Origin of the sequence: Bacillus vallismortis, from assembly GCF_004116955.1 — a bacterium.
Lineage (GTDB): Bacteria > Bacillota > Bacilli > Bacillales > Bacillaceae > Bacillus > Bacillus vallismortis.
Genome location: NZ_CP026362.1, coordinates 1,381,547 through 1,439,217 on the forward strand (window position 1 = coordinate 1,381,547; position 57,671 = coordinate 1,439,217).

Here is a 57,671-nt window from a genome sequence, read left to right on the forward strand (position 1 = left end):
TCACCCGCAGAACGGATGCGCCAGGCCATCCAAAAAGCAAAGATAGGGTGATTCCGCTACGCCTTCTTTAGCTCATGCATCTGTTGATTTTGCAGTTTAAATAAAGAATATTATGAAGCAGTTTTCCTTAAGGTTCAGAACGAAAGGGCAAAATCTCAGACCAAAATGTCTAGCTTGTCTTTGAAGCTCGTTGAAAACAGTTATACAGACGAAGAGGCTGCCATTCGCGCGACAAGAAGCCTGGTGCAAGGCTTTACGGTTTTCATCACAAAAGAAGCTTTTGAACGTAAGAGGATATTTCAGAAAGCTGCCATTTTCAATTCGGACGTATTTGTCAGGATTATTAATAGACAATAAAAATATGATGTATAGTCTTATATTTCTGAATATTGTATAATGTCAAAGTATTATAAGGGCGGCAGTCTTTATATGAAATGTCGGAATACCGTTCCCGAATGAAAAGAAGACCAAAGGAGAGGAGGGGATTGCTGATGGACTCGCTTCAAGAGATCATTTGCGAAAAACGGACATATACACGTCTTTATCATTCACATCGGCATGCGTACAGCCAATTTCTTTTTCCGCTTGAAGGGAGTATTGATCTTGAGACGGAGGGGCGCGAGGTGAAATTAAAGCCGGATCATTTTTTGTATATTCCGCCTGAGTGCGAGCATCGTTTCCGTTCAATTGGCAGAAATGAGTGTCTTGTACTGGATGTTCCGCTTTATGCGATGAAAATTGATGAGTATCATGCGGGATCGGGAATTGAAGCTGCACTTGATCCTTTCTGGTCTTCCATCAGGTATTTACTGACGGAGGAAGCAAAAGCGGGCACTGCAAACTCGCTGCATATGCTTGTTCAATACATAAAAGAAAAACTGCAATCCCACACCTACGCCTCAATTGTCTACATTCACAGCCATTTATTTGAGCGGCTGACGATTAAAAAGCTGGCAGACATCGAGCATTATCACCCAGCCTACTATTCAAGCTGGTTCAAGAAGCAGACGGGGAAGTCGCCGCAGAACTATATCGCTGATCTTCGTCTTGAGGAAGCGAAACGAATGCTGATGGAGAAAAAGGAAACCCTTACTGTCGTCAGCGAGGTGCTGGGCTTTCAAAATCTCTCTTCATTTACAAGATGGTTTACACAAAGGACAGGCATGCCGCCCCGTCTATATCAAAACACCTTATATTTGGATAAAAAATGATCGTTTTTTGGTTAAACAAACATTGGAGATCTCTTTTATAATGGGAGAAAAAGGGGTTATCGATATGGCAGTCATTGAAGATTTTGAGAAGTTGGATATCAGAACAGGCACGATTGTAAAAGCGGAGGAATTTCCTGAAGCAAGAGTCCCGGCGATTAAGCTTGTGATTGATTTTGGAGCAGAAATCGGCATGAAACAGTCCAGTGCGCAAATCACAAAGCGCTACCAGCCAGAAGACCTGATCAACAAGCAAATCATAGCAGTCGTCAACTTTCCACCGCGCCGGATTGCAGGATTTAAATCGGAAGTACTGGTTCTTGGCGGCATACCCGGGCAGGGCGACGTTGTCCTGCTGCAGCCGGGGCAGCCAGTCCCAAACGGCACAAAAATCGGATAACACAAAAAAGACGTTTGCCTAAGGCAAACGTCTTTGCGTATTGAGGCGATGCACCACACGCCACATTCGTGTGCGCCGCAAGGGCATGTGCATCGGCTTACACAATTCAGCTCATCGCTATATGAATATAGCATGGCGGCTGCAGAAATGCAAGAGTTACTTTGTCATTTTGATGATCCGTATCTTATTTTTCTATATTTACTGTCATGTAGATGTACATATTAGGATTGGAGTATTGAGTAATAGCGAGTTGGTTTTTTGTGATAGGATGTTCCAAACCCAGTCATGATCAATGCAGCTTTTGAGACTTATTGAATTTCTTTATGCTGTGCGCACTATTTCAGCATCATTTGAGCTACAAGCTGCCAACGATAGGCTCAAAGTGAATGCGGTTATTGTAAATTTAATTTTTCTTTAATATCATTGCATTTCTCTTTAAGACTTTCTGGCGTATGTTAAAATTTTACTGAACTCAAAGTCAAAAGGGGAATGTTTTATGCTGGGAATCAACGTTGAAAAATCAAATGAAAACTTAATAATCAATTGGCAGCTAACCAAAATTGAAATTCCAATCAAAGAAATTAACGATGTATTCCTTGACCCAAACTATGGGGGAGAGGAGAAAAGCGCAGTCAGGATTGGGTTTCCTTACGGCTCAACGGATAGGGTAGTAATTAAAACAACAAATAATACTTACATTTTGTTCACCACTAATGCTGCTTCAATTATGAGTAAAATTGTTTCTTACTGACCACCTGAGATATGAAATGAATATATTAAACTGTAATCCTACAGAATTGAGGCATTTAATTGGCAGGATTGGTGAATTCATTTGTGCACTTCAAACCAATGGCACTCTGGCACGTCAAACGAATCATGACGGATTTGATGTTGTGAGTAATAGCAGACGAATTAGTGTAAAAACAACAGCTCAATTAAGTGGTTTTATTCCCATAAATCAAAATACAAATAATGATTTTGATGATTTTAACATTATTTATTTTGGGCCAAAGGAAGAAGTGAAAACAATCAGTAAAGTTTACGGAGGTAAATATGAAGTTAGTATTGGACAACTAAAGAAACTTAATAGAGAGTATCAATTCAATAAAACAATTGTTTGAAAGCAACCATCCCCTCAAAATAAAGGGGATGTTTCTTTACTATTCACATGCTTGATCTTTGAACTCTGGTTTTTCTTTAGCATCAACATACGATGAGGTTATCGTGCTTTTGACTTGATCTAATTTTAGCAGTCTCTTCAGAATAAGACAGAAGTAAGAAGAACATCGGTGTATTCATCATTAATTACTTATCGCCAACTGTGTACTGTTTATTAATTTCATAAAGAGAGTCACTTTCTTGAGTACGATTCCTTCTAAGTTCTTTTCTTTGGCCAGATTGAAGCAAGTGAAACAAGACCACCTATCATGCAAATTTAGTCCTTTGTAATTAAATTACAAATACTCATCATATTCACTCGTGAATTCATGGTATTATATTGAAGGGAACGATCAAAAGCTTTCGGCTTAGTAAGTAAGAATGGTTTAAACATGTACGAGTGCCACCTCATGCAAAATCAGAAAAAATATAAAGGAGGTAACATATGTTTAAGCTTAAAAAGAAATTCTTAGTTGGATTAACGGCAGCTTTCATGAGTATTAGTTTGTTTTCGTCAACCGCCTCTGCAGCTAGCACAGACTACTGGCAAAATTGGACGGATGGGGGCGGAATAGTAAACGCTGTCAATGGGTCTGGCGGAAATTACAGTGTGAATTGGTCTAATACCGGAAATTTTGTTGTTGGTAAAGGTTGGACTACAGGTTCTCCATTTAGGACAATAAACTATAACGCTGGCGTTTGGGCGCCGAAAGGCAATGGATATTTGACTTTATATGGTTGGACGCGATCACCTCTCATAGAATATTATGTAGTGGATTCATGGGGTACTTATAGACCTACTGGAACGTATAAAGGTACGGTATACAGTGATGGGGGTGTATATGACATATATACAACTACACGTTATAATGCTCCATCCATTGATGGCGATAACACTACTTTTACCCAGTACTGGAGTGTTCGCCAGTCGAAGAGACCAACTGGAAGCAACGCTACAATCACTTTCAGCAATCATGTTAACGCATGGAAGAGTCACGGAATGAATCTGGGTAGTAATTGGTCTTACCAAGTCTTAGCGACAGAGGGCTATCAAAGTAGTGGAAGTTCTAACGTAACAGTGTGGTAACAGGTCATCACGGGTAGCTAACGGGCTGCTGATCGTTCCTTAAGAGTTTTTGTCATTTGTTATTGTGAGTTACTAAGAAGCGACGGTCTTTTTGCTGGAATCCTAATATATGACTTCAATGGTAAATGATTATTAAACAAACATTAAGAACATATGTCACGCACTTCCAACAATGCAAGTAGAAGCAGCAGATAAGATGGATTTTAAAAGTGTGACCTCACTTGTAACCTGACCAAATAAAAAAAGCGATGAACTGCGCTGTGTATGGCTTTGTAGTACCTCTTTTGACACGCCACATTCGTGTGCGCCGCAAAGGGCATGTACATCGGCTTACACAATTCAGCTCATCGCTATATGAAATAGCATGGCGGGTGAACGAATGTAAGGATTTCTTTGTTATAGACAACAAAATTTAGCACAGAGCAAGATCTAAGATAAACGATTGATCTCATAAGCGGAACGGATTCCGGATTCAATTGCACCTTGCATCCACGCATGAGTGAGTGAGACGTGTTCTCCAGCGAAATGAACTCTTCCCTCAGGGACAGGCATATAGGGATACAGTTCTAATTCTTGACCTGGTTCCATAGCTGTAAAGGCTCCCGCAGAATAAGGATTTTGACTCCAGCTAAAAGAGGCGCCCGACACAAACTCAGCCCATACAATATCGCCATATATTTCAGATAAATTCAGTAACGAATACTGAATACGCTCTCCTTCTGAAAGACTGTCCCACATCAGTGCCTCGTCCGCCCACGTATAACTCGCCAGAACAACAGCATGTCCATTTTCTCCAATACCAGTGCTTGGATAATACGAAAAACGAATCGGAAGATCAGTAATCGATTTGCCGCCGCGCTGTCCGGCTTTTTCCCAAAATCGGCTTTTAAACTCTAAGCCGATTTTTGTTGCGCTCATATAGTTCAGTTCACGAATAGCCCTTCGTTTATAGTAGGAAAATGAATGGTATGGTTCGACCTTCACAAATCGCAATGTTGAAAAAGGAATGGTGATAATAGCGAGATCAGCTGTGAACGTTACATGTTCTGCTGTTTGTTGGTGCCGACAATGGATCGTAACACTAGTCGCATTTTGAGACACTTTCATCATTTTTTGATGGTATAGAATATTTGTTTTTAGTTGAGGAAGAAACGCGTAAGGAAGCCGATCCATGCCGCCTGTTATTTCATAGAAGTGAGTGGGCGAAGTAAAAAGGATGGATTCCCGTAACACCTCAACAAGGGACATCCCCATATACGCTTCCATATCCAGTAGGACACCAATCATATCGATCGCACCATATGAAAAATAAGTGCTTAAAAACGAGCTTAACGAGTCATTTTTGTATTGTTTTTCAACAATCAGCCAATTTCTCGCAGGATTTTGATAAATAAAATGCAGAATAGGCTGTAATACAGAAAGCAACAGCTCTTCAGCGGTTTTTCCTTGTTCGTTTCGTGCAACGGGGTATCTTAAGATCTGAGGATGTCGTTCAAAAAGATGGAGACGTGTTTTGATCCCATTTGTATAAATGATGTCCATTGGGCTTTTGTTGATAAATACATTTGTCGGCAGCCTGAATTTTTTAATATATTCTAAGGTTAACATATGGATATTCGGAATGCGCATCGGGCCAACATTAAAGTACAAACCATCACTAAAGGGAGATCTCAACGTGCGGACACGGCCGCCTGCTCTGCCGCTCGCTTCAAGAATCGTTACTCTGTGTCCGGCATTTTTCAGCAAAGATGCTGATACCAGCCCGGCCAATCCAGCTCCCACAACAATAATATGCTTTGGATGATGTGATGCGTTAAGTCCGTTTCTAATGATCTTCACCATGTCTTCATTTGTTAGAGAAGTCACTTTTTGGAAGCACCTCTTTTATGAATATATGACATTATATTCAGTGAAAAGGGCGTTTATCACGTTCTGTTCACAACTTTTGTGTTAGGAATGCCAAACGGACATATATTCTCGTTTAAAAACAATATGTTGTGCTGTGAATATATTGAAAAATATCTTAGGTGAACAAAGCAACCCTTAAGGAAATGTAAAACTTCGAAGCGAAGGATCAATTGTTTAATTTTATAAAACTGTTGGAAACGGTTTTTCCGTCTGCGATAATAAAGGAAGAGGTGAAAGCAATGAATGGGATAGAATTTTTTGAGTCCGTGTCACAACTGGGACAATTAATTTTATTGTTCTCCGGCTACGCCCTTTATTGGAGATTAGGTACAACAAAAAGAGAACGAAAGCTTACAAAATATGAAACTTTTCTTAGGTTCTTTGTCATGTTCGGCATATTTGCATGGGCGCTTTCGTTTCTTGCTTTGCATTTGTGGTAACGAACTTTCTACACGTATTTAAAAACGTGTTTTTCATTAGATCCCAACGAGTTGCGCTGAGAACATCTATGTATTAACCAAGAAGCTTCCACTAGGTATTACTGAATGCCTTCTGATTTAATCTGTCCTTTAGGGGAGAAGGGAGGAATACCTCCTTAAATCACTAGCAAACAATTTGAGCGCTTTCCGGTTGGATGACTAATATGATTCTAGTATCCATTACGTTTGAATAATAAAAAAGCGTCCCTGTTTATACAGAAACGCACATGAAAAGAAATTATAAATGGGCTGCAATCATGAATCTTTTAGCATTTGTGCAAATTCCTTTTTCAGTTTGATTGGTTTCAATGAAGTTGTTCAAAATATGAAGGTCACTCCGTTCCTGACCAAAATCAGGGATGATAGGAGTATGTTTGAGCAGGAAAATTAGGTCTTCGGGTCTTTGATAATATTCAATAGCGTCATAATCATGTACTTGGATATATGAAAATCCAGCATCTTTTAGTTCTTGGATATATCGCTCTTTTAATGTCCCATCTTTTTCTGCAAATGACTGCCCTCGACCGAATGTTTTTTTACATTCAGTTTGTCACCTTCACTAACTTGTTGTGTTAAAAACGTCCCGCCCTTTTTCAATACGTTAGCAACTTCTTTAGGGTTGAACGGGGCATGTTGATTTGACACCAAATCAAAGAATTCAGCAGGGAATTGTAAATTTTCAGAGGACATTTGGAGAAATCGAACGTTTGAGAGACCCGAATGGTTAAGGTTGGATTTTGCCGTTTCCACCATCCCGCGAGAAAGGTCTATTCCAATTAAGAGACATAATGAAGATGCAATTTTTAATGCGTTTTCCCCTCCGCCAGTACCTATATCCAAAAGTATATCTGAGTGATTACATCTTGCTTGTACTTCTTCGTAAAAATTCCACTTAACCCCTTCAGATTCACACTTAAATTCACTGAAATTCCAGCCGTTTACTTTTCCAACCTTATCATAAAAATCAATTTGATTCATTTTTCCTCTCCGCCTTTCACATTAGAAATTAAACAATTTGCTTTTTTTTTCAGATGCTGGCTTACCTAAACTAAGTAATGACGATGTTTACTGAAATCAGGGATAAACGCTAAAAAAATGAAATACACCGTTCATGAAAAAGAAGAACGGTGTGGTATTAAAAAAATGAGAAAGCTATAAGGTGGATCAATCATGTGTTTCACTGACAATCTTGATTTATATCATGATTTGAAATTGTTAAGAACGACTTTTGCAGCCTCAGCGATAAGAGCATTATCATAATGAGCATCTTCCGTAAACCGGTTTGATAAGATTGCCACAACAATAGGAGCTCTATGAGGCGGCCAAACGATAGCAATGTCATTTCGTGTTCCGTAACTTCCGGCTCCAGACTTATCGCCGACTTCCCATCCTATAGGAGCACCCGCCCGAATCAGTTCGTCACCAGTAGCGTTCCCCCGCATCCAGTCAGTTAAGATCGTGCGCTTGTCAGGTGTAAGGTTGTTGTCAACAGTGAAAGCTTTAAGGTCTGTTGCTAGTGCTTTGGCGGTGCTTGTGTCTCGAATATCCCCAGGAATGGCAGAGTTTAGATCCGTCTCGAAACGATTTGCCTTGGTTACATGATCCCCAATCTGTTTCAGTGATTTTTCGAAACCTTTAGGGCCGCCAAGCTGTTGAAGCAATATGTTCCCAGCAGTATTGTCGCTGTAACGGATAGCAGCCTCAGCGATTTCCTTCAAGCTCATCCCTGTATCCACATGTTTTTCTGTGATTGGAGAATACGTAACAAGATCGTCTTTGCTGTAGTGAATGACTTCATTAAGTTTTTCAATTGTGTTTTTCTTCAGGACAGCAGCTGCGGCGAGAACTTTATAGGTTGATGCGTATGCAAATCGTTCATTGGACCGATAGGAAATCGTCTTGTTTGTACCTGTGTCAATTGCATAAACGCCCAGTTTCGCATCAAATTTCTTCTCAAGTTGAACAAATTTTTCATCCGTTATACAGCTTGTCACTTTTGTGTCTCCTATGGCTTTTGCTTCAGCATGCGTTGATGCATCAAAGGGTTTGAAACCAGTAAGGCTTAAACATAAAAGTCCAATACAGATTCCAAGTTTTAATGGCGCTTTATTTTTCAAATGAATCGACCTCCTCATTCAATTGATGATGTATTCACCTTCTATTAATAACACAAAAATAGGAGTAAAATCGATATATTTCCAATGAAAGTTTAAACTAAACCCATTCATTCATCTCGTTTTTTGATTTTTCATATAGTAAGTGAATAGGGCCATGAGGGAAAGGGAAGAAAAATAGATAAACACCCATTTTAAAGGTGATTATGGTAAATATCATAGTGCAGCTGGCATGAGATTTTATCAGTGTTCCTAATTAAAAGCATGGCGTGAAGCCATCCTAATGGGAGCGTAATCAATGCAAACAAAAAAAGTGTATCTTTATGTATTTCATACCATGTCAGACTGGGAATATGGCTATTTAATTGCTGAACTAAACTCAGGGAGATATTTTAAAAAAGATGTAGCACCTTTAAAAGTAGTTACAGTAGGAGCTCATAAAGAAGTAATAAAGACGATGGGAGGGCTAAGCATAAAACCAGATTTTACCCTTGATGAGTGTACGTTTGAGAGTGAGGATCTTGTGATTTTACCCGGAGGGAATACTTGGGGAGAAGATATTCATCAACCGATTTTGAAAAAAGTTGGCGAAGCTTTAAAGCTTGGCACGATTGTTGCTGCGATTTGCGGTGCAACCGAGGGCCTCGCGCATTATGGATACTTAGATACCAGAAAGCACACAAGCAATGACTTAGCTTATTTGAAAATGGTCTGTCCTCACTATAAAGGAGAACCATTTTATGAGATGGGGCCTGCAGTATCTAATGAGAATTTGGTAACCGCATCAGGAATTGCTCCCCTTGAATTTGCGATGGAAGTACTGAAAACATTAGATGTGTGTGCACCAGAAACATTGCATTCATGGTATGAGTTAAACAAGACCCAAAAACCTGAATACTTCTTCGAGCTAATGAATACAATAAATTGATAGAATCAGTGCCATGCCCCAGAAATGATGGGGCATTTTTTTATGATGAAAGAAAGCGATACAATGCAAGCAGGGTGATTCAAAAATTTGAAACAATAACAGCATTTGGAACGTATTGTAATAAGAAAGCTAATAATCGACGCTTATTTAGCTTTCTTGTTTGACGCTGTACATGCTGTGAAAGGGGGATGAAAATGCAATTTCATCAAATTCAAAACGGAAAACAAACCAATCATCTTAAATGGCTGGGGGCTATTTTTTTCAGCTGGGGAACGTTCGTTTTTGCGTTGTTTTTTGCTACTTTTGTCGGTTCAATGGCACGCCAAGCAGGAGCTTCCAAGCTCTTGCAGCAAGGTATTCAGGCAGGCTTAGTGACGTTCATTACTGTTCCGCTGCTTTATATTCTTCTTAAGCGGACGTCCAGTAGACCATTCTGCTCTATCGGATTGTCTGGCTGGCGGCAAGCCATTCCGAAAGCCATTATGGGAGCACTGTATGTGATTTTTCTTTCTGGAACTGGGTTTACTATCGCCCATTTATTAGGCTTGATAACCATTACACAATTTCACTTCTCCGGACATTTGGTTACAGTATTGCTCTTAAATATGATCATCGCATTCTTTTATGAAGCTTTTCCAGAGGAGTTAACGTTTCGCGGGACGATGTACAATGCTCTAAACGGGCGATTTAACTGTTTTATAGCCTTACTTCTGCAGCCGATCCTATTTGTGCTTGCACCAATAGCTGTATGTGGTTTGCAGTATATAGCAGGAATCGAATCACCAGCTATCACATTAGGTTACATCGTTTTATTGTTATCTTTTGGTTTCATTCTTCAACTTCTGCGTATTGTAACAGGAAGCTTATGGACATCTATCGCCTTTCATCTGGCTTTTCTCGAAAATTCTCGTTTTTTCGTCGTGCAGGGGGATAAACGCTTTATTACCTATGAAGAAATCGTGCCGGGTACAGGAACGCTGTTTGTAATCTTTTTTATGTTGCTTTTTGTTGGTACTCTACTATTAATGCCAGCAGTAATAGCAAGGTGGAGACGTAAGAAGAAGAGAATCGGGCATGATGTTTAACGACTGGTTTATACACAAATGGAAAGTGTCGAGGTAAATGGAAAGGAGCAAAGATGTCTATTTTAATAATTGTTGAAATCTTCTCAGTGTTAACTGTATTAGGTTTATTCGCATGGGTGTTCAAAAAATAAAAAAATGCGGATGAAGATGTATTTATTTATGCGAGGTACATGATATATCTTCTTGTAGCTGAAGTTGTCAGATATGTCATATTTCATATTAATGAAGTATAAAACGATAGGATCGTCATAATTGTCGGAATCATCATTCTATCTATAAAGTACATGTTTTACTTACCAATCATGTAGCTTCAAATGATTTTGATTAAAATCTGTCATATCTGCACATTGAACTGCATAAATTGCTAGTCTTTTAAAAAGGTCATAATCTATCGATCACTCAAAGTGAAAATGGTATACTGATGTGACAAGTATTGGAAGTCTCTTGCACACTTCGAGAAATAAAATCAGGGGGATTACATTGAAACCAACCACGACTTATGCAGTCATATGGATATCGACTGCTTTGGCTGCTTCAGTAGGTATTATCGTTACCAAGAGCGCACTTCCGTTATGGGCGTTATTCATTCCTATGATAATACCGTTTCCAAAAGATAAAAACAAATAAAACCAGCACACTATAGCATTACGATGAGTTTACCTGAGCGGAACATAACAACGTAACCCATGATTTGAAAATGCGGAGATGCTCACTTGAGCCATTATCAAAAGAAGTTGAAAAGTTATGTTCATTCTCTTGCGTTTTCGAGTATTTCATACGGTCTGAACTTTGGTCTGTATATGTTTGTTTATTCCAATTTTATGGGCAATCAGGTTACACTATTGACTTCATTGTTTTTTACGCTTTCATCACTTACTTGTGATTGAGATTTTAGTGAAATTAGAACAATTAGGCTAGATCATGTATTTAACTGCGTTTATAACAAGTATAAAAGCCGCTGATCCGAACATGATATACGCAGACCTTGTTTGTTTTTTTAAAAGGGCCTCCACCCCCATTAAAACAAACAGAAGTGCAACTAGCACTTGGAGAGAGGTTAAAAGGAAATCACTTTGATTATATAATGAATACACGCACAGTATTAAAGCCACACATGAAATGAACAACTTTGAAGCTTTCAGCAAAGAACCACTCCTTGAAAAAGTTTTTTTATTTAAAAGCTTAACACGTTATGCGCTGTCCTTGGAGAGACTAAGGGAGTAAGATAAAAGAAGCATGTTAACAAAACGAATGAAAAATGCTGTTTTTCACACGCAAGCGTTCATCATTTCTTTCAGAGCTTTTTTAACAAGTGACATTGAAGTAAGGGAAATTCAATTGTGGCAATGAAAGGGGGGAAGGGTATAAAAAAACTAGTCGTGATTTCTAGCATTCTAGGAATCCTGTTATCAGCCATAGGACAATTTTTTGGAGTATTAACCGGTTTTTTCCTTTCGGGTATTTCTCGGTTTATTGGGATTGTCGCAGGAATTCTTATGTTATTAAGTCTAAAGTCGAGAAATATAGAAGTGCAGTCATTTATCGTTAATGTAAGTACTTCGTTAGGAATAATAGGTGCAGGAATTTTATATATTCCAGCTGCGCTTATCAATATCTTGATTGGCTTCAAGTTAAACGAGAAGGTAAAAGAAGAAAACACGAATGAGCAGCTCTGAATAAACTGTTTTTTTGTTAGAGATTGCGAAATCATCATTTGAAGAGTGCTGCTGGACTTTGATTTTCCTTTTGATATGACACCTATTGTGGATTTTATTACCACCTATGTGCGAGAGGTAAATAAAGACACAAAACTACATAACATGAAAAACAGCAATTTTAATTATCTTTCTCAAAAATAAATGAAGAAAAATGAGGAGGAGAAATGTATGGATTTACCTGCTTGGGCTTATATCGTATGGACAATCATAGGAGTTGCTGGGTTCATAAGTTTCATGTACTTCTCATATTTTACTGACAAAGCTGAAAAAGAAAACAGGCTATAAAAGCCATTTCTTCATGATGAGCAAGAGGTTAAATTGACACAAAGGCATGAAATGAGAATCATTCAGTATTGCTTGACTTTAAAAGGGATCGAGTAACATGGATCATAAAAAAGATGACATTCAAAGAAAATATAGAGATCAAATTAGGGAGAAGACAGAACGAGAAAAAGAAAATGGCAGCAGCAATCATTATTTTGATGTTTTTCTTTCAATCCGTTTATAAGGATTTTTAACATCATACTAGAAAAGCTGAATGACTTACCGGAAGTGTACATAGCAAAAAAAGCAACGATTCGAACGTTGCTTTTTGTTTTTATTGGGTCCTTTGCATGTTAGGAGAAAGGACGTCCTTTGGAGGAGTCCGTTCCTTAACTTGTTTTAGCGTCGCTACGATAAGAAAGCTAACAATCACTAACAAAAGCCATGAACTCACCTTTCCTAGGTGAACAAGACTCCATGCCTCGCTTTGGTTTGGATATGTCCAAGCCCCAAAAAAAGTTGCGATATTTTCCGCTATCCATATAAAAAATCCGATAAGCACAAAAGAGAGTGCAAGCGGCATACGGTAATGAGTTCCATTCACCTCGTATATGACCCAAGTTTGCCAAAAGACAATGATGACAAGTCCAGATAACCACCAGCGAATGTCAATCGAATAATGATGGGTAAAAAAATTCAAATAAATCGCAGCAGCAAGCGGGACAACTGCAAAAAACGGCGGCCACTTCACCAATTCAACCTTAAGCCTTCTCCACGCCTGACAGAGATAGCTGGCTACACTTGCGTACATGAAGCCGCTATATAAAGGCACCCCGAATATTTTGGAATATCCTTCTTCTGGATAAGCCCATGAGCCCATATGGACTTTGAAAAGTTCAAGAGCAAGCCCAATAAGGTGGAACAAAGTGATCACTTTTAATTCATCTCTTGTTTCAAGCCCGGAACGCACTATCAGCCCCTGCATGAGAACACAGATAATAAGCAGCCAGTCATACCTTGGCAAGAAGGGAAGCGGGATGATTTGTGTAACAGCCAAAGAGGCAAAAATGACGACAGGAAACAAACATGAAAGAGCCTGTTCCCAACCAAAACGAACGAGTTGTTTGAAGGCTCTCATGATGTGTGATTCCCCCTAAGGTTTTTTCTGGATATCTGTAGGGCACGCTTAAAATAGACGCTAAATGGACATAAGGTTGCATCCATAGGATCACCGCCACATCACTTTATTTTTTTATGAAAAAGCGTTCTTTTTATGTGTCTTCCTCGCTTCGATATTCCAAAATATCTCCGGGCTGGCATTCTAAAGCCTTACAAATTGCTTCTAAGGTTGATAATCGAATGGCCTTCGCTTTACCGTTTTTCAAGATGGAGAGATTAGCCATCGTGATGCCGACTCTCTCCGAAAGTTCTGTTACGCTCATTTTCCTTTTAGCAAGCATCACATCAATATTGATAATAATCGACATGTTTATCACCTCAGACCGTTAAATCATTTTCTGATTTTATATCAATCGCTTCTTTTAACAGTTTTTGAAGAACAGCAGCAAAGACCGCGATCACCATTGAAGCAAAAATAATGACCAAGCCGATGACTATGATACCCGGGGCATCGTCTATCTCGGCGATCAGATAAAAAAATGGCATGCCTGCCGCAAACAAGAGACTGATAGTGACCGCACAGTATTTAATATTTTTTAGAGCTCTTACAGAAATGTTGGAGAAAGCTTTGTTCTGGTCAATATAGCTTAAAAGTTTGAACGCTTGATAAAGTGCAAAGTAAAAAGGTATCGCCGCTACATACAAAAAGACGAAAACAAGATATTTTATATAAGCTATATTTGGTAATAATTCTGCTGCATAATTGGCTATCTTAGGCACCACAAATATGCACAAAGCAAGAATTGGAATGCCAATAAGAATAACAGCAATCTTTAGAAATAGTGTTGAGACTTGATTCATAAAAAGCACCTCACCGATTTGTTGTCATCCTGAATGTAACACGATATTTATCGTTTTACAATAAAAAAGTATTGAAATTGATTATCTTATTATCGTTATATGGAGATTTTTCATTTTAGATAAGCCAAAAGTCGATTATAAGCAACGAATGACACTGTGTGCTTCAGGCAGCTCGGAGAACAATAAAAGATATGGATTTCCTTTTAGGGATTTATTATGGCTGAAAAATAGTGTAACAACGATAGGAAGAAATACATCAAAGGATAAGCTGGTGTTCATACTAATGATCAGGAGGTAAACCGGCTTATGATACTAATGTGGATCACTGGTCTTTTATTATTGGCTCAACCAAGCGAGCCGACTGACAGCTTATCGGTGACACAGCAAGGGCGTACGATAGCTACTGTTACCCGTGATAGCTTTACATTGCCTCTTCCCGGTACCCCGATAATTGACCATGAAAAGTACCGTGAATTCATCAAACAGCTCAATAAGCACATTTATCGTGAGCCGATAAACGCTGTGCTTAACGATCAGGGAAGCATCGTCCCGGGCAGGGTTGGGTACAGACTTTATCAACAGGCGTTTAGGGAAACGTTTTATGCATTTGTCTATGGCCAAGGCCCCTCCAAGGTAGAAGTGCCGGAAATAAACATTTATCCGAAAGTTGACAGCGAACTGCTTGCTCACATCAGTACACATCAGCTTGGCCATTACGTAACGTATTTTAATGCGAATAATAAAAGCCGCTCACACAATATTTCCCTTTCTGCAAGAGCGATTGACAATCATGTTGTTTTCCCTAATGAAACGTTTTCATTTAATCAAGTTGTTGGGATGAGGACTAGAGATAAAGGATATAAAAGTGCACCCATTATTGTTAAAGGTGAGTTGTCTGAAGGTGTAGGCGGAGGGATTTGCCAGGTATCATCAACACTATATAATGCAGTCGATCGCGCGGGACTGCGAATCGTTCAGCGTTATTCTCATACAAGAAGCGTGCCATATGTTCCGCCTGGACGCGATGCGACAGTAAGCTGGGGAGGTCCTGACTTTCTCTTTCAAAACCAATATAACCAGCCAATACTCATTCGGGCCAAACGGCGTGGGGGAAGTATGGTTGTTACGCTTTACTCTTCTGATATGATCAATAACAAACTGAGAAACGTTCCTAATGCACCATCTCAAATACCGAAAGAAATAAATGTTGAGCGGCAATTGGATGCCTTTATTGGAGAACCAACTAAAAAAGAAAGAAGGGATAAATGAAGTGAAGAACGTATTATTTTTCTTATGTGTTTTATTATTTTCATTTCATTTTGCTCAACCAAAAACATACGCCCTGACTTTTTCTGTGTTACCCATTACACAAAAAACAGAACAGTGGTCAGTACAAGTAAGTGAAGCAAAAAATGTAAAGGGATTAGCGCGTCCTAAGAAAGGGGTATATCATGTATATTCCTTGGAAGTCAAAAACATAGGGAAGGAAGCGGCTACGGTGGATGTGCAATTGTATCGAAATGATCCTGACTCAATCACAAGGTTTTCGCTTTTTGGATGCCCTAATGAAAATGGTATAAATCAAATAGAAGAGGCTAAAACGTTAGCTCAAAGTTTAAACGATGGCTCGCCGTTGAGGTTTAATCATTTTATGCTGGCAAATAAGGCTTCAGAGTTAGAAGTGGTGATTATTTGGACGCAAAAAGGGCAGGAAGGGCGCCATTTAAAACAGAGCTTTACATTCACTGAAGACGGCGGACATTAGGCGTATAAGCAGCTTGTTTTAAAATTTGCCAGTCAATGAAATAGTGTTTTTAACTTTATATAGAGAGAATATTAATCAGGATGAAGCTCCTGGTGAGGAAGAAAGGAGAGAGTAACAAAAAAAGATGGGATGATTTGATGATTAGATCCATTACTTTGCCTGAGGAAAAAACGAAAATCACAGTCGGAAAACCAATCAAAGAAGAGTCGAACGTCAAAGTTACTGCCATCTTTGACTACAGAGAAGAACCAGAGGAGGCATTTTGGATACATTTATCCGATGGAAGTGAAATGTTTGTTGATAATCACAAAGTCTTTATTGAATACCAATAGAGAAAGTAAGAAATAAACAGCAGTTGAATCACTTTCTGCGCGTTTTGGTTTGAAGTTGTACAGAGCAGACTGGCATGCCTTCAATAGCACCAGTTAATCATGAAAGCCATTGATTTCAAAATTTTCTATGTCGAGATTTAGGCTTTTCAATTGTTTCAACAAAACGTCAAATTTTAAGCAATCACCATTTTTGAATTCATCTGGAATAACTTCAGGGTGAGAAGTTTTCATCCCGGATTCAATCCACTGTTTGCGATACAATTGAAATGCAGCCTCAATTAAATAATCTGGCGTTACAATATAGCCTAATCTCACATCATGATCCTCACTGTAGCCAAACTCAAAATCACAACATGGACAAATGTCAAACGTTTTTTGATACTCGCCTTTATACAGAGGATTTTGAACTAATCCTTTAAATCCGCAAATTAAACATAAATATAACTTTTTCACCAATTTTCATTCCCCTTTTACTTGTTATATATTTTTATGCGCCGTAGCAAATGGTGCTTCGAACAAAGAAATGTAGAGTACTGCATTTAAATCATAATAATATAATTGTTTTATTTTTCCATATTACGAATTGTTTATCATCCAAAGAAAAGTGCAATTCAACTTTCCTAAGAGATACGAAGAGGAGAAAAAATAAGAATAGAAGAAGGTTTTTTATGTCATTGGCAAAATAGAAGAAAGAAGAAGTGGTATTCATTCATTAGTCATGAATAGTAAGTGTTCCAGCAAAATAGAAGTGAAATGTTATGTAATGATTTTAAAGGAGGGAAGAAGAGGTGATGTGCTACATTGAAATCACAAAGGACAATATTGATGACAACCATATTTGCTGTGCATTAGGTGCGAAACAGTATAATAGCGCCGTCAATGAAAAGAAGAGGTGGCTTAAAGCCCGAATGGATGAAGGGTTGGTGTTCTATCGTTTAAACGAACGGGCAAAAGTCTTTATTGAATACATACCTGCAGATCATGCATGGGTGCCTATTAAAGCGCCTAATTTTATGTATATTAATTGTCTGTGGGTATCTGGCAGATATAAAAATAACGGTCATGCGAAACGATTGTTGGACAAATGTATAGGAAGATGCGAAAACTCGCGGGATGGATGGGATTTTCCATATCGCAGGGAAGAAAAAACTTCCTTAAAACAAACAAAGATTATGATATAAGTTCTACTTTTGTGTTTATCACGATTGAATCTAAGCTCAAAAAGGATAAAGTAGCCATCAGTAGGATCATTGGCTCTTTTTTATTGCCATTTTAGTAACATTTTGATCTCATTTCTCTACTAAAAGAATAAGGGAAGTGAGGAAAAACATGAGAAAAAAGAACAACATGAAAAAATGGCTATTGATAATTGCTGTATTTGTGGTGATCTTCACCGTATCAATCTTTGTCATAATGTCAGGGAACAAAGTGAAATATGAGGGCAGCGGAAAAAGCGGATTATGGTTTTCCAACATTGAAAAATCAGACAAAAACTCAATTGGACCAAATTACTTTCTAAATTTGTATTGGCAGGGGAGTAAGAAGGATGAAAAAAGGACTGTTGTTTCAAAAATCACCTTGTACATAGATGGCAAAAAGTATGATGACAGGGAAGATTATGATTTATCAGAGTATACAGGTGAAGAAATGCCAGAGGGAGGTCAAATGCCAGACCACATCGCTACCTTTGACTTTATGCCTGAAGAGGAAGTAATAGGACATGATCTATTAGTTAAAGTAGAGTGGAAGACAGGCGGCAAAAAACAAACAGAGGATATAAAATTATATAAGAAAACATGTATTAAAAGAGAGCCAAAAGTTGACTGAATGTCTTCACTGGAGGCGACTGATTCAAAGCCCATTCATGGTTTAAGGATTGAATTCAATCCAGTTGTTACAAAACACTTTGCTTTTCTGCAAAGGACTTAGTTTTAATAAGCAATGTAAACCCTATTGTCTAAAGGGATCTACATTGCTTATTAACAGTTTACATAATAATATTATTGTGTTAATTCATTTGAATTAACTAATTGATCTTTGTACTAAAGTTTCACAATGAATTAGTGGGTAGGCACTAAGAAAATAAAGCTTGTTCACATAATATGTAAGCCGACTACCCTCCATTCTGTGCATCAAGAAGCTCAGGTGAATTGTTTTTAGGTGAGTTTACTAATGACGAAACCTGGTATGCTTCCATGTCATCAGCATCGTAGGGCTTCAGTAAGGTTGCAGATGAGCAGGTTCTGTATGTGAAGGATTCAGCCACTCTTTTTCATCCCCATGTGTCAGTATAACCGGCATTCGGTCGTGTATATCTTTCATGAACTCATTAGGTGTAGTTGTTATGATTGTGCAGGTGCCAAGAGGAGTCCCTTGAGGTGTTTTCCACACTTCATATAACCCGGCAAACGCAAAAAGAGCGGATGATTTCAATTTGATCCGGATCGGAATTTTGGTTTTGGGATCAAGCCGTTTCCATTCATAAAAACTGTCCGCCGGAATCATACAGCGTTTGCTGACAAGCGGTTTTCGAAACGCCGGCTTCTCAGTTAATGTTTCAGCCCGAGCATTGATCATTTTATAACCGACCTTTTCATCCTTTGCCCACGGAGGGATAAGACCCCATCTAAGCTTGCCTAAGCGCTGATTTGATCCATCACTGATGATTGCCAAGATGTTTTGTGAAGGTGCAATATTATAGCTTAGACGGTATTCGGCTTTAGGGAAAAATTGATCGCTGTCAAACTGGTCAATAATATCATCAAATGCAGAGAACAAAGTAAACCGGCCGCACATATCCATCATCCTTTTTTGTATTTTTAAATAGTGTACAGGTTGGATCCATGAAAATCAAAAAACGAAATGAGCTCTGCAGGTTAACTTGAAGGTAAAGATTGATGGATCATTGTATTGATTCTGTTTATAGCTTTTAAGATTCTGTAAATTTGATTGAATGGGGTTTCCGCTATTTATATAATGACTTTGCAGCTTGGATTTTACATAACGAATGCGATAAGGGGGAAAGTGAAATGAAAAAAACTTCGTTTGCTGTTTTGATGTCATTTCTCTGTTTTATCAGCTTGGTTCCAACAGTTGATGCTGCTGTCATTGATCATGACAAAGTCGTAGGTTTCAATGAAGTTGTCCCAACTACTATTTCTCAAAAGGCAGAAAAAAAGTTTCAGCCGTATTTGAAGGTTTATAGCGGCTGTGTGCCCTTTCCGGCGGTAGATGCACAAGGCAATACAAGTGGCGGGTTACAGCCATCTGGATCGTCTAAAGGAGATTGCAGCAAACATACCGGACAAGTTTATTCACGTTCAACTTGGTACAATGGCGTGTGGGCAATTATGTATGCTTGGTATTTTCCAAAGGATGAGCCTTCACCAGGTCTGGGTCATAGACATGACTGGGAAGGAATTGTAGTGTGGGTCGACAATCCGTCTAACCAAAATGCAAACGTTTTATCCATTGCATACTCCGGACATGGGAAATTCACGAATGTTCAGCCAAATGAAAGAAATATGAAGGATACACATCCATTAATTGCGTACAACAGCACATGGCCCATAAACCATGAGTTGCATATTAGTGATCAAGTAGGGGGCACTCAGCCATTAATCGGGTGGGAAGACTTAACACCGGCAGCGAGGAATGCTCTGAATACAACGGATTTCGGTAAAGCGAATGTCCCTTTTAATGACCCTAATTTCACGAATCATTTAGAAAAGGCCTGGTTTAGATAATGCATAATGTAGCATGCTGGATTTGACATTAGATTTTTTTGAGCATGTTCATGACAAGATGCATAAAGTTTATATTGATTAGCAGAAGCGCTGCGCTGATGATGTAGAGCTACAAGAGAGGATTGTAAGGATGTAAACGTTAAAGGTAGTGCGGTTATCAATGTAAAGAGCTGTACGCGCACGAAAAAAGGGTTAAATGTAAAGGCCGGTTTAAAAACTTGGGCCTTTTTTTAATGAATTGGTGTCTGGAGAATGAACAATTGGAGCAGTTCCGAAGGCAATGTTAGTTGAAAATGCTAACAGCAATATTTACAGATAGAAACAGGCTTTTTTGTATCAGCCCTTTATTAACCTCCAGAGTGTGTTATTGATCTAGTATCATTGTTAGCGCCGGTTGCCTCAAATTACAATACCGGACAAACCATATTAAAGTGATGGCGGTCTAGTTTATAAAAACGAATTCACATGTGAATAGAAGAATTGATAGTAAAACATTGTTTGAGCCGATTCTTTTTATTCTATTTACTTGCGATAAACTGGTATAATAAAAAATCGATTGGGACGTTGTGGCGAAAAAGAACATAAGCTTTTTGGCAAGAATGGTTAGACTGGTCCTGGACTTGAGCTTGAGGGAGGCAATAAAACCGCTTGAAAATACCCTATAAGCGAAAAAAGAGGCTCGGCGTTTTTTACGCAGGCCTCTTTTGTGTCAGTAGCCAAATACCAGTGTTGTACTTTGTGAACCGGCATATTTCGTGACAAATTCTTTTGTATATTGCGGCGTTTGGACACGGTAGCTATAGTTAGAGCCGGGATTCCATGAAGTCAGCGGAGAGGTTTGCTTGTTTAGAGACGGATAGCTGCCTATATCCTTGAAATAGCCAGTGCCCTTGTCATCTAGGATTCCGCCTTTTTCACTGCCTTTCCCGAAGTAATTATATTCGGAATATATTCTTGCTTTTGTGGCAATAGTAATTGCCTGGTTAAAGTTGTTGCTGTAATTGTTTTTAACATGAAAGTATCCGTATCTCATGAGGCCCGGGCCTCTTACATACAAGTTCTCAAAATAATTGTTGGCGATTGTCATATGGGGATAGCCGTCATATTGATGCTGTGAATCATCTGGGTATCCCAAAATTAGACCATATTTATGATTCGCGAATTTTGAGTTGCTGATCGTGATATAATCCGCTGATTTTCCGATATAAAGGAGCTTGTCCAAATCACTTCCGCTTGCGCTGTAACTGTGGCCTGAGAATGTGACGTGGTCAATCCAATAGTTGATGCCAGAATCTAAATAAAGCTGGATATCGTTATTTCCGTTAATCTGCGGACTGTGTTCGAATGTCAGATTTTGAAAAATGACGTTTCCTGATGCAGATGAAGTTGTTAAATAAATGTTCTTCAGCGTTTTTTTCGCGTAAGAGCCTACGAGTGTTTTGTTTGAGCCAATGGTGACTGTTGTCTTCGAAGATGCGGAAAGATCATTTTGAAGCACTAAAATTTTCGGAGTGGAACCTCCTATATGGGTTTTTAAATCATTAACGCTTTGAATGTAAACAATTTGGCCGTTTTTTCCGCCCGTTGTGCTTGCTTTAGAAATGCCTTTTTCATTTTTAGCATTTCCGGCAAATCCTAAAAGGCCATTCGTCGAGGTATTTGGAAAATCAACAGCTCCAAATGCTTTTCCAGGCAAGAGAACCAAAAACAAACTAAACACGGCGAACCATAAACAAAATCGTTTCAGCATAATCTGCCCCTTTCAATTAAATTTCCTTGCGGAGATTATTATTACAGGTAATGGAATGGAATAATAGGTTCTATCTTCCTAATTAAAGCCGGGTTATGAAAAAATAAACAGATTTTTCGTTAAAAACATACTCTCAATTGAAATAGAAGAAGGGATTGATACACCGTTGACTGCAGCAGCTTATCGAAACACCTTGCTTTCACTTTTATGTTTAACAGCTGGAATCGTGGATGTAATCGGGTATTTAAGCCTGGGACATGTATTTACAGCGAATATGACTGGGAATATTGTATTGTTGGGGTTGGCGATCGGCAAATCCCTTGAGGTCACAGTTTTTCATTCTTTGACTGCGCTAATCGGATTTATATGTGGCGTCATTATATCAACACTGATTGTCGGAAAGGCAGAAAATACCCTGTGGCCTACTGCGGTGACAAAAGCGCTGGCACTTGAAGCATTCATTTTGTTTATCTTTGCTTGTCTTTCTTTTTATTCGGCTTTTGTTCCTGTATACATCCTTATTATTCTCATGAGCATATCCATGGGGATTCAAACCATCGCAGCTAAAAAGCTGGGAATCGCCGGTATTTCTTCAACTGTGTTGACTGGAACACTGGCTTCTCTTTTAGAGGATTTGTCCGGCCGTTTGTTTTTTAAGAAGCAGAAGAAGGCTTTTGTAAGAGACGCTGTGTTGCGAGCGCTGGCTATTATCTTATATTGTGTGGGGGCTATTATTGTAGCTTTAGCTGAGCCTGATTTTTATCACATCATCATTTGGGTTCCGATCGTGATGATATTTGGCATCATGCTGACAGCTAAGTTGAAACTGAGCGGGAAAAAATAAAAGCAGTTACCAGATGAGCAGCTTGTTTCATGTCGCAAAGGGCTATAGGAATGCGGCACAGTAAATAAAAATATGAAATTCGACTGGCATGCACACTCATTCATTTGTATGGTTTTTTCAGGAACATCCTACCTTTGATATATGAATGATAGTGAATCTGTCTTAAAACAATCTATGAATCTATTTCCTCTTTCAAACCAGATGATTGAGCTTTAAAATGATAATGATTCTCATTTAAAGCCTGGATTGAGGAGGACATGCATGAAAAAGAATATCAGTGCTATTGTCGGTGTGGTTTTATTGATGCTCATTTGTTTTTCCCCGCAAGCTTCGGCAGCATATGACGATCTGCATGAGGGGTATGCAACGTATACAGGATCGGGTTATTCAGGAGGGGCTTTCCTGCTGGATCCCATTCCTTCTGATATGGAGATTGCTGCAATCAATCCGGCAGACCTCAACTACGGGGGAGTGAAAGCGGCACTTGCAGGCTCGTATTTGGAAGTCGAAGGGCCAAAAGGAAAAACCATTGTCTACGTTACCGACCTGTATCCTGAAGGCGCTCGGGGAGCTCTCGACCTGTCACCTAATGCTTTCCGTAAAATCGGCAATATGAAAGATGGAAAAATCAATATCAAATGGCGTGTTGTCAAAGCTCCAATCACAGGACATTTCACGTACAAGATTAAAGAAGGCAGCAGCAGGTGGTGGGCGGCAATCCAAGTCAGAAATCACAAGTATCCGGTTATGAAAATGGAATATGCTAAGGATGGAAAGTGGATCAACATGGAAAAAATGGACTATAACCATTTTGTCAGCACCAATCTAGGGACAGGCTCTCTCACAGTCAGAATCACTGACATCCGCGGGAAAGTCGTGAAAGACACCATTCCGAAGCTGCCTGAAAGCGGAACGTCCAATGCATATACAGTGCCGGGCCATGTACAGTTTCCTGAATAAAAAGCACGAAACAGCGGATCTTATCCCGCTGTTTTTTTATTTTCCCTATGAATCGTATGAATCATCAATATGTGCATATAAAAATTCTTTAATCATGTTTACTTGCTCCTGCTTCGGATACGTGCTATACAGTCTGCTTGAAATCCGTATAGGATCTCCATAAAAGTATCTTTCGTAGTGAGTTTGTCTTGTTCCGAATGAACTCATGGTTAAATCCCATGCCAAACGAAAAATTCTAACCCGTTCTCAGCATTTGTATTGGTTGCTTGGAGGTATTGACCAAGATCTTCCCGGATCGCTGAATCAAACCCTTTTTCTGTCGGCAGCGTCACCATTCCGCTAGCGCCAATTCGTTGAATGATTTCAGTCAGCCGCGGATATAAAGTAGGAATGATCGTACTGATGACTTGCAGCGGAATCAAACTGGGCCGCATATAACCGTATTCATCTAACTGGGCATCATGTTCTGACTTGTCAATGAGTGCCTTCATGCTTTCCAATCCTACAATGGTTTCAGAGAGTTTTTCTTGAATATGCTGATATTCAGAAACATTAATCGTGTCGATCAAGAGCTGCGCGACTCCTAATAGAAATTCTATTTTGATCATTTGCCTAATGGCGACCTGATGAAAGGTAAAGGCGTGAAAGATCGTACCATATTTCGTTTTCTAGTTTATTCAATCGGTCAATGAATTCTTTTCCATTGATGATCCCCATTTGACGTTTCGCTCCTTCAAATAGCTGTGTGTTGTCATTATATTTTTGAAATTACAGCCTGTTCAGCCAATTTCAGATAGGAAAAGCCTTTTTTAGTATAGAAGCAGCGAAAAAGGAACCATTTGAATACCTAGGTGTCTTGCGCGTTTTTTTGCCATGCCCGCAGGTGTGAAAAATTGGATTTTTCACTGAGATGATAGCACTATAAACTTCATCAAACATGTCGATATTAGTGACAGGGGTTTAAGCGAATGATGACTGAAACACTTGAACATATTTTTTCAACTATTACATCGTGCAGAAAGGGAATCGACATATGAATGTGAAAACAAAATTGCTGGGGATTATATCGATATTAGTGATTTCAATCTTTGGAATTGGAGGTGCCTCCGTTTTTATGATTTCTTCTACTGTGAAAAAAAATGAAGAACTTAAAGACAAAATGGAATTCCAAAAAGAAATGAAACACATCCAATATCGTTTGGCCGGTTTATCAAATGATGAAAGAGGCTTTCTGATTAACGGAGACAAAGAATATGACGAGGGAATGCAGGAAAAAGCAGACGATGTCTTAAAGAGCCTTGATCGGATCAATGACTTGATTGATAAAGAGAATGATCAATCAAATATCGAAGACATTAAGTCAAGTTTCACTCAATATAGAGCTTTAAATCAGCAAGTAGTAAAAGCCTACTATTCGGATCCTAAAAAAGCAGAAACCATCCATTTTGGAGAAGAAAGAACGTTAAGAAAAGAAGTTGTAGATCCAGCTGTCAATAAGCTGTCTGACCGCTTGGATCAAGAGGTGGAGGCTCTAAAAGGAGAAATACGAGACAATGGGGAAAAGAGTCAATGGTTCATCAGCATTGTTACAGGGGTATCAATCATATTAGGCATTGTTTTAAGTTTATTGCTGTTAAAGTCCATTATGGTGCCATTGAGAAGCTTGAATAAGCAGCTTGAGGAAATTGCTCACGGAGACGCTGATTTAACGAAAAAAGTCATTGTAAAAAATAAAGACGAATTTGGACAGCTTGCTCAATCTTTCAATTCTTTTACCCAATCATTAACTCAAATTGTAAGGCAGATCAGCAGTTCATCTGAGCAAGTCGCCGCATCTTCTGAAGAATTATCGGCAAGCGCGGAGGAATCAAAATCAACTTCTGAACATATTTCCGGAGCCATGCAGATGGCTGCCGACAGTAATGCAAAACAAAGCTCAATGACAGAAAAAAGTGCGGAATCCATTACTGAATTATTAGACAGTATTTCATCCGTTGCTTCAAATACGGGTAATATAGCGGATCTTTCTTCTTCAATGAGAGATAAAGCTGAAATAGGGTCGAAATCCGTCAACAAAATGTTAGAGCAGATGAAATTTATAGATACATCTGTGGATTCAGCCGGAAATGGTTTGCAGGCATTGGTTTCGAGCTCAGCGGAAATCAGTGATATTTCTTCATTGATCACAAATATTTCCGAGCAGACAAATCTGTTAGCGCTGAATGCCGCGATCGAGGCGGCTAGAGCAGGAGAGCAAGGGAAAGGATTTGCTGTAGTGGCAGAAGAAGTTCGGAAATTGGCCGATGAAACAAATAAATCTGCAAAACACATTCAATCAGTGGTAACAACTATCCAAAATGAATCAGTTGAGACGGTGAATAACATTAAGGTTGTTCAAGAAAATGTGAGCTCGGGTATTATGCTTTCTCAAGAGACAACAGGGAATTTTAATGAAATACTGAACCTTGTGGAACAGGTCACTTCTCAAATACAAGAAGTGGCAGCGGCAACACAGCAGCTTACATCAGGCGTTGAAGTGATTCAGCAGACAGTACATACATTAGCCGCTGGCACAAAAGAAACATCAGCACATACAGAAGCCGTGGCAAAATCATCACAAGAACAGCTCAATTCAATGGAGGAAATCTCCTATGCTGCAGAATCTCTATCCCAGTTGGCGGAAGAACTTCAAACCGTCATTAATCGTTTTAAATATTAATAAGGCTGCATTTTTAACCCCATCTAATCCGGTGGGGTTTTTCCTGCTTTGCAGTGTTTGTTTCTAAAAAAACGGAACTAACTTGCTTCTTTTAAGTTAGCCCCGTTGAATGACTAATCAAAATTTTGATCAATAGTCCCTTCAAAATAGTCATCGCTGACTTGTTCATGAGTTTCAGCCAATCCTTTTTCCAATTGCGTCGTTCCTTTATAATCAGAAGGTTCGAAATATCTGCCAGCGACATCCGTGTTGTCAGTTATGTTTTCTTTCTTATGAGTTTGATTTTCAGCCTTTGTATGTTCCGCCTGACCATTTTCATTTAAAGACTGCTGAAAATCGTATTCCTTGTCAATTGAAGAAAATCTTTTGTAGTCATCCGGTCTGTCTGCTCCATTTTTTCGAGTCATTTTTACTCACTCCAGACTATTGAAATTTACTGTGTCAGATATGGGAATAAGGCAAAACTTATTTCGTTCTTTTAGGATCAGAATCATGTTTTTTAGGGTTATCTGCTTTGAAAGCTGTTTCAGTCTCATGGTCATTTCTTATTTGCTCAATACTTGAATTTTGAATTCCTTTTTTACTCAATTGGTGTCACCCCTTTACGAAAAGTGTTGAATATCAACTCTTCTTATTCTGTCTGTTAGGCAGGGATTCATTCGCATTATTTTGTTAATTGTGCAATCCGATCGTATTAATTGATAAGGAAAACCGACATTTTTGAAACTTTCGTTCGTACATTACGGATTTGAAGAGGCTGTATATAGAGCTGAGATTTTGAAAAGTCTGTATGTATAGATGAGAGCGATTGATCTTATCATAAAGGGAGGGAACTGAAGAGGGGATATGCTTTAATAAGGAAAGTGCACAAAAAATGAATTTATGTTTCAAAACGCAAACAGATTGAAGGGTTTGTCTGCCTTATGGAACTCAAAACAGATACCGTTTAGGACATTTTGACAGAAAACAAAATGGAATACAACGTTTGTGTTGCGGCAACACCATGTGTTTTTACAAATTTACGTAAATGAAAAGTCACTAAGAAGAGCGTCACTAATGAATACGCTCTTCTCGGAGTTTGCTTTATTCACCCAGATGTTTCTCAACTAATGTGAATGTCCATTCTTTTAACAGATGTTTTTGCACATACCTTTTTCCGTTTATTTCAATGTAAGGCAGGTCTTTCATCTCCCCGGCTAATTGTTTTGCCTCTGCTGTCGTTATTCCTAAAAAATATCCGATGTAATAGTGAATATCTCGTTCTTTTATTAACAAGGTATCACTTTTTTCATATGCTTTTGGATGATTCATTTGCTTTACGCCTTCACCGATAAAATATCCAGCCAAAGCAATACCGATTCCTAAAAAAACGTCCATGTGCATGCCTCCATTTTGTGATGTTAGGTTATACGAGCTTGGCCTGCTCCAAGTTTCATTTTCTAACCAAAAAAACGCCAGAATGTGCTCTGGCAGTTTTCTTTTTACGCCTTTTCGATCTGCACCCGGCCTGAAAAAAAGGTAGCGCCGCCGCCCATATCGGATAAGCGGTCTGGAGTGAGCGCGTTTACAAGCTGTTTTTTCCCTGGTTCATCGGCCCATAATCCTTGACTGACTACAACACCCGGCAGCACTTGTTCTCCGACTGCAGCGGCCAGCTCGCATTCTCCTCGGCTGTTCCAAATTCGTACAGCGTCTCCATCAACGATTCCGTATTCTTCAGCATCTATTGTGTTGATAAAGAGTTTTGGCGTTTTTTCAAGCTTGATGTGTTTCGGATTGTTGGAAAATGTTGAGTTTAAGAAATTATGATTTGGCCCCGGAACATACATAAACGGAAGGTCGTCATCGTTTGCAAGAGGCGTATGTGCCGGAAGAGCAGGGAAACCGTCTTGCTTCATTTTTTGTGAATACAATTCTATTTTTCCGCTTGGAGTCGGGAGTTTACCCGGAAACAGCGGTTTTTCGCGTTTCGCTTTCATAAAGGAATGCGTACTTAGTGAGTCATAATCAATCTCCGCCAAATACGGGTTATCTGGATGGTCAAGCGCCTGGCGGATTAATTCTTCATCAGAATCTTTGAGCCCCTGGTCTGTGAAGCCCATTGCTTCAGCCAGTAATCGGAACACCTCGGTGTTAGACTTGCTTTCTCCATATCTCTCAATCACCGGTTGTTGAAGCTGAATATAATGGTGCCAGTAGGAGGTATAAAAATCAGTATTTTCAAAAGCGGATGTCGCAGGCAGTACGATGTCCGCATATGCAGCCGTTTCTGTTAAAAACAAATCATGAACAACAGTAAACAGGTCTTCCCGCAGCAAGCCCTTTCTGACTTTGGTCGCTTCTGGCGCGACAACGGCCGGGTTCGTCCCGTAAATAAAAAGGGAACGGATCGGCGGATCTGTTTCCAAAAGCACTTTGCCAAGCTGATTCATATTAAATGATCTTGGTGTGCGCCCCTTTAGTAAGTCAGGCCGCTGCAAGGCATTCGTGTTATATGCTAAAATTCCGCTGTTATGCTTAATTGCGCCGCCTCCTTTGCGCAGCCATTGGCCGGTGATGGCTGGAAGACAGGCAATCGTCCGTACGATCATCCCGCCGTTATCATGATGCTGGAGCCCGTTTCCGATTCTGATAAAAGAAGGGGAGGTGTCGCCGTACATTCTTGCCAGCTGGTATATATCGTCGGTGCTGACACCGGTGATCCGCGATACCTTATCCGGATCATACTGTTTCACGTGTTCACGGAGCTCTTCATAGCCGACTGTGTATTCAGACAGAAAGGCTTCATCATGAAGATTCTCTTTAAATAAAATGTGCATGATGCCTAGGGCAAGTGCGCTGTCGGTTCCGGGTTTTATGGGAATAAACCAATCTGCGAGACGCCCTGTCTGGTTTTTATGCACATCAATGACGACAATTTTGGCACCTTGTTTTCGCGCTTTTTGAGCGATTGTAATTTGGTGCATATTTGTGCTGACCGCATTAATTCCCCAAAATATAAATAGTTTTGTATGAATGGTTTCCTCAGGATCGGTTCCTGCGCTAATGCCCATTGTATATTTGTAGCCCTCAGATCCCGCTTTGCTGCAAATTGTCCGTTCAAGCTGGCTTGAGCCCAGACGATAAAAGAAGCGGCGGTCCACTCCTTCAGCTGTTAATTTCCCCATATTTCCGTAAAAACTGTATGGAAGTATGCTTTCAGCGCCATCTTCATCAATCAGCTGTTTCCAGCGTGCGGTGATGGTATCGATCGCCTCTTCCCAAGAGATCGGTTCAAATATCGCTTGTCCTTTTGGGCCAGTCCTTTTGAGCGGTGTCGTCAGCCGCTTTTCATCATAGATGCGCTCCGTCATGTTTCGGACTTTGTTGCATATGTTACCGGCTGTGACAGGATGGTCAGGATCACCTTGCACTTTCACTATTTTTCCATCTTTTTTATGTATTAGCAATCCGCACTGATCCGGGCAGTCCAGCGAGCAAACCGATTTAAAAATGCCGTTTTGTTGTGTGGCAAATGATTTCATGGCCCAGTACCTCTCTCTAGTTAAATATTTTGTAAGAATTATAACATTTCCGATGATAACGTCAATTCTGAAAAAAGAGATTGACAACAATCTGAGACTTCTTTATGATAAACGTATTCTTTATTCTGAAAATTACATACTCAACATTTTCTATCCAGAGAGGTGGAGGGACTGGCCCTATGAAACCTCGGCAACATTATTGTGCCAATTCCAGCAAGCGTCAGCTTGAAAGATAGGAAAGCAAGGTTTATACCGGCGTCTGTCTCTAAACAGGGCATGCGCTTATACATGAATCTCTTTCCATCTTCGGGAAGAGATTTTTTTTTATGAAAAAATATGATGAAAAGGATGTTTTGCACCATGACGGTTTTGGTTACAGCACCGTACAACAAAGAAGGACGAAAAGAGCTTGAAAACTTGTTCGGCTCGGTTGCTTATCACTCTTGGAAGGAACAAGGCCGGGCATACCGGGAAGATGAACTCATTCAGCTACTAAAAGAAACACATGCGATAGGATTGATTACTGAGCTTGACCACGTATCAGAAAGCGTATTTGCATCTGTTCCAGAACTTTCATTTGTGGGCGTATGCAGAGGCATGCCCTCCAATGTGGACGTGGCCGCAGCGTCAAAAAGGGGCATACCCGTTTTCTATACACCCGGGCGGAATGCACAAGCTGTTGCTGAAATGTTTATCGGCAATGTGATTTCCTTTCTCCGTCATACCAGCGCCTCTAATCAATGGCTGAAGGATGGAAAATGGGACAGCGATTACTTGCAGGCCTATGTCAAATTCAAAGGGAATGAATTAACGGGGAAAACGGTCGGCATGGTTGGGTTCGGCGCGGTTGGGCAAAGGATTGCAAAACTGCTGACTGCGTTTGACTGTAACATAAAGTATTACGATCCATACGTGCAAGACGATCATCCTCACTATGAAAACGTATCTCTTAAAACGGTGTTTTCAGACAGTGATATCGTTTCAGTCCATCTGCCTCGTACCGAGGAAACACTGGGACTTATTGATCGGACGTATTTTGATCTGATGAAAGAGAGTGCGATTTTCATCAATACGTCAAGAGCAGTTGTGGTAAACCGTGAGGATCTTTTATCTGCATTAAAAGAACATAACATCAGAGGAGCGATTTTGGACGTTTTTTATCATGAACCTCCAGAGGAATCAGATTACGAATTTATTTCATTGCCTAATGTTCTGGCAACACCGCATCTCGCTGGAGCAACTTTTGAAGTGGAGGATCATCATGTGACGATCCTGAATGATGCCCTCAAAAAGTGGCAGGCTGAAAAAACTCTTCATCTTCCAACACTATATAACAAAGAAGTACTAAAAACAGAGGGAAAAGAAAGGAGGGCAACGTAATGACAAAACAAAAAGGCTATCTCGTTTTCGATATCGGCACAGGCAATGCGAGAGTAGCTGTCGTGAGTGTATCGGGTCGAGTCCAAACAGTTGAACGGGAGGACATTGTCTATTCCACTGAGACGCTTTACCCGGACAGCCGTTATTTTTCCCCTCAGGTGCTGTGGGAGCAAGTAATAAAACTGGCAAAACGTGCGCTCTCTCGTTCAAGGAATATTGACATCATTGGTTTGACATCGACGAGTCAAAGGCAAGGGATTGTGCTGATCGATCAAAACGGCGACTCTTTTCTCGGGCTGCCGAACATTGATAACCGCGGCCGTGAGTGGGAGGAGAGTATACCCAATCGGGAAGAGATATACAGCCGTACGGGCCGTCTGCCGACTGCACTTTTTTCTGCGCTCAAGCTGTATGGTTTAAAACAGCGGCAGCCCTCTTTATGGGAAAAAACCGTGAGCTTTACAAGCATCAGTGATTGGGTGACGTACAAGCTGAGCGGAATATTGACATATGAACCATCACAGGCAACCGAAACCTTGCTGTTTGACGTGAAGCAAAATACTTGGTCAGAAGAAATGTGCGGCATATTCGGCTTTTCTTCATCCATCCTTCCTCCACTTGTAAGAGCGGGAACAGTGATTGGAACGCTAACGCATGAGTATGCGTCCGAATTAGGCCTTTCCATACAAGCAAAGGTGATATCAGGAGGAGGGGATACACAGCTGGCTGTGAAAAGCACCGGCGCTGCGCTTGAGGACATTGTCATCGTATCAGGGACAACAACGCCAATAACCAAAATTACGGCTAAGCATGGCGACACAAAACATAAAGCCTGGCTGAATTGCCATACAGATCAAGGACATTGGCTTGTGGAAACAAACCCGGGCATTACCGGTCTGAACTATCAAAAATTAAAACAGATTTTTTATCCGAATGAATCGTACGAAGTGATGGAGGAAGAGATTTCTGCACTTGCTAAAGAAGACAATGCATGCGTGGCGGCTCTCGGTTCTTACTTATCGGCGGAAAAAAATGCGTTAACGAAAGGCGGTTTTCTTTTTGATGCCCCGCTTGCAGCACATTTAGAAAGAGCGCATTTTGTGCGTGCGGCGCTGCAAGAGATTGCATTTTCAATCAAATGGAACTTTGACATGTTAACAGAGGTTACACCGTTTGAACGTGACTATGTGTGGGTGTGCGGAGGAGGATTCCAAAGCAGGGCGCTCACTCAATATATCGCGGACCTTCTTCAGAAAAAAATCTATGTTCAAGAGGGATATCATCAGGCATCTGTCGTTGGCGCCGCAGTCATTTGCAATGAAGCCTTTCAGTTGACGGAAGAGATGACAGCAAATATCCGGGTGATCGAACCGCAGGACTGTCAGACTGAACTTGCTTTATATGAGGAATGGAAGCAAACACAGCGCTTTTTTTCAGGTTCAGAAAGCGAAGTGCTGATATAAGGCAGCATAAGCTGCTGTTTTAAGGGATGTTCTCATTATTGGCTTTAACAAGGTAATACGGTAATTGATATATGCATCTAAGGAGGAGACAGAAATGTTAGATAAAATTGGAATACCGAAGCGGCTTGCCTGGGGGTTTTTAGGGGTTGTTTTGTTTATGATGGGAGACGGGCTTGAACAAGGCTGGCTCAGTCCTTTTCTGATTGAAAACGGGCTTACGGTTCAGCAATCCGCTTCAATTTTTAGCATTTACGGGATTGCGCTGGCGATAGCATCCTGGTTTTCGGGTGTATGTCTCGAATCATTTGGCGCAAAACGGACGATGTTTATGGGGCTGTTGTTTTATGTGATCGGTACAGCTGCTTTTATCGTGTTTGGGTTTGAACAGCTTAATCTTCCGGTGATGTATGCGACTTACTTCGTAAAAGGGTTAGGCTACCCGCTTTTTGCTTATTCTTTCTTGACATGGGTCATTTACAGAACACCGCAGCGCAAACTAAGCACCGCTGTTGGCTGGTTTTGGATTGCATACTGCCTGGGCATGTTTGTGTTCGGCGCTTGGTACTCAAGCTACGCGATCAAAGCGTTCGGTTATTTGAATACGCTGTGGAGCTCTATTTTCTGGGTATGCCTAGGTGCATTCTTCGCACTATTCATCAATAAAGACCGTTTTGAAAAGAAGAAAAGAAAAAGGTCAGAAACAGCCGAGGAGCTTCTAAAAGGAGTCACCATTCTCTTTACGAACCCGCGGGTGCTGACAGGCGGAATCATCAGAATCATCAACAGCATTGGCACATATGGATTCCCAGTCTTTTTGCCGATGCACATGGCGCAGCACGGAATTTCAACCAATGTGTGGCTGCAAATTTGGGGAACGATTTTTCTGGGGAACATTGTGTTTAACCTCATCTTTGGGATTGTCGGTGATAAATTCGGCTGGAAAAATACCGTTATGTGGTTCGGCGGAGTCGGCTGCGGCATTTTCACCGTCCTCTTATATTATGCACCTGTTTTCTCCGGCGGAAGTGTAGCGGTTGTCAGCGTGATAGGTTTTATTTGGGGAGGCTTGCTGGCAGGCTATGTGCCAATCGGCGCCATTGTGCCGACGGCGGCTGGAAAAGACAAAGGAGCAGCCATGTCTGTATTGAATTTGGCGGCAGGTTTATCAGCATTTGTCGGTCCTGCACTCGCTTGGCTGTTTATCGGTCTTGTCGGTGCGCAAGGCGTTGTCTGGATCTTTGCCGTCCTATATCTAGCGAGTGCGGTCATGACGAAATGCATTCATATACCTGAGGAAAAAGCAGTACAGGAGGAAACCTCTCCTCAATATGCATCTTAATCAGAAAGCGCCCTGTTACAGGGGCGCTTTTCGTCATTGTTCAGTGATGTAAGGCTCTTCGATATGGAAATCTACAAGCGAACTGACCTGGAGGGATTTCATCCATCAGCCTGATAAGAAACTAAGATAAAAACCTGCGCCGTTAATTTCGTGTATTATCTTGCCCGGATGAATCTCTTTTTGTAACTTAAAGAATGATTGCTAGGGAGAAAATGCCGTTCGTTCATTCTCTTGATGTTACCATAGAATATACATTTGTATCATAAGGGATTCCATCTTGATACATGTACTGTCGTAAGACGCCTTCTTTTTGAAATCCCATTTTTACAAGCAGGCGGTTTGAGGCTTCATTTTCGGTAAATACAACTGCGCCAATCCGTGTCAGTCCAAGGGTGGCAAACCCGTAGGATACAACCGCTGAAATGGCTTCTGATGCGAATCCGTTTCGCCAATGGGCCGGGATGATTTCATAACCGATTTCTGCACGCCTGTGCTTTTGGGCCAAAGCGTGAAAGCCGATTGTTCCGATCAATTCTTTGGTGTCTTTTCTCTCAATTCCCCACCGTATACCGCGATTTTCTTGATAAAGGCCGGAAAATGTTTGAACCATTGAAATAGCCTGTTCGATAGATTCCATGTTTTCAAGTCCGTAATAGCGTGTCACCTCATGGTTTGAAAAACAAGCAAAAATGGTTTTCGCATCTTGATCTGTGATTTTCCTAAGGGTAAGCCGATCCGTCTCTAATACAGGAAACATTCTACCACTCCCAAGTTCATCTTTTGTTTATCATATCCCTTTTATTTCCTCTTTTCTATAGTACATTCAAACCTGAGGAAGCAAAGGAACGAATTTGACTTTTGAGTAGCTCTTTGTTTGTGATGAATTGTTTCAAACGATGGCCGTTCGCACCTGATGGGTGAGGAAAGCCGCGCAGGCAATGAACATTCCGGAGACTATGCTGGCTGAGCAATGTTTCACAGACTGCTTCGGCGGCTTTTCCAAGCGGAATAAGAAGGGCCGGTGCTGTCACTTTATTGAGCTCTGCGGGGAAATGCCTAAAGGCATAGGTGCAAAGGATGGGGGAGAGAGTAATGGCGGGCCTGTATCCGGTATAGTTTTTTTGCTGAACGAATACAGGATATTTGATAACGGAAGTGGTATGAAGCATATGCCGCAAGTCTCTAAAAAGCTGTGTGGCGCTTTGAATGCTTAAAGCCTGCGGGAGACCGCATAAATCCAGCATGGTGATCAGGTTATGCCTCATTGAACCGGAAAGACCAGCTGCTTTTTTCGTGTCTACCGCTATTTGCTCAAGAGACCGGCCGCGCCGCAGGCTGTCGACGGCTGTTTCGTACGCTGTTTTCATCTGAAAAAAACCCGGCGAGATTCACGCAATTATCATTGTGGCAGACCGATTGATATATTCATTATGAGGTGAATAGTAGATGCCAAGCCCGTTTTCTTGATGAAGACGAAATTGAGAAACGAGTAATGCTGACTTTGTAGGTGACGAGGGAAGAGTAAGCAGTTTCTCTGTGAACGCCTCTAAGCAACTGCGATTTAACATCATGCGTAAGCCTCCTAAAAAAATGATATCCCATTGTCCATTTTGATCATAACAAAGGGATATCATTCATCTTTATCTGCTATTAAAAGGCCCTGCTTGCCACACCTTTTTAACTGCTTGAGGAACTTCTTTCACTTCTGCAGCCGTCTGCTGAAAGGCAGCTTTTTTCATTTGGACATCCTGCTGAATGTTCTTTTGTTTTCGTGTCAGCAGCTGCGCCTCATTTTTTAATCCTTCGACTTGTTTTTGCATTGCCTGCGTAACAGAGGTGAGCTCTTGTAGAGCGGGATCTATTTTTTTCTTGTTTTGAATCACATTAACCCCTAGAAAGATGATAGAGAGAGCCAATACTGTGATGCTGATATAAACAATAACCATATGTTCACTCCTTTTCTTATGTCATTACCCTATTTCTTCATTTTTAATCAGAAGAAATGATATTTGCATCATTCGTTTGATTTGCGTATTGGATCTATTGTACTTATAATGTGATATCGTGCATATGTAAACAAAGAAAGGGTGCTTCAATTGCAAAGTTTACAAAATAAAACCGCTCTTATCACAGGCGGAGGCAGAGGAATCGGCCGCGCTACCGCTCTTGCGCTTGCGAAAGAAGGCGTGAATATCGGGTTAATCGGCCGGACTGCCGCAAATGTTGAAAAAGTGGCTGAAGAAGTCAAAGCGCTTGGCGTAAAAGCTGCATTTGCCGCTGCAGATGTAAAAGATGCCGGCCAGGTTAATCAAGCTGTAGCTCAAGTGAAGGAACAGCTTGGCGATATTGATATCCTCATTAATAACGCTGGAATCAGCAAATTTGGCGGTTTCTTAGATCTGTCAGCTGATGAGTGGGAAGATATTATCCAAGTTAACCTAATGGGTGTGTATCATGTCACTCGCGCGGTGCTACCGGAAATGATCGAACGCAAAGCCGGAGACATCATTAATATTTCGTCTACAGCTGGCCAAAGAGGAGCAGCTGTGACTAGTGCTTACAGCGCTTCTAAATTTGCGGTTCTCGGATTAACGGAGTCTCTTATGCAAGAAGTGAGAAAGCATAATATTAGAGTCAGCGCGCTAACACCGAGCACTGTCGCTAGTGATATGTCAATTGATTTGAATTTAACAGACGGTAATCCTGAAAAAGTGATGCAGCCAAAGGATCTTGCTGAATACATGGTGGCACAATTGAAATTAGATCCGCGAATCTTCATCAAAACAGCGGGATTGTGGTCAACTAATCCGTAAAACGAGAAGCTTGTCTTTTGACAGGCTTTTTTTATTTGAATATAATTGAACTAAACAAACTATGTACTAAATATTCATTATGTATTCTTAGTTAGTCCACTCCACTTATAAACAGTAAATACAAGAAACCTGCAATATCAGTCTTTTATAGAAGAGGGAAAACAAAAGAAGGGAATTGAATATTTAGTACATCATATTTTTAGTATCAGAAGAAGGGAGTGCAAGTGATGAAAGAGGAAAAAAGGAGTTCAACGGGCTTTTTAGTAAAACAACGCGCGTTTTTAAAACTTTATATGATCACTATGACAGAGCAAGAAAGGCTATACGGCTTGAAGCTGCTTGAGGTGCTTCGATCTGAATTTAAAGAAATAGGTTTTAAGCCAAATCATACAGAAGTATACCGTTCTTTGCATGAGCTTCTTGATGATGGGATATTAAAGCAAATCAAAGTAAAAAAAGAAGGGGCTAAGCTTCAGGAAGTTGTCCTCTATCAATTTAAAGATTACGAAGCTGCCAAATTATATAAAAAACAGCTGAAGGTTGAGCTTGACCGCTGTAAAAAATTGATTGAAAAAGCGCTGTCAGATAATTTTTAATACAAACAAACACCCAGAGCGGCAGTGTCTATTGGGTGTTTTGCTTCACAGTATACATATTTGTCGAAAAGAAACAATACAAATCAATGATGACCTTCTTACTTGACATCATTTCCTCACGTGATAACATTTTAAACGTGTGAAAATGCGAACAAAAAAGCGAACAAAGGAGATGTTACCGATCTTTGATCAAAAAAAAGTAGCCTTTATAGGAGCAGGATCTATGGCGGAAGGAATGATATCAGGTATCGTTCGTGCCAACAAAATCCCGAAACAGAACATCTGCGTTACAAACCGCAGCAATACAGAGCGATTAGCTGAACTTGAGCTTCAATATGGAATCAAAGGTGCTGCACCGAATGAAATATGTATTGAAGACATGGATGTGCTCATTTTGGCAATGAAGCCAAAAGACGCCGAAAGCGCTCTGTCATCACTTAAATCACGTATTCAACCCCATCAATTAATACTGTCGGTCCTTGCCGGCATAACTACCTCATTTATTGAACAATCATTGCTTAATCAACAGCCGGTTGTCAGAGTGATGCCTAACACATCCAGTACAATTGGCGCTTCTGCAACGGCCGTTGCGCTTGGCAAGCATGTCTCAGAAGATCTGAAAAAGCTTGCTGAAGTATTGCTCGGATGCATGGGTGAAGTCTACACAATACAAGAAAATCAAATGGACATATTCACCGGAATTGCAGGCAGCGGCCCCGCGTATTTTTATTATTTAATGGAATTCATTGAAAAGACAGGCGAGGAAGCGGGCCTCGACAAACAGTTATCACGAAGAATTGGCGCACAGACGCTTTTGGGCGCCGCAAAAATGCTCATGGAAACAGGAGAACAGCCCGAGGTATTAAGAGACAATATCACCTCACCGAACGGAACAACAGCTGCCGGGCTGCAAGCCTTAAAAAAGAGCGGCGGCGGAGAAGCGATTTCTCAAGCCATTAAGCATGCGGCTGAGCGTTCTAAGGAAATCAGCGACGATATCGAAAAAACAGCGGCCCCGCTATCAGGAGTGGTAAAGTGACGCCTGATACAAACATGAAAAGAGTCGTTGTGAAGATTGGGAGCAGCTCATTAACAAGTCTTCATGGAGAAATCAGCATTCGAAAATTAGAAGCATTGGTCGATCAGGTCGTCAAACTCAAAGACGCCGGCTATGAAGTCATTTTGGTTTCGTCAGGGGCAGTGGCAGCTGGATATCGAAAGCTCGGATTTATCCAAAGACCCGAAAAACTTCCCGAAAAACAAGCATCGGCTTCAATCGGCCAGGGCTTGCTGATGGAAGCATATTCAAAGCTGTTTTTGGCCCATGGTTATGTGGCATCCCAAATTTTAATTACGAGAAGCGATTTTTCTGATGAATATCGATATAACAATGTCCGGAATACAATGAATGTACTGCTTGAACGCGGCATTATCCCGATTATAAATGAAAATGATACAGTTACCGTTAATCGGCTCAAATTTGGCGACAATGATACGCTCGCAGCAAAAGTAGCCGGTTTAATCGATGCAGATATGCTTGTGATTTTATCAGACATTGACGGATTATATAATGGCAATCCGCGCACAAATCCAGAAGCAAAAAGGATACAGCGGGTGAGTGAAATCACGCCCGACATCGAAGCATGCGCAGGTGACACAGGCAGCGACGTCGGTACCGGGGGCATGCGATCTAAGCTTGATGCATTTAAAATCGTAATGGCGTCCGGCATTAAAGGGTTTCTTGGTCAGGCAGATGCCGATGATATTTTATATCAAGCCGTTCATGAAGAAGCGGAAGGCACCTATTTTGAAGCAGAGGGAACGCTTCCGTTGAATCGTAAGGAACAGTGGATTGCTTTTAATTCCGGCCCTGAAGGTGAAATGATTTTATCAGATGATTATTCACGAATAATAACGAACGGGCAATCAAGTTTATATCTGGATGGTGTACAGGAGATTAAAGGCAAATTCAAAAACGGATCAGTTGTCAGGCTGATGGATTCACAAGGGGCAGAAATCGGCCTCGGAATCGTCAATTATTCTTCTGTACAGCTTCAAGAACCCGACAAGAAAAAAGAGCTGATGAACAAAGCAGTCATTGATCAGGAAGCATTTGTTTGCCATGTGGATTTATCTTTGCCTGTCTATTAATGAAAATCAGATACAAGAGCAAAAAACCCGAAGCTTCTTTATTGAAGCTCGGGTTGCTTTTTTATTGATACTGCTCTAGTTTAGAGAAGAATTGAATGACAAACTCATAAAAATCATTCGCAGACGGAGCAAGTTCTCTGTTTTTTGGTTTAATGATTCCGACCGTCCGTTTTACTTGAGGAAACTCAATTGGGATTTTCACAGTAAAACGAGGTGTCGTTTCAGCGAAAGTGCTTTCCGGCAGAAGAGTAACGCCCATTCCTGCGGAAACCAATCCTTTGATGGCGTCCAAATCCTCACCCTCCGTAGAAACGAGAGGAGCAAATCCAGCTTGTTGGCAAGCATCGATTGCCATTTTTCTAAGCACAAATCCTTCCGGGAACAATACAAATTGGTCGTTGCGCAAATCGATTAAATGAACCGTTTTTTGTTTGGCAAGCGGATGATTTAATGGAACTAGCGCGTAAATTTTTTCTGTGAATAAAATGTTGCCTGATATGTCTGGAAAATTTGTCGGCACCGGTCCTAATAAGGCCAGATCAATATCGCGGGTTCTGACAGCCTCAATCAGAAACTTATAGGAGCCTTGGCGCAGCAAAAATTCGACGTGCGGATATTCTTCTTTAAATGCTGAAATGACAGTCGGCAACAGCTGGCTCGCAAGGCTAGTGGGAAAACCGATCTTGACCGTTCCGCGATGCGGGTCGAGATACTCATCAATTTGTTCTTTTGCGTAATCAATGGCTTTCATCGCTGTTTTCACATGAATTAAAAATTCTTTTCCGATCGGTGTGAGTTTGATATTTCTCCCTTCGCGCTCAAATAAAGTCACATTTAATTCTTCTTCTAGGTTAGCAATTTGTCTGCTGATTGCTGATTGGGCCACATGCAAATGATCCGCGGCTTCTGAAACGTGTTCTCTTTCAGCTACCTCCATAAAATAACGCAGTTGGCGCAGCTCCATGTTTGTCTCACATCCATCTATCTCATTTTGAGATTCTTTTGATCTAAATTATATATTGTTTATATCGTTTTGAAAACCTACAATGATTATAGAGTGTTAGATTTTATGACCGGTATTATCGGAAATCGATCGGGGGAGAGGAATTATGACGTACAATCAAATGCCAAAAGCTCAAGGTCTCTACCGTCCTGAATTTGAACATGATGCATGCGGAATCGGCCTATATGCGCACTTAAAGGGCAAGCAGACTCATGACATCGTCAAACAAGGGCTTAAGATGCTTTGCCAGCTAGACCACAGAGGGGGCCAAGGCAGTGATCCGGATACAGGAGACGGAGCCGGCTTACTGGTTCAAATCCCTGATGCTTTCTTTAGAAAAGCGTGCAAAGACATCAATCTGCCGGAAAAAGGGCGTTACGGGGTAGGAATGGTCTTTTTCTCACAGAAGGAAGAAGAAAGAAAAAAAATCGAAAAGCAAATCAATGCACTGATTGAACAAGAAGGCCAAGCCGTTCTTGGATGGAGAACTGTACCTGTAAATGTCGGAAAAATCGGAACAGTAGCGCAAAAAAGTTGTCCGTTTGTCCGTCAGGTATTTATTGGCGCAAGTTCTGATCTGAAGGATGACTTGTCTTTTGAACGAAAATTGTATGTCATTCGTAAGCAGGCTGAAAACTGGGGAGTAACGGAAGGTCTTGATTTTTATTTTGCCAGTCTTTCAAGCCAGACGATTGTTTACAAAGGGCTTTTAACACCTGAGCAAGTTGATGCGTTTTACTCTGACCTGCAAGATGAAGCGTTTGTATCAGCTTTTTCGCTTGTTCATTCACGTTTTAGTACAAACACATTCCCTACATGGGAAAGAGCGCATCCAAACCGCTATTTGGTTCACAACGGTGAAATCAACACCCTTCGGGGAAACATCAACTGGATGAGCGCGCGTGAGCAGCAATTTGTATCTGAAAGCTTCGGGGAGGACTTGAACAAGATTCTGCCGATTTTGAATGCTGACGGCAGTGACTCTTCCATTTTGGATAACGCATTTGAGTTTTTTGTGATGGCTGGCCGTAAACCGGCGCATACCGCAATGATGCTCATTCCTGAGCCGTGGACGGAAAATACGCATATGTCTAAGGAAAAAAGAGCGTTTTATGAGTACCATAGTTCTCTAATGGAGCCTTGGGACGGACCGACAGCCATTTCATTTACTGACGGTAAACAAATCGGCGCAATCCTTGACCGGAATGGTCTCCGGCCGGCGCGTTATTATGTAACCGAAGATGACTATATTATTTTCTCATCTGAAGTAGGCGTTATTGAAGTTGAACAGGAAAACGTTTTATATAAAAACCGCCTTGAGCCCGGAAAAATGCTTTTAATTGATCTGGAAAAAGGCCGTATTATCACAGATGAAGAAGTTAAAACAGAAATTGCGACTGAGTACCCGTACCAAAAGTGGCTTGAAGAAGAGCTTGTCCAAGTGAATCCTGACCCGGAAACAAGAGAGGAAGAACAGTTTGCAGACCTTCTGACTCGTCAGAAGGCATTCGGATACACATATGAAGATGTCCAGAAATATTTAATTCCTGTCATCACAGAAGGCAAAGATCCTCTCGGTTCAATGGGGAATGACTCGCCGCTGGCCGTCCTGTCAGACCGAGCGCAATCACTGTTTAACTACTTTAAGCAGCTGTTTGCACAAGTAACGAACCCGCCGATCGACGCGATTCGTGAGCAGCTTGTAACTTCTACAATGACCTGGCTTGGCGCAGAAGGCGACCTTCTTCACCCGAGTGAGCGAAACGTTCGCCGGATTAAACTGTATACACCTGTTTTATCAAACGAACAATTTTACGCATTAAAAACGATTGTTCATCCGGATTTAAAAAGCCAAAAAATCGATGTGCTGTTCTCTGAGGACCTTGAACGCGGATTGAAGGAGATGTTCACACAGGCTGAGAAAGCCATCAGCCAAGGTGTTAGCCTGTTAATTTTATCAGACAAAAAAATGAACGAACGCCTAACACCCATTCCGCCGCTTCTGGCAGTCAGCGCGCTGCATCAGCATTTGATCCGCAAAGGGCTGCGTACGAAAACCAGCATTATTGTGGAATCGGGAGAAGCGCGAGAAGTGCATCACTTTGCAGCATTAATCGGATATGGTGCGGATGCGATTAATCCTTATCTCGCATATGCGACCTACAAGCAGGAAATTGATGAAGGCCGTTTGGATATTAGCTATGAAGAAGCGGTCAGCAAATATGGGAAAAGCATTACTGAAGGTGTCGTCAAAGTCATGTCCAAGATGGGGATTTCAACTGTACAAAGCTACAGGGGCGCCCAAATCTTCGAGGCGGTAGGCATTAGCCGTGATGTGATTGACCGCTATTTCACAGGAACCGCATCACAGCTCGGCGGCATCGACTTGAAAACAATTGCGGAAGAGGCACAGCGCCGCCACCGGGAAGCGTATCAGGATGATTACAGCAAAACGCTTGAACCCGGTAGTGACTTCCAGTGGAGAAACGGCGGTGAGCATCACGCGTTTAACCCAAAAACAATTCATACCTTGCAATGGGCGTGCCGCAAAAATGATTACAATTTATTTAAACAATATACAAAAGCGGCTGATGAAGAACGCATTGGATTTTTACGGAATTTGTTCGGATTTGACGAAACCCGCAAGCCCCTGAAATTGGAGGAAGTTGAATCTGCTGAATCTATTGTCAAACGCTTTAAAACGGGTGCCATGTCATTTGGATCCTTGAGTAAGGAAGCACACGAAGCTTTAGCAATCGCAATGAACCGTCTTGGCGGAAAAAGCAACAGCGGAGAGGGCGGAGAAGATCCAAAACGCTTTGTTCCAGATGAAAACGGCGATGACAGAAGAAGCGCGATCAAACAAATTGCATCCGGACGTTTCGGTGTCAAAAGCCATTACCTGGTCAATGCAGATGAGCTGCAAATTAAAATGGCGCAAGGCGCTAAGCCAGGTGAAGGCGGGCAGCTTCCTGGCAACAAGGTATATCCTTGGGTTGCTGATGTTCGCGGATCAACACCTGGCGTCGGATTAATCTCACCGCCGCCGCATCACGACATTTATTCAATTGAGGATTTAGCCCAGCTGATCCACGATTTGAAAAATGCCAACCGTGACGCCAGAATCAGCGTGAAGCTGGTATCAAAAGCAGGCGTAGGCACAATTGCTGCTGGTGTTGCCAAAGCGACTGCAGATGTTATTGTGATCAGCGGTTACGACGGAGGTACAGGTGCCTCTCCGAAAACCAGTATTAAACATACAGGGCTTCCGTGGGAGCTTGGTCTCGCAGAAGCACATCAAACATTAATGTTGAACGGACTCCGCGACCGTGTTGTATTAGAAACAGACGGAAAGCTCATGACCGGCCGTGACGTTGTGATGGCTGCCTTGCTAGGAGCTGAGGAATTCGGTTTCGCAACGGCTCCGTTAGTCGTACTCGGTTGTATCATGATGCGTGCCTGCCATTTGGATACATGTCCTGTCGGGGTAGCGACACAAAATCCAGAGCTTCGCAAAAAGTTCATGGGAGATCCCGACCATATTGTGAACTATATGTTGTTCATTGCTGAAGAAGTTCGTGAGTATATGGCTGCGTTAGGTTTCAAGACATTTGATGAAATGATCGGCCGCACTGACGTACTCAATGTGAGTGAACGGGCGAAGGGGCACTGGAAGGCAAGCCAGCTTGATTTGTCTACCCTGCTTTATCAGCCTGAAGGCATACGGACATTCCGATCGCCGCAAAATCATAAAATTGATCAATCACTCGATATTACAACGATTCTCCCGGCCGTACAAAAAGCCATCGAGACTGGAAAAAATGCAGATGTTTCTATCGACATTAACAATACAAATCGTGTAGCCGGTACGATAACAGGCAGTGAAATTTCAAAACGCTACGGAGAAGAAGGGCTTCCTGAGGATACGATCAAGCTGCAGTTTACCGGATCAGCCGGTCAAAGCTTTGGAGCTTTCGTCCCTAAAGGCATGACGCTTTATTTGGACGGAGACTCAAATGATTATGTCGGAAAAGGGCTTTCTGGCGGAAAAATTATCGTCAAGTCACCGGAAGGATTCCATTCCGCGTCTGATGATAATGTCATTATCGGTAACGTGGCGTTCTACGGTGCGACAAGCGGTGAAGCATATATTAACGGACGTGCGGGTGAACGCTTTGCCGTTCGCAACAGCGGTGTGAATGTGGTGGTAGAAGGTATCGGCGACCACGGCTGTGAATACATGACTGGCGGCAGTGTTGTCGTACTCGGTGATGTAGGCAAAAACTTCGCGGCAGGTATGTCCGGCGGAATCGCTTATGTTCTCGCTGAAGATGTAAAAGCGTTTAAACGCAAATGCAACCTTGAAATGATTTTATTTGAATCACTAGAGGATGAAAAAGAAATCCAGCATGTCAAAGCCATGCTTGAAAAACATGCTGGGTATACAAACAGCCAAAAAGCAACAGACCTGCTTGATCAATGGGAAGACAGTGTGAAAAAATTCGTCAAAGTCATTCCGAAAAACTACAAACAAATGCTCGCAAGTATCGAAGAGCAAAAAGCTGCAGGGTTATCAGATGAAGAAGCCGTAATGTTCGCATTTGAAGCCAACACGAAACCAAAGCAAAATACAGCAACATCGGGACAAAAACAAGCGGTAGTGCAGTAAGGAAGGGGAGAGGAAAATGGGGAAACCAACTGGATTTATGGAGATCAAACGAGAAAAACCTGCTGAGCGGGACCCTCTCACTCGCTTAAAGGATTGGAAAGAATATTCTGCTCCTTTTTCAGAAGAAGCATCGAAACGGCAGGGGGCGCGGTGTATGGATTGCGGTACACCGTTTTGCCAGATAGGTGCGGACATTAACGGATTTACATCCGGCTGTCCGATTTACAACTTAATTCCTGAATGGAATGATCTTGTCTACCGGGGCAGATGGAAAGAAGCATTAGAACGCCTTCTAAAAACAAACAACTTTCCTGAATTCACAGGGCGGGTATGTCCCGCTCCTTGTGAAGGATCATGCACATTAGCCATTTCAGACCCGGCCGTATCAATTAAAAACATCGAGCGGACCATTATCGACAAAGGATTTGAGAACGGCTGGATTCAGCCTCGAATTCCTAAAAAACGAACAGGCAAAAAAGTGGCGATTGTTGGTTCAGGCCCAGCCGGACTGGCGAGTGCTGACCAGCTGAATCAAGCGGGGCATTCCGTCACTGTTTTTGAACGCTCAGACAGAGCGGGAGGTCTTTTAACATACGGCATTCCGAACATGAAGCTTGAGAAGGGGATTGTAGAACGCCGGGTTAAATTGCTGACGCAAGAAGGAATTGATTTTGTCACGAACACAGAAATCGGCGTTGACATTACAGCTGATGAGCTGAAGGAGCAATTTGACGCTGTGATTCTGTGCACTGGCGCTCAAAAACAGCGGGACCTATTAATTGAAGGTCGCGACTCAAAAGGAGTCCATTATGCGATGGACTACCTGACACTTGCAACAAAAAGCTATCTAGATTCTAACTTTAAAGACAAGCAATTCATTGATGCCAAAGGGAAAGATGTCATCGTAATCGGAGGCGGAGACACAGGAGCTGACTGTGTTGCTACTGCTCTGCGGCAAAAAGCCAAAAGCGTACACCAATTCGGAAAACACCCGAAACTTCCGCCAGCCCGCACAAATGACAATATGTGGCCTGAACAGCCGCACGTCTTTACGCTTGAATATGCGTATGAAGAAGCGGAAGCAAAATTCGGAAGAGATCCGAGGGAATACTCGATTCAAACGAAAAAATTGGTTGCAGATAAAAATGGCAAGTTAAAAGAGCTGCATACCATTCAAATGGAAAAAGTGAAAAATGAGCACGGAAAATACGAGTTCCGCGAGCTGCCTGGAACGGAAAAAGTATGGCCTGCTCAGCTTGTCTTCATCGCTATCGGCTTTGAAGGCACAGAACAGCCGCTGTTGAAACAGTTTGGTGTTGATTCTGTAAATAACAAAATCAGCGCAGCATATGGGGATTATCAAACTAATATCGATGGCGTATTTGCCGCAGGGGATGCAAGAAGAGGCCAAAGCTTAATCGTATGGGCGATTAATGAAGGCCGTGAAGTGGCGCGTGAAGTGGATCGATATTTGATGGGGAGTTCAGTTCTTCCGTAAATAAAGGGGATATTATATAAGAGAAACCGGTCTGTTTGCCAGCCGGTTTCTCTTTTTCTTTCATTATAATTTCGATAAGCAGCTTTATTTTTTCAATGAAGTGAACTCAGCGGGAGGTCTTCACAGCACCTCGTTGCTGCGCTTTTCCCCACTCGGATAATAAACTGTACTCATTAAAGCGAGTACAGTTTATTCTTTTTATTTCCGTTTTAAATTAATGCCGATCGCTGCGCCGTTTCTGCTTGAATCAGCTACACCTTTAAAGGTGCCGTTTTCATGGTCGATGGAAATGCTTTGTACGTTTCCGATATCTATTGGGCTTGTGCCAAACTTGTGGCCCATGCCGTTTAGTTTGCTGAGAACATCTGCAGGAACCCCGTCTTCGTAACGATAGGAACTCATCTTGTTTGTGTAAATTCTTGGCTCTTCAACAGCTGCTTTTAATTCCATGCCGTATTCGATGTGATAGAGGATGGTTTGCAATACGGATGAAATAATGGTGGCCCCGCCAGGAGATCCGACGGTAAGCACAGGTTTGTCATCCTTAAATAAAATGGTCGGGGTCATGCTGCTTAAAGGCCGTTTGTTCGGCTGAACTTCGTTAGCACCGCCTGGAACCGCATCAAAATCCGTTAGTTCATTATTTAATATGACGCCGTAATCGGGGACCATAATACCCGTGCCAAATAGTTGTTCAATTGTCGTCGTATAGGACACAACATTTCCCCAGCGGTCGGCAACTGAAAAATGGGTTGTTTGGCCGTCTACTTTGTCTTCCGGCTGTTCGACTTGCTTATAGTTTGCGGATCCTTCTTGGTATTTCCAAGGATCACCGGCTTTCGGTTTTTTATTGACCTGATCTAGATTGATTAATTGCTGGCGCTCTTTAATATATTCAGAGTGAAGTAAGCCTTTAAGAGGAACATTTACAAATTCAGGATCACCTGCGTAAGACGCACGGTCTGCATAAGACAAATGCATCGTTTCAGCAAGCAGATGATATTTTTCCCATGAGCGGACATCATATTGTGAAAGGTTGAAATCATCAAGTATCTTCAGCATTTGCAATAAGAAAATGCCGCCAGAGCTTGGAGGAGGGGTTGTTGCAATTTGATAACCTTGGTAGTCTCCCCAAATCGGTTCATCGATTGTAATATCGAAATTTTCTAAATCTTTTTCCGTCATTGATCCGCCGAAATCCTGCACAGTGCCAGAAAGCGCTTTGGCGAATTTTCCTTCATAAAAAGCGTCAATGCCTTTGGAGCGAATCAGCTTAAATGTCTTGGCCAAATCCTTTTGAATCAGGGTATCGCCTTCTTTAAGCGGCTCTCCATTCGGCAAAAATACATCTTTTGCGGCAGTCCTCGACAGCTTTTCCTGATAATCAGAAATGGCATCTGCTAACACAGAATCAATTGGAAAGCCTTTTTCAGCGAGTTTAATAGAAGGGGTAATTAATTTTTTCATTGAACGGGTTCCCCATTTATCCAGAGCTTCTTCCAGCCCTTTCAGCGTACCCGGAACACCGACGGCAGTACCTTTTGTCACACGTTCAGAGAAAGGAATCGCTTTCCCGTCTTCATCGAGAAACATATCGGGTGTGGCGCCTGCCGGAGCGCGTTCGCGGCTGTCAATGATCGTTGTATCCTTAGTTTTTCCATCATACACCATCATAAAACCGCCGCCGCCAATGCCCGACATCATCGGCTCTGTTACATTGAGTGCAAATTGGATGGCAACCGCCGCGTCGATGGCATTTCCTCCTTTTTTCAGTACATCAGCACCAATTTCCGAAGCGAGAGGATGGGCGGTGGCAACCATGCCGTCTTTCCCTACATCTACTTGTTTGTACTCATCGTAGCTTTTGGGCGGCTTTTTAGCTTCCGCGTGAAAAGGGACACTTCCAGCGACTAACAGAACACTAAGCAGCGCTGTTAAACAAATGTTCCACGTTCTTTTCATGTTCTCCCTCCTATATGAAGCTGTTATGTTACAATCTTAGCGTAAAAAACTTACAGTGGTTTCACAAGTGACAAATGATATATTATAAAGAACATTCCACCGTTTTTCTGTGCAAAATTGATTATATGGAGATGAGCCATCCCCGCCAGCACCTCAGAAAAAACCTACGCTAATCAAATTGGGTTAAAAGGCTCGCTCTCTAAACTGTCCACTCCTCTTAAAAAAATGGCTCTGGTGACCAGTTGAATTCAAACGTCATACGTGCTGTAGATTTTTGACCCTCTCCAATCATATGAAACAGACTATGTATGATTACATAACAACTCTTCATTTTCATTTCGTTATCTTGCTGTTACATTCTAAAATACTTTCAATAAGTTGCTTTGAGGGTTTCCGGGTTTATACTGAAGCTAGAGGTGATTCAAAATGACATACAATTGGAAAGCGAATCCGAACCGAACTAATCAACAACCAGATTCTAACAAGCTGTTTTTGCCCTCTCCTGTTTCTGATGAACAATGGCAGGCTATTGTCCATAATGATGCTTCTTATGACGGCCAATTTTTTTATGCGGTGAAAACAACAGGGATTTTTTGTCGCCCTTCTTGCAAATCGAGAGTACCTAAAAGAGAAAACATTGGCTATTTTGAATATACTGATCAAGCACAAGCCGCACATTTTCGCCCTTGCAAACGGTGCAAGCCAACGGGGCAAAGATCGCCTGATGAGGAGTGGATTGCTTTCATAACTGAATATGTGGATCGCCACTGCGACGAAAAGTTGACGCTTGACGTCCTTGCGCTTCTGAGTCACGGAACCCCTTATCACTTGCATAGAACCTTTAAAAAAATCAAAGGCATGACCCCGGTGGACTACACATCCAGCATGTTCGTATAGAAAAAGCAAAAACGTTATTGGCCACTTTTGATGACCCGGTTTCTGAAGTTGGTAAGTCTGTCGGGCTTTCCAATACACCATATTTTATCACGCTGTTTAAGAGGAAAACCGGAGAAACGCCGGAAGCTTACCGTAGACAGCAAAAACAAAACCTAAAGGAGACATACTCAAATGGTACCTAAAAAAAGCAGTTCTCTCTATTGGTCCTTGTTTTCTTATGAGAACTGGAAGATGTACATTGCCGCAACACATAATGGTATATGTTTTGTTGGATCGCAAAATCAGCCATTCGAAGAATTGGGGAAATGGGCAAATTATTACTTGTCTGGTAACGACCTCATTCGAGATGACGAAAAATTGCAACCCTTTGCAGATGAGCTTGTTCTTTATTTTCAAGGCAAGCTCAATCGGTTCACCATTCCCATCTTTTATCACGGCACACCTTTTCAAGAAGCCGTTTGGAAGGCATTATGTGACATTCCGTACGGTCAAACTCGATCCTACTCGGAAATTGCTCAACAAATTCAAAAACCGACTGCGGTTCGGGCCATTGGAAGGGCTATCGGAGCAAATCCGACCCTCATTACCGTTCCGTGCCATCGTGTTATCGGCAAAAATGGATCGCTGACGGGCTATCGCGGCGGGATGGAAATGAAAACGCGACTGCTGGAACTTGAACGAGACTTCACAAACAATGGGAAGGAGTTACATTTTGTCTGATCAACATTAGCATCTTTAGCCAAAATCAATTACATCAAAGGCTTGAAGGCGATTCCTTGTATCTCAAGACCATCTATGAAACTTTAACGTTTTGGAACAGTGGGTACAAATAAGATCATATAGAACATGAACCCGTTTTTCTGTGCAAAATTGATTATATCGGCATAGGCCATGTGCTATATTAGAAGCAGTTACGAATTAGAAAGGACACCTATATGTATTTAACAATTAAAGAAACAGCAGATTATGCAAATCTTTCAGAGGATTATATTAAAAGCTTGGTGCTCGAAGGAAAAATCAGGGCCGTTCATGATGGTGAGCAATATTTGATTTATAAGGGGCAGTTCAAAACCCATCTCGAACAGCTGGAGAATTACAAAGCACTCGTCCAGGAAATATTAAATGAACCGATCCCAGAAGATATTGATGTAAAGGATGAAGATTAGGACACAATTTCAAATTGTGTCTTTTTTTGTATATGTTTTTAGATACACCAGAAAAATGGAAGCTTCAGATTTTGTTTTAAGAGGTTTTTAGATAATACCTAGAGCAATAGGTATCATAGAGGTTAAAAGCTTTATATGAGGTTTTAAATGCCGTTTTATCGGAAGGGGCGTTTCGAACGTTTCTTACCCGCTTATGTAACACTATGTATATTATGTTACATAAAAGCCGCCGTACTTTGACATTCAACGTTTTTCAGCTATAATAGTAACATAGACCTCAATACGTTACATAATGGATTGTAAGGAGTTTTTCGATGCATATTGTACAGCCGATTCGCAGTTTAGAGAAAATTCAAGATGTAAAACAGTATTTGCTAAACAAAAACAAACGGGATTACTTTTTGTTTATTTTCGGCATCAACAGCGCGCTCCGCATTTCTGATATTTTGCCGCTGCAAGTGAAGGATGTTAAAAACAAAGACCATTTATGGGCAACTGAAAGCAAAACGAAAAAGAAAAGAAAGATTCTGATCTTAGAGTCGTTGAAACAGGAAATATACGAGTATACGAAAGATATGAAAGAAAACGAATATCTTTTTAAATCTGTTCGGACCAGGAAGCCGATTTCCCGCATTCAGGCCTACAGGATTTTAAGAGAAGCCGCCGCAGCGTGCGGACTTGAGGAGATAGGGACGCATACGTTGCGGAAAACGTTTGGCTATCATTTTTACCAGCGGACAAAAGATATCGCCGAGCTGCAGAGAATCATGAATCATTCATCACCCTCGATTACAATGCGATATATCGGTATTGATGAAGATACAACAAGGGCGGCGTATAAGGTTTTTGGAGGGCTTTAAACAAACCTCTTGAAAATATTCATTATCGGAGCTACTATATAAATACAAAAGCTCTAGTAGCACAGCGGATAGTGCAGCAGTTTCCTAAACTGCAGGTCGGGAGTTCGAATCTCTCCTAGAGCGTTTTTAAAATTAGATGGGTTCAGATTCATAAAGCTTTAAAACCCTTGTAAAACAAGGGTTTTTTGGTGTTTATAGGAGTTTTTCAGTTGAACAAGAATACGGTAGAAAACGATGTGAATTGATTTCTTATTACACATTATTTGCACTAGAATAAACCTAATGAGGAATAGAGAATCGTTCGACAAATTTTGCAAACTGTTACATTTCTAGATCTCTTGTTTGATAATAAAAGAAGAGGTGAAAGTTTATGAACATTGTAGTTGACTTTTGGTTTGACAATGGAAATGTAAGAACAGCTAAAGTAAATGCAGAATCTGAGAAGGCACTTATAAAAGAATTACAAGAATGTGAACATTGGTATGAGTATGAGAATGGTAAGCGTATTGCAAATATTAATATGCGACTTGTAACGCAATTTGATGTAAGAGCGAAATAAAGTCTATCAAAAAGCATCCTTCGGGGTGCTTTTTATTTTAACAATTGTATACCACAAAAGTTTTCAGGTGCACACAAGCGTTAGAAGAAAGAAACATTTTAAGGGAGGGCACTCGTTAAACGTAATGATAGTCATTCAATTGCATCCAGACTTATTTGCGTGTGTGAATGTATGATCTAAATGGACAGCTGGAAAGCCGAAGAAGGAGACGACGTAAAGGTTGATATACTGTGTAGACAAAATCACTTTTAAAAACTATCCGAGATCTCAAAAGAATAAGGGGATTCTTTAAGGCTGTCGAGGTTTTCTCGGCAGCCTTAGAGTGCGTTAAGCGCCCTTTTTTGAGGAGATAAGTGGAGAGTCATTTAGCTTTACTACGCTTTATAAGCTTGTATGGAATAAGCATCATTATATTGGTGGTCATAGCGAATTTTGCTCCTTTCTTGGCGATGCGGTTATACTATGTTGCCGCAGCTTTCGTCTTTCTGATTGTTTATCTGATATATTATTATTCCCAAAAGGTTAGAGGAGGAAATGGTATATAAATTGCATAATGAATAGGAGAAATAGACAACGAGCTTTTTCGTCTGTCATCTTTCTTTAGACCAAAAAACGCCCGCTTAGCCGGGCGTTTTCATTATATAACAGCGTCAAATTGATTGACCTTCCATTTATTTTTTTCTTTTACATATGTCACTTTTCGTTTCGCTGCAGGTGACCCGTCTAAAGTTGGAACGGTAAATTCGTAAGTGATTGTGCCGCCTTTTTTAGAGATTCGTTTAGCAGTTGACTTTTTCCAATTTAAAAGGTTATCTCCGTCGCCGATCGGAACTGCAAGTTTTCCTTTTGAAACAGTGAAGTGGTAGTCTTTAAAGCCTTTTTCGATTGCTGTTTTTGTGAAAATAGGTGTTAAGTAATTCACTGCTTTTGCTTTCGTCCCTAGATCACTGCACATGTACACATATTGAAGGTTTTGATGCTCAAATGTGCCTGATGGGCAAACTGCCTTTTTCGCTTTTGGATTGTGGCCGCTCATTGTATTCCAAAAATGCTCTCTTGCTGATAATGCCAGCTGCAGTGCTTGTTTTTGTGATAAATCGCCTGAAGTGTTTTTTGCAAATGCATTTGTGTTTAATGTCAGAATAAGTGCAATCGTTGTTAGAAATAGAAGACATTTTTTCATTGTAGTTCACTCCTTCAAAATCTCTTTCTCTTATGTTACAAATGTTACAATAATTACGGATAGATTACAATACTTTTGCATAAATTATTTTTTATTCTTTTTCTCACAAAGAAGCAGGCTGTTACTTGGCAGTTTATTCTTCATAAGCTAAAAAGATGTGTAAAATGAGAAGAATCGGGAAGGGTTTCATGTGTAAGGTGATGAATAATATCATGTTAGATATCCTGTTTTTGTCAAAAGAATAGGGGCATGTTTACAAACGAAATGAAATAAAGGAGCTTTCAATATGGAATCATCACAAGAACAACTTGCAACTGAAAAGAAAAGCAACCCAACTGTCTGGCGGTCAATGTCACTCTTTTTAGTGCCGCTTTTGCTAAGCAATGTGCTGCAATCAGTCGGCCAGCTTGTCGGAATGATGGCTGTAGGCCGATGGCTTGGTGTTGATGCGGTTGCGGCTGTATCATCCTTTTTCCCGTTATTTTTTCTTTTAATCTCATTTACAATTGGGATCGGTTCAGGAAGTTCGATCCTGATCGGACAAGCCTATGGGGCGAAGAATGAGGAGCGGTTAAAGGCTGTTGTCGGGACAACGCTTACGTTTACGTTTTTATTAGGGGTTGTGCTAGCCGTCGTCGGGAGTATTTTTACCATGGATATTCTTCGCTTAATGGGCACGCCTGAAAATGTTATTCATGTCAGCGCCAGCTATGCACGTATTTTATTTTACGCTATGCCGTTTATGTTTTTATATTTCGCTTATACAACATTTTTGCGCGGAACAGGGGATTCTAAGACACCGTTTTATACGCTGATTGTGAGCACAGTCATCAACATAGCGCTTTTGCCCCTCTTAATCCTTGGCATGTTCGGTTTTCCGCAGCTAGGCATATATGGATCCGCATATGCCACCGTCGTTTCTACTATTGTGACATTTATCGTGTTAATGGTGTATTTGCGAAAACGAAACCATCCGTTGCAATTCGACAAAACGGTGCGGCGTTATTTGAAAATGGATAAGGAACTGCTGGTCCTCCTGCTGCGTCTCGGGATTCCCTCAAGCATTAATATGATTCTCGTTTCACTATCAGAGATAGCGGTTATTTCATTCGTCAACCATTACGGTTCTAATGCGACAGCTGCTTACGGGGTAGTCAACCAGGTAGCCAGCTATGTGCAGATGCCCGCTGTCAGTCTCGGCATTGCAGTATCTATTTTCGCTGCGCAATCCATCGGAGCAAACGAGGTTGACCGCTTAAAGCAAGTGATTCGTGTCGGGATTTGGCTGAATTATATCATTGGCGGCGTGCTGATCACTTTGATCTATGTTTTTTCACATCAGATTTTGTCGTTGTTTTTAACCGAGAAAGACACACTTTACATCGCGCACCGTCTCTTGATGATTACATTGTGGAGCTATTTGCTGTTTGGAAACGCCCAAATTTTTTCTGCGACGATGCGCGCAAGCGGAACGGTTTTATGGCCGACCGTGATCAGTATTTTCGCTATCTGGGGAGTAGAGGTGCCTGTCGCGTTCGTACTTTCCCACTACACAAAGCTTGAAATACTCGGTGTATGGGTTGGCTATCCGGCTGCGTTTGCCACCAGCTTGCTGTTGATTTATGGGTATTATCAATTCGTGTGGAAAAAGAAACAAATTACACGTCTCATCCAATAGACTCATTAAACATGCCGTTCAACATGTGAACGGTGTGTTTTTATTTGATAGGAAAAACATAAAATGGAGGAAATATGGCACATGACATTGAACTCTTATAAAGAAATGAATCAAGGAGAGGTTGAGGACACATGTCAAACTACGTCGAGAAGATTACGCATTTAGGAACGCCTGCCATCAAAGCGGGCAACGAGCATATAGAAATGATTGTCGTTCCAGAGTGGGGGAGCAACGTCATTTCTCTTGTGGACAAAGCAACAAAGATCCAGCTTTTGCGTGAACCCGAAACAGCAGAAAGCTTTCATGACACACCAACATTATATGGGATCCCGATCCTGTTTCCGCCTAACCGGGTAAGTGACGGAACATTCAGTTTCCGGGGCAGAACATATCATTTTGATATCAATGAAAAGGATAAACACAACCATCTTCACGGGTTTCTTTATCAAGAAAAGTGGCACGTCGTAACCATGAAGCAAACGGACGAAGAAGTGCTCGTTGAAACAGAAATTGATCTATCAGAACTTCCTCATGTATATAGACAATTTCCTCATCATGCCGTCGTTCGGATGACATATCAGCTAAAGGGGAATACTTTATTTAAACATGCAACGGTCATGAACAAAGGAAAGGAAGCGTTTCCGTGGGGGATCGGTTATCATACTACATTTTTGTTTCCAGAAGAAAGCTCGTTATTTTCCCTGACAGCAGATCAGCAGTGGGAATTGAATGAACGCCTGCTGCCGACCGGGAAACTCATAGATGTACCGAATAAAGAAGCGCTGCATAAAGGGATGGATTTACGCGAGAAGCAGCTGGATGATGTCTTTTTATCTGCTTATCAGAAAAGAGGCGGAGAAAATCAGGCAATCATTTATTATCAGCATGCAAATCTAGGCATTATTTATCAGGCTGATGAACAATTTAAACATTGGGTAGTATACAATGCGGACGCAAAACAGGGGTATTTATGCCCTGAACCTTACACGTGGGTGACAAACGCTGTGAATCTTGATTTGCCTTCATCACTCACTGGTTTACAAGTGCTGGAGCCGGGCGAAAAAACGACAGCCAAAAGCAGCATCACCATTGAACTGAATCATCAATAGCCAATGATGAGGCGCAGAGAGGCGGGTAAATAAATGAAAAAAAGCATAAAGCTTTATATTGCTGTTTTGCTGCTATTTGTCGTTGCTTCGGTACCTTACATGCACCAAGCTGCACAAGCGGCTGACAAACGAGCTGCATTTGCCGGGCAGATCGATAAGATATTAGCTGAGCATCCTGCACTCGAAGGCGCAATGGCCGGCATCACCGTTCGCTCTGCGGATACAGGCGCTGTTTTATATGAGCATTCAGGAGACGTTCGAATGAGACCCGCCTCTTCTTTGAAGCTATTGACTGCGGCCTCGGCACTTTCCGTCCTTGGAGAGGATTATTCCTTTACAACCGAGATCCGGACAGACGGCACCGTCAAAGGGAAAAAGCTGAATGGAAACCTTTATTTGAAAGGAAAAGGAGATCCGACGCTTTTACCCTCTGATTTTGAAGAAATGGCTGAGAAATTGAAACAGTCCGGCGTGAACATGGTGAAAGGCAATCTGATCGCTGATGATACGTGGTATGATGACATCCGATTATCACCTGATTTACCATGGAGTGATGAATATACGTATTACGGCACTCAAATATCCGCTTTAACAGTATCACCAAATGAAGACTATGATGCAGGTACTGTGATTGTAGAGGTCAGCCCAGGGAAAAAAGAAGGGAAACGGCCTTCCGTTTCTGTATCACCAAGGACGGATTATGTAACGGTCAAGAACAATGCTGAAACGACTGCGGCCGGTTTAAAGAAAGACCTCACAATCGAAAGAGAGCATGGGACAAACACGATCATAATTGAAGGAAGCGTACCGGTTGATGCAAGCAAGACAAAGGAGTGGATCGCGGTCTGGGAGCCGTCTGGATATGCCTTAGATTTATTTAAGCAAGCACTACAAAAACAAGGAATTACTATAAAAGGCAACGTCACGAGGGGCGCTGCACCCAGCTCCTCAGACGTGTTCATCTCCCATCACTCAATGCCTTTGTCAAAACTATTTATTCCGTTTATAAAATTAAGCAATAATGGACATGCCGAAGTGCTTATAAAGGAAATGGGGAAAGTGAAAAAAGGAGAGGGGAGCTGGGAAAAGGGGCTGGAAGTATTAAACCATACACTTCCGGAATTCGGCGTTGATCCCCAATCACTTGTCTTAAGGGACGGTTCAGGCGTCTCTCATATTAATGCTGTAACCTCAGATCAAATCTCAAAGCTGTTATATGACATTCAAGATGAAAAGTGGTTCTCAGCTTATCTACATTCTCTGCCTGTTGCGGGCAATCGTGACCGAATGATAGGCGGAACGCTGAGGAACCGTATGAAAGACACCCCTGCACAAGGGAAAATAAGGGCAAAAACCGGATCGCTAAGCACAGTCAG

At 41.3% G+C, this 57,671-nt stretch carries 48 protein-coding genes, 1 tRNA gene, 10 pseudogenes and 1 riboswitch (2 of these 60 running past the window's edge); of the genes and pseudogenes, 38 read left to right on the plus strand and 21 right to left on the minus strand.

Annotated elements, in window-relative coordinates:
* The 6 genes and pseudogenes from BV11031_RS07590 to xynA all read left to right on the plus strand — a co-directional run.
* Positions 1–51, plus strand: the 3' portion of a protein-coding gene (locus tag BV11031_RS07590; protein ID WP_010330569.1) for an MBL fold metallo-hydrolase. Its footprint begins 651 nt before the window's first position; only the last 51 of its 702 coding nucleotides appear in the window; its start codon lies off the left edge, out of view; it ends in the stop codon at positions 49–51.
* Between the two features lie 434 nt (positions 52–485).
* On the plus strand, positions 486–1,211 hold the full coding sequence (locus BV11031_RS07595) for an AraC family transcriptional regulator (RefSeq protein WP_082246378.1): 726 nt from the start codon (positions 486–488) through the stop codon (positions 1,209–1,211).
* Positions 1,212–1,275: 64 nt separating this feature from the next.
* Complete coding sequence (gene csaA, locus BV11031_RS07600; protein ID WP_010330572.1) at positions 1,276–1,608, plus strand: chaperone CsaA; 333 nt, start codon at positions 1,276–1,278, stop codon at positions 1,606–1,608.
* Between the two features lie 496 nt (positions 1,609–2,104).
* Positions 2,105–2,359 (plus strand): SunI/YnzG family protein, encoded by a 255-nt coding sequence (locus BV11031_RS07605; RefSeq protein WP_010330573.1) that lies wholly within the window; start codon positions 2,105–2,107, stop codon positions 2,357–2,359.
* 4 nt (positions 2,360–2,363) lie between these two features.
* A pseudogene (locus BV11031_RS07610) lies at positions 2,364–2,729 on the plus strand (DUF6998 domain-containing protein); the annotation flags it as partial.
* A 482-nt stretch (positions 2,730–3,211) separates the two neighbouring features.
* Positions 3,212–3,853: an endo-1,4-beta-xylanase XynA gene (gene xynA / locus BV11031_RS07615; RefSeq protein WP_010330575.1), complete on the plus strand. Its 642-nt coding sequence runs from the start codon at positions 3,212–3,214 to the stop codon at positions 3,851–3,853.
* A 429-nt stretch (positions 3,854–4,282) separates the two neighbouring features.
* Here the strand turns inward: xynA and BV11031_RS07620 are convergent, their stop codons facing one another.
* The 3 genes and pseudogenes from BV11031_RS07620 to bla all read right to left on the minus strand — a co-directional run bounded on the left by BV11031_RS07620 (position 4,283) and on the right by bla (position 8,363).
* Positions 4,283–5,719 carry a flavin monoamine oxidase family protein gene (locus tag BV11031_RS07620; RefSeq protein ID WP_010330576.1) on the minus strand — a complete coding sequence of 479 codons (1,437 nt, stop codon included), beginning with the start codon at positions 5,717–5,719 and terminating at the stop codon, positions 4,283–4,285.
* A gap of 759 nt (positions 5,720–6,478) precedes the next feature.
* Positions 6,479–7,218: pseudogene (locus BV11031_RS07630) on the minus strand (class I SAM-dependent methyltransferase).
* 221 nt (positions 7,219–7,439) lie between these two features.
* A complete protein-coding gene (bla, locus tag BV11031_RS07635) occupies positions 7,440–8,363 on the minus strand; it encodes a class A beta-lactamase (RefSeq protein ID WP_082246383.1) in 924 nt (307 codons plus the stop codon).
* A 289-nt stretch (positions 8,364–8,652) separates the two neighbouring features.
* Between bla and BV11031_RS07640 the strand changes: the two genes are divergently transcribed.
* From BV11031_RS07640 to BV11031_RS22890, 3 genes and pseudogenes are all read left to right on the plus strand, one after another.
* Positions 8,653–9,282 carry a type 1 glutamine amidotransferase family protein gene (locus BV11031_RS07640; RefSeq protein WP_010330580.1) on the plus strand — a complete coding sequence of 210 codons (630 nt, stop codon included), beginning with the start codon at positions 8,653–8,655 and terminating at the stop codon, positions 9,280–9,282.
* A 194-nt stretch (positions 9,283–9,476) separates the two neighbouring features.
* Positions 9,477–10,367 carry a CPBP family intramembrane glutamic endopeptidase gene (locus BV11031_RS07645; RefSeq protein WP_129550716.1) on the plus strand — a complete coding sequence of 297 codons (891 nt, stop codon included), beginning with the start codon at positions 9,477–9,479 and terminating at the stop codon, positions 10,365–10,367.
* Between the two features lie 713 nt (positions 10,368–11,080).
* A pseudogene (locus tag BV11031_RS22890) lies at positions 11,081–11,247 on the plus strand (UPF0715 family protein); the annotation flags it as partial.
* A gap of 34 nt (positions 11,248–11,281) precedes the next feature.
* Here BV11031_RS22890 and BV11031_RS23345 read toward each other — a convergent pair.
* Entirely contained in the window at positions 11,282–11,512 is a 231-nt protein-coding gene (locus tag BV11031_RS23345; RefSeq protein ID WP_010330582.1) for a hypothetical protein, read from the minus strand.
* A 201-nt stretch (positions 11,513–11,713) separates the two neighbouring features.
* Here BV11031_RS23345 and BV11031_RS07660 point away from each other — a divergent pair, with 201 nt between their 5' ends.
* Both BV11031_RS07660 and BV11031_RS07665 read left to right on the plus strand, forming a co-directional pair.
* Positions 11,714–12,043 (plus strand): hypothetical protein, encoded by a 330-nt coding sequence (locus BV11031_RS07660; protein ID WP_041952601.1) that lies wholly within the window; start codon positions 11,714–11,716, stop codon positions 12,041–12,043.
* A gap of 424 nt (positions 12,044–12,467) precedes the next feature.
* Positions 12,468–12,603, plus strand: a pseudogene (locus tag BV11031_RS07665) (hypothetical protein).
* Between the two features lie 80 nt (positions 12,604–12,683).
* Here the strand turns inward: BV11031_RS07665 and BV11031_RS07670 are convergent.
* From BV11031_RS07670 to BV11031_RS07680, 3 genes are all read right to left on the minus strand, one after another.
* Positions 12,684–13,487 (minus strand): DUF817 domain-containing protein, encoded by an 804-nt coding sequence (locus BV11031_RS07670; RefSeq protein WP_010330586.1) that lies wholly within the window; start codon positions 13,485–13,487, stop codon positions 12,684–12,686.
* Between the two features lie 133 nt (positions 13,488–13,620).
* Complete coding sequence (locus tag BV11031_RS07675; protein WP_010330587.1) at positions 13,621–13,836, minus strand: helix-turn-helix domain-containing protein; 216 nt, start codon at positions 13,834–13,836, stop codon at positions 13,621–13,623.
* 10 nt (positions 13,837–13,846) lie between these two features.
* Positions 13,847–14,329 carry a DUF2975 domain-containing protein gene (locus tag BV11031_RS07680; protein WP_010330588.1) on the minus strand — a complete coding sequence of 161 codons (483 nt, stop codon included), beginning with the start codon at positions 14,327–14,329 and terminating at the stop codon, positions 13,847–13,849.
* Positions 14,330–14,635: 306 nt separating this feature from the next.
* Here BV11031_RS07680 and BV11031_RS07685 point away from each other — a divergent pair, with 306 nt between their 5' ends.
* The 3 genes and pseudogenes from BV11031_RS07685 to BV11031_RS22645 all read left to right on the plus strand — a co-directional run.
* Complete coding sequence (locus tag BV11031_RS07685) at positions 14,636–15,598, plus strand: VanW family protein (protein ID WP_041952594.1); 963 nt, start codon at positions 14,636–14,638, stop codon at positions 15,596–15,598.
* A 1-nt stretch (position 15,599) separates the two neighbouring features.
* Positions 15,600–16,094 (plus strand): hypothetical protein, encoded by a 495-nt coding sequence (locus BV11031_RS07690; protein WP_010330590.1) that lies wholly within the window; start codon positions 15,600–15,602, stop codon positions 16,092–16,094.
* A gap of 137 nt (positions 16,095–16,231) precedes the next feature.
* Positions 16,232–16,430, plus strand: a pseudogene (locus BV11031_RS22645) (hypothetical protein); the annotation flags it as partial.
* Positions 16,431–16,519: 89 nt separating this feature from the next.
* On the opposite strand, the gene BV11031_RS07695 reads toward BV11031_RS22645, so the two are convergent.
* Positions 16,520–16,882, minus strand: coding sequence for a hypothetical protein (locus BV11031_RS07695; RefSeq protein WP_010330592.1), 363 nt, complete (start codon positions 16,880–16,882; stop codon positions 16,520–16,522).
* Positions 16,883–17,217: 335 nt separating this feature from the next.
* Here BV11031_RS07695 and BV11031_RS07700 point away from each other — a divergent pair.
* Together BV11031_RS07700 and BV11031_RS07705 are read left to right on the plus strand one after the other, a co-directional pair.
* A pseudogene (locus BV11031_RS07700) lies at positions 17,218–17,581 on the plus strand (GNAT family N-acetyltransferase); the annotation flags it as partial.
* 174 nt (positions 17,582–17,755) lie between these two features.
* A complete protein-coding gene (locus BV11031_RS07705) occupies positions 17,756–18,253 on the plus strand; it encodes a DUF4944 domain-containing protein (RefSeq protein ID WP_010330594.1) in 498 nt (165 codons plus the stop codon).
* 286 nt (positions 18,254–18,539) lie between these two features.
* On the opposite strand, the pseudogene BV11031_RS07710 reads toward BV11031_RS07705, so the two are convergent.
* Positions 18,540–19,222 (minus strand): annotated as a pseudogene (locus BV11031_RS07710) (SOS response-associated peptidase).
* Between the two features lie 233 nt (positions 19,223–19,455).
* Here BV11031_RS07710 and BV11031_RS07715 point away from each other — a divergent pair.
* Complete coding sequence (locus BV11031_RS07715) at positions 19,456–20,172, plus strand: NPP1 family protein (RefSeq protein ID WP_129550717.1); 717 nt, start codon at positions 19,456–19,458, stop codon at positions 20,170–20,172.
* A 709-nt stretch (positions 20,173–20,881) separates the two neighbouring features.
* Here the strand turns inward: BV11031_RS07715 and BV11031_RS07720 are convergent.
* On the minus strand, positions 20,882–21,919 hold the full coding sequence (locus BV11031_RS07720) for a polysaccharide lyase family 1 protein (RefSeq protein WP_026014539.1): 1,038 nt from the start codon (positions 21,917–21,919) through the stop codon (positions 20,882–20,884).
* Between the two features lie 169 nt (positions 21,920–22,088).
* Here BV11031_RS07720 and BV11031_RS07725 point away from each other — a divergent pair, with 169 nt between their 5' ends.
* Positions 22,089–22,766, plus strand: a complete 678-nt coding sequence (locus BV11031_RS07725) for a YoaK family protein (protein WP_010330598.1) — start codon at positions 22,089–22,091, stop codon at positions 22,764–22,766.
* A gap of 261 nt (positions 22,767–23,027) precedes the next feature.
* Positions 23,028–23,726: an expansin ExlX gene (gene exlX / locus BV11031_RS07730; RefSeq protein ID WP_010330599.1), complete on the plus strand. Its 699-nt coding sequence runs from the start codon at positions 23,028–23,030 to the stop codon at positions 23,724–23,726.
* 45 nt (positions 23,727–23,771) lie between these two features.
* On the opposite strand, the pseudogene BV11031_RS07735 reads toward exlX, so the two are convergent.
* Positions 23,772–24,373 (minus strand): annotated as a pseudogene (locus BV11031_RS07735) (4-hydroxyphenylacetate 3-hydroxylase C-terminal domain-containing protein); the annotation flags it as partial.
* A gap of 386 nt (positions 24,374–24,759) precedes the next feature.
* On the opposite strand from BV11031_RS07735, the gene BV11031_RS07740 reads away from it, so the two are divergent.
* Complete coding sequence (locus tag BV11031_RS07740) at positions 24,760–26,445, plus strand: methyl-accepting chemotaxis protein (protein ID WP_010330601.1); 1,686 nt, start codon at positions 24,760–24,762, stop codon at positions 26,443–26,445.
* 113 nt (positions 26,446–26,558) lie between these two features.
* Here BV11031_RS07740 and BV11031_RS07745 read toward each other — a convergent pair whose 3' ends face one another.
* The 4 genes from BV11031_RS07745 to BV11031_RS07760 all read right to left on the minus strand — a co-directional run bounded on the left by BV11031_RS07745 (position 26,559) and on the right by BV11031_RS07760 (position 29,969).
* Positions 26,559–26,852, minus strand: coding sequence for a YozQ family protein (locus BV11031_RS07745; protein WP_010330602.1), 294 nt, complete (start codon positions 26,850–26,852; stop codon positions 26,559–26,561).
* Positions 26,853–26,910: 58 nt separating this feature from the next.
* Positions 26,911–27,033, minus strand: coding sequence for a hypothetical protein (locus tag BV11031_RS07750; RefSeq protein WP_010330603.1), 123 nt, complete (start codon positions 27,031–27,033; stop codon positions 26,911–26,913).
* A gap of 495 nt (positions 27,034–27,528) precedes the next feature.
* On the minus strand, positions 27,529–27,822 hold the full coding sequence (locus tag BV11031_RS07755) for a hypothetical protein (RefSeq protein ID WP_010330604.1): 294 nt from the start codon (positions 27,820–27,822) through the stop codon (positions 27,529–27,531).
* Between the two features lie 104 nt (positions 27,823–27,926).
* Positions 27,927–29,969 (minus strand): molybdopterin oxidoreductase family protein, encoded by a 2,043-nt coding sequence (locus BV11031_RS07760; RefSeq protein WP_010330605.1) that lies wholly within the window; start codon positions 29,967–29,969, stop codon positions 27,927–27,929.
* Between the two features lie 147 nt (positions 29,970–30,116).
* Positions 30,117–30,208: riboswitch (SAM riboswitch) on the plus strand.
* Positions 30,209–30,305: 97 nt separating this feature from the next.
* Between BV11031_RS07760 and BV11031_RS07765 the strand changes: the two genes are divergently transcribed.
* The 3 genes from BV11031_RS07765 to BV11031_RS07775 all read left to right on the plus strand — a co-directional run bounded on the left by BV11031_RS07765 (position 30,306) and on the right by BV11031_RS07775 (position 34,151).
* The gene (locus BV11031_RS07765) at positions 30,306–31,349 is read left to right on the plus strand and encodes a 2-hydroxyacid dehydrogenase (RefSeq protein WP_082246379.1); all 1,044 of its coding nucleotides are present in this window, start codon (positions 30,306–30,308) and stop codon (positions 31,347–31,349) included.
* A complete protein-coding gene (locus tag BV11031_RS07770; protein ID WP_010330607.1) occupies positions 31,349–32,812 on the plus strand; it encodes an FGGY-family carbohydrate kinase in 1,464 nt (487 codons plus the stop codon). Before BV11031_RS07765 ends, BV11031_RS07770 begins: the two co-directional genes overlap by 1 nt.
* Positions 32,813–32,906: 94 nt before the next feature.
* A complete protein-coding gene (locus BV11031_RS07775; protein ID WP_010330608.1) occupies positions 32,907–34,151 on the plus strand; it encodes an MFS transporter in 1,245 nt (414 codons plus the stop codon).
* Positions 34,152–34,374: 223 nt separating this feature from the next.
* Here BV11031_RS07775 and BV11031_RS07780 read toward each other — a convergent pair whose 3' ends face one another.
* From BV11031_RS07780 to BV11031_RS07790, 3 genes and pseudogenes are all read right to left on the minus strand, one after another.
* Entirely contained in the window at positions 34,375–34,908 is a 534-nt protein-coding gene (locus BV11031_RS07780; protein ID WP_010330609.1) for a GNAT family N-acetyltransferase, read from the minus strand.
* A 41-nt stretch (positions 34,909–34,949) separates the two neighbouring features.
* Positions 34,950–35,722 (minus strand): annotated as a pseudogene (locus BV11031_RS07785) (hypothetical protein).
* Between the two features lie 69 nt (positions 35,723–35,791).
* A complete protein-coding gene (locus BV11031_RS07790) occupies positions 35,792–36,097 on the minus strand; it encodes a DUF948 domain-containing protein (RefSeq protein WP_010330610.1) in 306 nt (101 codons plus the stop codon).
* Positions 36,098–36,247: 150 nt separating this feature from the next.
* On the opposite strand from BV11031_RS07790, the gene BV11031_RS07795 reads away from it, so the two are divergent.
* The 4 genes from BV11031_RS07795 to proB all read left to right on the plus strand — a co-directional run bounded on the left by BV11031_RS07795 (position 36,248) and on the right by proB (position 39,711).
* Positions 36,248–36,964: a 3-ketoacyl-ACP reductase gene (locus BV11031_RS07795; protein WP_010330611.1), complete on the plus strand. Its 717-nt coding sequence runs from the start codon at positions 36,248–36,250 to the stop codon at positions 36,962–36,964.
* A 227-nt stretch (positions 36,965–37,191) separates the two neighbouring features.
* Positions 37,192–37,560, plus strand: coding sequence for a replication termination protein (gene rtp / locus BV11031_RS07800; protein WP_003220337.1), 369 nt, complete (start codon positions 37,192–37,194; stop codon positions 37,558–37,560).
* Between the two features lie 145 nt (positions 37,561–37,705).
* Positions 37,706–38,599: a pyrroline-5-carboxylate reductase gene (gene proC / locus BV11031_RS07805; RefSeq protein WP_082246380.1), complete on the plus strand. Its 894-nt coding sequence runs from the start codon at positions 37,706–37,708 to the stop codon at positions 38,597–38,599.
* A complete protein-coding gene (gene proB, locus BV11031_RS07810) occupies positions 38,596–39,711 on the plus strand; it encodes a glutamate 5-kinase (RefSeq protein WP_010330613.1) in 1,116 nt (371 codons plus the stop codon). Before proC ends, proB begins: the two co-directional genes overlap by 4 nt.
* A gap of 61 nt (positions 39,712–39,772) precedes the next feature.
* Here proB and gltC read toward each other — a convergent pair whose 3' ends face one another.
* Positions 39,773–40,675, minus strand: a complete 903-nt coding sequence (gene gltC, locus BV11031_RS07815; protein WP_010330614.1) for a glutamate biosynthesis transcriptional regulator GltC — start codon at positions 40,673–40,675, stop codon at positions 39,773–39,775.
* A gap of 145 nt (positions 40,676–40,820) precedes the next feature.
* Here gltC and gltB point away from each other — a divergent pair, with 145 nt between their 5' ends.
* On the plus strand, positions 40,821–45,383 hold the full coding sequence (gene gltB / locus BV11031_RS07820) for a glutamate synthase large subunit (RefSeq protein WP_010330615.1): 4,563 nt from the start codon (positions 40,821–40,823) through the stop codon (positions 45,381–45,383).
* Positions 45,384–45,399: 16 nt separating this feature from the next.
* Positions 45,400–46,881 carry a glutamate synthase small subunit gene (gene gltD / locus BV11031_RS07825; protein ID WP_010330616.1) on the plus strand — a complete coding sequence of 494 codons (1,482 nt, stop codon included), beginning with the start codon at positions 45,400–45,402 and terminating at the stop codon, positions 46,879–46,881.
* 198 nt (positions 46,882–47,079) lie between these two features.
* Here gltD and ggt read toward each other — a convergent pair whose 3' ends face one another.
* Complete coding sequence (ggt, locus tag BV11031_RS07830) at positions 47,080–48,843, minus strand: gamma-glutamyltransferase (protein ID WP_010330617.1); 1,764 nt, start codon at positions 48,841–48,843, stop codon at positions 47,080–47,082.
* Between the two features lie 426 nt (positions 48,844–49,269).
* Between ggt and BV11031_RS07835 the strand changes: the two are divergent.
* From BV11031_RS07835 to BV11031_RS07860, 6 genes and pseudogenes are all read left to right on the plus strand, one after another.
* Positions 49,270–49,922: pseudogene (locus tag BV11031_RS07835) on the plus strand (bifunctional transcriptional activator/DNA repair enzyme AdaA).
* Entirely contained in the window at positions 49,912–50,460 is a 549-nt protein-coding gene (locus BV11031_RS07840) for a methylated-DNA--[protein]-cysteine S-methyltransferase (RefSeq protein ID WP_010330619.1), read from the plus strand. The pseudogene BV11031_RS07835 and the gene BV11031_RS07840 overlap by 11 nt, the downstream one beginning before the upstream one ends.
* A gap of 215 nt (positions 50,461–50,675) precedes the next feature.
* Complete coding sequence (locus BV11031_RS07845; RefSeq protein ID WP_010330620.1) at positions 50,676–50,906, plus strand: excisionase family DNA-binding protein; 231 nt, start codon at positions 50,676–50,678, stop codon at positions 50,904–50,906.
* Between the two features lie 314 nt (positions 50,907–51,220).
* A complete protein-coding gene (locus BV11031_RS07850; protein ID WP_010330621.1) occupies positions 51,221–51,766 on the plus strand; it encodes a site-specific integrase in 546 nt (181 codons plus the stop codon).
* 50 nt (positions 51,767–51,816) lie between these two features.
* Positions 51,817–51,889 (plus strand) — tRNA-Arg (locus BV11031_RS07855).
* Between the two features lie 247 nt (positions 51,890–52,136).
* Positions 52,137–52,325 (plus strand): hypothetical protein, encoded by a 189-nt coding sequence (locus tag BV11031_RS07860; protein ID WP_010330622.1) that lies wholly within the window; start codon positions 52,137–52,139, stop codon positions 52,323–52,325.
* A gap of 637 nt (positions 52,326–52,962) precedes the next feature.
* Here BV11031_RS07860 and iseA read toward each other — a convergent pair.
* The gene (iseA, locus tag BV11031_RS07870) at positions 52,963–53,508 is read right to left on the minus strand and encodes a DL-endopeptidase inhibitor IseA (protein WP_039074107.1); all 546 of its coding nucleotides are present in this window, start codon (positions 53,506–53,508) and stop codon (positions 52,963–52,965) included.
* Positions 53,509–53,794: 286 nt separating this feature from the next.
* Between iseA and BV11031_RS07875 the strand changes: the two genes are divergently transcribed.
* The 3 genes from BV11031_RS07875 to dacB form a co-directional block, all read left to right on the plus strand.
* Positions 53,795–55,186, plus strand: coding sequence for an MATE family efflux transporter (locus BV11031_RS07875; protein ID WP_010330624.1), 1,392 nt, complete (start codon positions 53,795–53,797; stop codon positions 55,184–55,186).
* Positions 55,187–55,317: 131 nt separating this feature from the next.
* Complete coding sequence (gene galM / locus BV11031_RS07880; RefSeq protein WP_010330625.1) at positions 55,318–56,295, plus strand: aldose 1-epimerase; 978 nt, start codon at positions 55,318–55,320, stop codon at positions 56,293–56,295.
* A 33-nt stretch (positions 56,296–56,328) separates the two neighbouring features.
* Positions 56,329–57,671, plus strand: the 5' portion of a protein-coding gene (gene dacB / locus BV11031_RS07885; RefSeq protein WP_010330626.1) for a D-alanyl-D-alanine carboxypeptidase/D-alanyl-D-alanine endopeptidase. It continues 133 nt past the right edge of the window; the window shows 1,343 of its 1,476 coding nt (coding positions 1–1,343); the start codon lies at positions 56,329–56,331; its stop codon lies off the right edge, out of view.

Coding starts and splice junctions, on each gene's coding strand:
- csaA (WP_010330572.1), top strand. CDS start 1,276: ATGGCAGTCATTGAAGATTTTGAGAAGTTGGATATCAGAACAGGCACG.
- BV11031_RS07605 (WP_010330573.1), top strand. CDS start 2,105: ATGCTGGGAATCAACGTTGAAAAATCAAATGAAAACTTAATAATCAAT.
- xynA (WP_010330575.1), top strand. CDS start 3,212: ATGTTTAAGCTTAAAAAGAAATTCTTAGTTGGATTAACGGCAGCTTTC.
- BV11031_RS07640 (WP_010330580.1), top strand. CDS start 8,653: ATGCAAACAAAAAAAGTGTATCTTTATGTATTTCATACCATGTCAGAC.
- BV11031_RS07645 (WP_129550716.1), top strand. CDS start 9,477: ATGCAATTTCATCAAATTCAAAACGGAAAACAAACCAATCATCTTAAA.
- BV11031_RS07660 (WP_041952601.1), top strand. CDS start 11,714: ATGAAAGGGGGGAAGGGTATAAAAAAACTAGTCGTGATTTCTAGCATT.
- BV11031_RS07670 (WP_010330586.1), bottom strand. CDS start 13,487: ATGAGAGCCTTCAAACAACTCGTTCGTTTTGGTTGGGAACAGGCTCTT.
- BV11031_RS07675 (WP_010330587.1), bottom strand. CDS start 13,836: ATGTCGATTATTATCAATATTGATGTGATGCTTGCTAAAAGGAAAATG.
- BV11031_RS07680 (WP_010330588.1), bottom strand. CDS start 14,329: ATGAATCAAGTCTCAACACTATTTCTAAAGATTGCTGTTATTCTTATT.
- BV11031_RS07685 (WP_041952594.1), top strand. CDS start 14,636: ATGATACTAATGTGGATCACTGGTCTTTTATTATTGGCTCAACCAAGC.
- BV11031_RS07705 (WP_010330594.1), top strand. CDS start 17,756: ATGAGAAAAAAGAACAACATGAAAAAATGGCTATTGATAATTGCTGTA.
- BV11031_RS07715 (WP_129550717.1), top strand. CDS start 19,456: ATGAAAAAAACTTCGTTTGCTGTTTTGATGTCATTTCTCTGTTTTATC.
- exlX (WP_010330599.1), top strand. CDS start 23,028: ATGAAAAAGAATATCAGTGCTATTGTCGGTGTGGTTTTATTGATGCTC.
- BV11031_RS07740 (WP_010330601.1), top strand. CDS start 24,760: ATGAATGTGAAAACAAAATTGCTGGGGATTATATCGATATTAGTGATT.
- BV11031_RS07745 (WP_010330602.1), bottom strand. CDS start 26,852: ATGACTCGAAAAAATGGAGCAGACAGACCGGATGACTACAAAAGATTT.
- BV11031_RS07755 (WP_010330604.1), bottom strand. CDS start 27,822: ATGGACGTTTTTTTAGGAATCGGTATTGCTTTGGCTGGATATTTTATC.
- BV11031_RS07760 (WP_010330605.1), bottom strand. CDS start 29,969: ATGAAATCATTTGCCACACAACAAAACGGCATTTTTAAATCGGTTTGC.
- BV11031_RS07765 (WP_082246379.1), top strand. CDS start 30,306: ATGATGAAAAGGATGTTTTGCACCATGACGGTTTTGGTTACAGCACCG.
- BV11031_RS07770 (WP_010330607.1), top strand. CDS start 31,349: ATGACAAAACAAAAAGGCTATCTCGTTTTCGATATCGGCACAGGCAAT.
- BV11031_RS07775 (WP_010330608.1), top strand. CDS start 32,907: ATGTTAGATAAAATTGGAATACCGAAGCGGCTTGCCTGGGGGTTTTTA.
- BV11031_RS07780 (WP_010330609.1), bottom strand. CDS start 34,908: ATGTTTCCTGTATTAGAGACGGATCGGCTTACCCTTAGGAAAATCACA.
- BV11031_RS07790 (WP_010330610.1), bottom strand. CDS start 36,097: ATGGTTATTGTTTATATCAGCATCACAGTATTGGCTCTCTCTATCATC.
- rtp (WP_003220337.1), top strand. CDS start 37,192: ATGAAAGAGGAAAAAAGGAGTTCAACGGGCTTTTTAGTAAAACAACGC.
- proC (WP_082246380.1), top strand. CDS start 37,706: ATGCGAACAAAAAAGCGAACAAAGGAGATGTTACCGATCTTTGATCAA.
- gltC (WP_010330614.1), bottom strand. CDS start 40,675: ATGGAGCTGCGCCAACTGCGTTATTTTATGGAGGTAGCTGAAAGAGAA.
- gltB (WP_010330615.1), top strand. CDS start 40,821: ATGACGTACAATCAAATGCCAAAAGCTCAAGGTCTCTACCGTCCTGAA.
- gltD (WP_010330616.1), top strand. CDS start 45,400: ATGGGGAAACCAACTGGATTTATGGAGATCAAACGAGAAAAACCTGCT.
- ggt (WP_010330617.1), bottom strand. CDS start 48,843: ATGAAAAGAACGTGGAACATTTGTTTAACAGCGCTGCTTAGTGTTCTG.
- BV11031_RS07840 (WP_010330619.1), top strand. CDS start 49,912: ATGGTACCTAAAAAAAGCAGTTCTCTCTATTGGTCCTTGTTTTCTTAT.
- BV11031_RS07845 (WP_010330620.1), top strand. CDS start 50,676: ATGTATTTAACAATTAAAGAAACAGCAGATTATGCAAATCTTTCAGAG.
- BV11031_RS07850 (WP_010330621.1), top strand. CDS start 51,221: ATGCATATTGTACAGCCGATTCGCAGTTTAGAGAAAATTCAAGATGTA.
- BV11031_RS07860 (WP_010330622.1), top strand. CDS start 52,137: ATGAACATTGTAGTTGACTTTTGGTTTGACAATGGAAATGTAAGAACA.
- iseA (WP_039074107.1), bottom strand. CDS start 53,508: ATGAAAAAATGTCTTCTATTTCTAACAACGATTGCACTTATTCTGACA.
- BV11031_RS07875 (WP_010330624.1), top strand. CDS start 53,795: ATGGAATCATCACAAGAACAACTTGCAACTGAAAAGAAAAGCAACCCA.
- galM (WP_010330625.1), top strand. CDS start 55,318: ATGTCAAACTACGTCGAGAAGATTACGCATTTAGGAACGCCTGCCATC.